At 70.0% G+C, this 57,042-nt stretch carries 49 protein-coding genes and 1 pseudogene (1 of these 50 only partly in view); 32 read left to right on the top strand and 18 right to left on the bottom strand.

All coding sequences use genetic code 11. The features are described from left to right. Positions 1 to 390: the 3' portion of a 5-(carboxyamino)imidazole ribonucleotide mutase gene (gene purE / locus AB0N02_RS38275; protein ID WP_363957270.1), read on the top strand. It extends 114 nt beyond the left edge of the window; the window shows 390 of its 504 coding nt (coding positions 115–504); its start codon lies off the left edge, out of view; its stop codon occupies positions 388 to 390. A 17-nt stretch (positions 391 to 407) separates the two neighbouring features. On the opposite strand, the gene AB0N02_RS38270 is transcribed toward purE, so the two are convergent. Further along, positions 408 to 1,421 (bottom strand): hypothetical protein, encoded by a 1,014-nt coding sequence (locus AB0N02_RS38270; protein ID WP_363957267.1) that lies wholly within the window; start codon positions 1,419 to 1,421, stop codon positions 408 to 410. Positions 1,422 to 1,470: 49 nt separating this feature from the next. On the opposite strand from AB0N02_RS38270, the gene AB0N02_RS38265 reads away from it, so the two are divergent. Beyond that, positions 1,471 to 2,145 carry a TetR/AcrR family transcriptional regulator C-terminal domain-containing protein gene (locus AB0N02_RS38265; RefSeq protein ID WP_363957265.1) on the top strand — a complete coding sequence of 225 codons (675 nt, stop codon included), beginning with the start codon at positions 1,471 to 1,473 and terminating at the stop codon, positions 2,143 to 2,145. A gap of 64 nt (positions 2,146 to 2,209) precedes the next feature. Then, positions 2,210 to 2,335, top strand: coding sequence for a hypothetical protein (locus AB0N02_RS38260; protein WP_363957262.1), 126 nt, complete (start codon positions 2,210 to 2,212; stop codon positions 2,333 to 2,335). An 18-nt stretch (positions 2,336 to 2,353) separates the two neighbouring features. On the opposite strand, the gene AB0N02_RS38255 is transcribed toward AB0N02_RS38260, so the two are convergent. Continuing rightward, positions 2,354 to 3,583: an MFS transporter gene (locus AB0N02_RS38255; RefSeq protein ID WP_363957260.1), complete on the bottom strand. Its 1,230-nt coding sequence runs from the start codon at positions 3,581 to 3,583 to the stop codon at positions 2,354 to 2,356. Between the two features lie 186 nt (positions 3,584 to 3,769). Then, positions 3,770 to 4,588, bottom strand: a complete 819-nt coding sequence (locus AB0N02_RS38250) for an alpha/beta hydrolase (protein WP_363957257.1) — start codon at positions 4,586 to 4,588, stop codon at positions 3,770 to 3,772. A 328-nt stretch (positions 4,589 to 4,916) separates the two neighbouring features. On the opposite strand from AB0N02_RS38250, the gene AB0N02_RS38245 reads away from it, so the two are divergent. The 4 genes from AB0N02_RS38245 to AB0N02_RS38230 all read left to right on the top strand — a co-directional run bounded on the left by AB0N02_RS38245 (position 4,917) and on the right by AB0N02_RS38230 (position 8,575). Further along, positions 4,917 to 5,153: a DUF397 domain-containing protein gene (locus AB0N02_RS38245; RefSeq protein ID WP_363957254.1), complete on the top strand. Its 237-nt coding sequence runs from the start codon at positions 4,917 to 4,919 to the stop codon at positions 5,151 to 5,153. Between the two features lie 528 nt (positions 5,154 to 5,681). Beyond that, on the top strand, positions 5,682 to 7,172 hold the full coding sequence (locus tag AB0N02_RS38240; protein WP_363957251.1) for an alpha/beta fold hydrolase: 1,491 nt from the start codon (positions 5,682 to 5,684) through the stop codon (positions 7,170 to 7,172). A gap of 354 nt (positions 7,173 to 7,526) precedes the next feature. Continuing rightward, positions 7,527 to 8,354, top strand: a complete 828-nt coding sequence (locus AB0N02_RS38235; RefSeq protein ID WP_363957248.1) for a helix-turn-helix transcriptional regulator — start codon at positions 7,527 to 7,529, stop codon at positions 8,352 to 8,354. Next, positions 8,339 to 8,575: a DUF397 domain-containing protein gene (locus AB0N02_RS38230; RefSeq protein WP_363957246.1), complete on the top strand. Its 237-nt coding sequence runs from the start codon at positions 8,339 to 8,341 to the stop codon at positions 8,573 to 8,575. Before AB0N02_RS38235 ends, AB0N02_RS38230 begins: the two co-directional genes overlap by 16 nt. A 140-nt stretch (positions 8,576 to 8,715) precedes the next feature. Here the strand turns inward: AB0N02_RS38230 and AB0N02_RS38225 are convergent, their stop codons facing one another. Next, positions 8,716 to 10,035: a UDP-glucose/GDP-mannose dehydrogenase family protein gene (locus tag AB0N02_RS38225; RefSeq protein WP_363957243.1), complete on the bottom strand. Its 1,320-nt coding sequence runs from the start codon at positions 10,033 to 10,035 to the stop codon at positions 8,716 to 8,718. A 273-nt stretch (positions 10,036 to 10,308) separates the two neighbouring features. On the opposite strand from AB0N02_RS38225, the gene AB0N02_RS38220 reads away from it, so the two are divergent. Beyond that, positions 10,309 to 11,472, top strand: a complete 1,164-nt coding sequence (locus AB0N02_RS38220) for an acyl-CoA dehydrogenase family protein (RefSeq protein ID WP_363957240.1) — start codon at positions 10,309 to 10,311, stop codon at positions 11,470 to 11,472. A 272-nt stretch (positions 11,473 to 11,744) separates the two neighbouring features. On the opposite strand, the gene AB0N02_RS38215 is transcribed toward AB0N02_RS38220, so the two are convergent. Next, on the bottom strand, positions 11,745 to 12,947 hold the full coding sequence (locus AB0N02_RS38215; RefSeq protein ID WP_363957237.1) for a helix-turn-helix transcriptional regulator: 1,203 nt from the start codon (positions 12,945 to 12,947) through the stop codon (positions 11,745 to 11,747). Further along, positions 12,944 to 13,252, bottom strand: coding sequence for an antibiotic biosynthesis monooxygenase (locus AB0N02_RS38210; RefSeq protein ID WP_363957234.1), 309 nt, complete (start codon positions 13,250 to 13,252; stop codon positions 12,944 to 12,946). The genes AB0N02_RS38215 and AB0N02_RS38210 overlap by 4 nt, the downstream gene beginning before the upstream one ends. Positions 13,253 to 13,408: 156 nt before the next feature. Here AB0N02_RS38210 and AB0N02_RS38205 point away from each other — a divergent pair, with 156 nt between their 5' ends. Next, positions 13,409 to 14,008, top strand: a complete 600-nt coding sequence (locus AB0N02_RS38205) for a hypothetical protein (protein ID WP_363957231.1) — start codon at positions 13,409 to 13,411, stop codon at positions 14,006 to 14,008. A 245-nt stretch (positions 14,009 to 14,253) separates the two neighbouring features. On the opposite strand, the pseudogene AB0N02_RS38200 reads toward AB0N02_RS38205, so the two are convergent. The 3 genes and pseudogenes from AB0N02_RS38200 to AB0N02_RS38190 all read right to left on the bottom strand — a co-directional run. After that, a pseudogene (locus AB0N02_RS38200) lies at positions 14,254 to 14,466 on the bottom strand (DDE-type integrase/transposase/recombinase); the annotation flags it as partial. Between the two features lie 152 nt (positions 14,467 to 14,618). Continuing rightward, entirely contained in the window at positions 14,619 to 16,496 is a 1,878-nt protein-coding gene (locus AB0N02_RS38195) for an ATP-dependent endonuclease (protein ID WP_363957397.1), read from the bottom strand. A 573-nt stretch (positions 16,497 to 17,069) separates the two neighbouring features. Continuing rightward, entirely contained in the window at positions 17,070 to 17,510 is a 441-nt protein-coding gene (locus tag AB0N02_RS38190; protein ID WP_363957228.1) for a hypothetical protein, read from the bottom strand. Positions 17,511 to 18,078: 568 nt separating this feature from the next. Here AB0N02_RS38190 and AB0N02_RS38185 point away from each other — a divergent pair. The 3 genes from AB0N02_RS38185 to AB0N02_RS38175 are packed head-to-tail and all read left to right on the top strand — an operon-like array spanning position 18,079 to position 21,397. Beyond that, on the top strand, positions 18,079 to 19,131 hold the full coding sequence (locus tag AB0N02_RS38185; protein WP_363957225.1) for a histidine kinase: 1,053 nt from the start codon (positions 18,079 to 18,081) through the stop codon (positions 19,129 to 19,131). Continuing rightward, positions 19,128 to 19,826, top strand: coding sequence for a response regulator transcription factor (locus AB0N02_RS38180; RefSeq protein ID WP_363957223.1), 699 nt, complete (start codon positions 19,128 to 19,130; stop codon positions 19,824 to 19,826). Before AB0N02_RS38185 ends, AB0N02_RS38180 begins: the two co-directional genes overlap by 4 nt. A gap of 50 nt (positions 19,827 to 19,876) precedes the next feature. Continuing rightward, entirely contained in the window at positions 19,877 to 21,397 is a 1,521-nt protein-coding gene (locus tag AB0N02_RS38175) for an alpha/beta fold hydrolase (RefSeq protein WP_363957220.1), read from the top strand. A 57-nt stretch (positions 21,398 to 21,454) separates the two neighbouring features. On the opposite strand, the gene AB0N02_RS38170 is transcribed toward AB0N02_RS38175, so the two are convergent. Further along, positions 21,455 to 22,723 (bottom strand): M20/M25/M40 family metallo-hydrolase, encoded by a 1,269-nt coding sequence (locus AB0N02_RS38170; RefSeq protein ID WP_363957217.1) that lies wholly within the window; start codon positions 22,721 to 22,723, stop codon positions 21,455 to 21,457. Between the two features lie 436 nt (positions 22,724 to 23,159). On the opposite strand from AB0N02_RS38170, the gene AB0N02_RS38165 reads away from it, so the two are divergent. The 4 genes from AB0N02_RS38165 to AB0N02_RS38150 all read left to right on the top strand — a co-directional run bounded on the left by AB0N02_RS38165 (position 23,160) and on the right by AB0N02_RS38150 (position 27,525). Next, positions 23,160 to 23,627, top strand: coding sequence for a nuclear transport factor 2 family protein (locus AB0N02_RS38165; protein WP_363957215.1), 468 nt, complete (start codon positions 23,160 to 23,162; stop codon positions 23,625 to 23,627). Then, a complete protein-coding gene (locus AB0N02_RS38160; RefSeq protein WP_363957212.1) occupies positions 23,627 to 24,310 on the top strand; it encodes a DUF1028 domain-containing protein in 684 nt (227 codons plus the stop codon). The genes AB0N02_RS38165 and AB0N02_RS38160 overlap by 1 nt, the downstream gene beginning before the upstream one ends. Then, positions 24,307 to 25,758, top strand: coding sequence for an amidase family protein (locus AB0N02_RS38155; protein WP_363957209.1), 1,452 nt, complete (start codon positions 24,307 to 24,309; stop codon positions 25,756 to 25,758). Before AB0N02_RS38160 ends, AB0N02_RS38155 begins: the two co-directional genes overlap by 4 nt. Before the next feature lie 444 nt (positions 25,759 to 26,202). Further along, positions 26,203 to 27,525 carry an MFS transporter gene (locus AB0N02_RS38150; RefSeq protein ID WP_363957206.1) on the top strand — a complete coding sequence of 441 codons (1,323 nt, stop codon included), beginning with the start codon at positions 26,203 to 26,205 and terminating at the stop codon, positions 27,523 to 27,525. Between the two features lie 42 nt (positions 27,526 to 27,567). Here the strand turns inward: AB0N02_RS38150 and AB0N02_RS38145 are convergent, their stop codons facing one another. After that, positions 27,568 to 28,992 carry a PLP-dependent aminotransferase family protein gene (locus AB0N02_RS38145; RefSeq protein WP_363957203.1) on the bottom strand — a complete coding sequence of 475 codons (1,425 nt, stop codon included), beginning with the start codon at positions 28,990 to 28,992 and terminating at the stop codon, positions 27,568 to 27,570. Between the two features lie 251 nt (positions 28,993 to 29,243). Here AB0N02_RS38145 and AB0N02_RS38140 point away from each other — a divergent pair, with 251 nt between their 5' ends. Then, positions 29,244 to 29,675 (top strand): hypothetical protein, encoded by a 432-nt coding sequence (locus tag AB0N02_RS38140; RefSeq protein WP_363957200.1) that lies wholly within the window; start codon positions 29,244 to 29,246, stop codon positions 29,673 to 29,675. 109 nt (positions 29,676 to 29,784) lie between these two features. Here the strand turns inward: AB0N02_RS38140 and AB0N02_RS38135 are convergent, their stop codons facing one another. Further along, a complete protein-coding gene (locus AB0N02_RS38135; protein WP_363957197.1) occupies positions 29,785 to 30,639 on the bottom strand; it encodes a glycerophosphodiester phosphodiesterase family protein in 855 nt (284 codons plus the stop codon). 1,122 nt (positions 30,640 to 31,761) lie between these two features. On the opposite strand from AB0N02_RS38135, the gene AB0N02_RS38130 reads away from it, so the two are divergent. The 7 genes from AB0N02_RS38130 to asnB all read left to right on the top strand — a co-directional run bounded on the left by AB0N02_RS38130 (position 31,762) and on the right by asnB (position 39,961). Beyond that, positions 31,762 to 33,150 (top strand): DUF6002 family protein, encoded by a 1,389-nt coding sequence (locus tag AB0N02_RS38130; protein ID WP_363957194.1) that lies wholly within the window; start codon positions 31,762 to 31,764, stop codon positions 33,148 to 33,150. After that, positions 33,150 to 34,445, top strand: a complete 1,296-nt coding sequence (locus AB0N02_RS38125) for a GNAT family N-acetyltransferase (protein ID WP_363957191.1) — start codon at positions 33,150 to 33,152, stop codon at positions 34,443 to 34,445. The genes AB0N02_RS38130 and AB0N02_RS38125 overlap by 1 nt, the downstream gene beginning before the upstream one ends. A gap of 83 nt (positions 34,446 to 34,528) precedes the next feature. Next, positions 34,529 to 35,245 (top strand): hypothetical protein, encoded by a 717-nt coding sequence (locus AB0N02_RS38120; RefSeq protein ID WP_363957189.1) that lies wholly within the window; start codon positions 34,529 to 34,531, stop codon positions 35,243 to 35,245. Further along, entirely contained in the window at positions 35,242 to 35,814 is a 573-nt protein-coding gene (locus AB0N02_RS38115) for a thiamine pyrophosphate-dependent enzyme (protein WP_363957186.1), read from the top strand. The genes AB0N02_RS38120 and AB0N02_RS38115 overlap by 4 nt, the downstream gene beginning before the upstream one ends. Further along, positions 35,811 to 37,187: an MFS transporter gene (locus tag AB0N02_RS38110; protein ID WP_363957183.1), complete on the top strand. Its 1,377-nt coding sequence runs from the start codon at positions 35,811 to 35,813 to the stop codon at positions 37,185 to 37,187. Before AB0N02_RS38115 ends, AB0N02_RS38110 begins: the two co-directional genes overlap by 4 nt. 27 nt (positions 37,188 to 37,214) lie before the next feature. Further along, the gene (locus AB0N02_RS38105) at positions 37,215 to 38,132 is read left to right on the top strand and encodes an LLM class flavin-dependent oxidoreductase (RefSeq protein ID WP_363957180.1); all 918 of its coding nucleotides are present in this window, start codon (positions 37,215 to 37,217) and stop codon (positions 38,130 to 38,132) included. Next, positions 38,132 to 39,961 (top strand): asparagine synthase (glutamine-hydrolyzing), encoded by a 1,830-nt coding sequence (gene asnB, locus AB0N02_RS38100; RefSeq protein ID WP_363957177.1) that lies wholly within the window; start codon positions 38,132 to 38,134, stop codon positions 39,959 to 39,961. The genes AB0N02_RS38105 and asnB overlap by 1 nt, the downstream gene beginning before the upstream one ends. Positions 39,962 to 40,069: 108 nt before the next feature. On the opposite strand, the gene AB0N02_RS38095 is transcribed toward asnB, so the two are convergent. The 4 genes from AB0N02_RS38095 to AB0N02_RS38080 all read right to left on the bottom strand — a co-directional run bounded on the left by AB0N02_RS38095 (position 40,070) and on the right by AB0N02_RS38080 (position 44,315). Then, positions 40,070 to 40,639, bottom strand: a complete 570-nt coding sequence (locus tag AB0N02_RS38095; protein ID WP_363957174.1) for a hypothetical protein — start codon at positions 40,637 to 40,639, stop codon at positions 40,070 to 40,072. A 111-nt stretch (positions 40,640 to 40,750) separates the two neighbouring features. After that, on the bottom strand, positions 40,751 to 41,545 hold the full coding sequence (locus tag AB0N02_RS38090; RefSeq protein WP_363957172.1) for a response regulator: 795 nt from the start codon (positions 41,543 to 41,545) through the stop codon (positions 40,751 to 40,753). Then, a complete protein-coding gene (locus tag AB0N02_RS38085; RefSeq protein WP_363957169.1) occupies positions 41,542 to 42,690 on the bottom strand; it encodes an ATP-binding protein in 1,149 nt (382 codons plus the stop codon). The genes AB0N02_RS38090 and AB0N02_RS38085 overlap by 4 nt, the downstream gene beginning before the upstream one ends. Positions 42,691 to 42,794: 104 nt before the next feature. Further along, complete coding sequence (locus AB0N02_RS38080) at positions 42,795 to 44,315, bottom strand: LCP family protein (RefSeq protein WP_363957166.1); 1,521 nt, start codon at positions 44,313 to 44,315, stop codon at positions 42,795 to 42,797. A gap of 67 nt (positions 44,316 to 44,382) precedes the next feature. Between AB0N02_RS38080 and AB0N02_RS38075 the strand changes: the two genes are divergently transcribed. Next, complete coding sequence (locus AB0N02_RS38075; RefSeq protein WP_363957394.1) at positions 44,383 to 45,402, top strand: glycosyltransferase family 2 protein; 1,020 nt, start codon at positions 44,383 to 44,385, stop codon at positions 45,400 to 45,402. Positions 45,403 to 45,510: 108 nt separating this feature from the next. Here AB0N02_RS38075 and AB0N02_RS38070 read toward each other — a convergent pair whose 3' ends face one another. Both AB0N02_RS38070 and AB0N02_RS38065 read right to left on the bottom strand, forming a co-directional pair. Continuing rightward, on the bottom strand, positions 45,511 to 47,424 hold the full coding sequence (locus AB0N02_RS38070; RefSeq protein ID WP_363957164.1) for a hypothetical protein: 1,914 nt from the start codon (positions 47,422 to 47,424) through the stop codon (positions 45,511 to 45,513). Between the two features lie 212 nt (positions 47,425 to 47,636). Continuing rightward, positions 47,637 to 49,049, bottom strand: coding sequence for a bifunctional cytidylyltransferase/SDR family oxidoreductase (locus tag AB0N02_RS38065; protein WP_363957161.1), 1,413 nt, complete (start codon positions 49,047 to 49,049; stop codon positions 47,637 to 47,639). A 155-nt stretch (positions 49,050 to 49,204) separates the two neighbouring features. Between AB0N02_RS38065 and AB0N02_RS38060 the strand changes: the two genes are divergently transcribed. From AB0N02_RS38060 to AB0N02_RS38030, 7 genes are all read left to right on the top strand, one after another. Next, the gene (locus tag AB0N02_RS38060; protein WP_363957158.1) at positions 49,205 to 50,845 is read left to right on the top strand and encodes a CDP-alcohol phosphatidyltransferase family protein; all 1,641 of its coding nucleotides are present in this window, start codon (positions 49,205 to 49,207) and stop codon (positions 50,843 to 50,845) included. Between the two features lie 130 nt (positions 50,846 to 50,975). Then, positions 50,976 to 51,602, top strand: coding sequence for a DUF5941 domain-containing protein (locus AB0N02_RS38055; protein WP_363957155.1), 627 nt, complete (start codon positions 50,976 to 50,978; stop codon positions 51,600 to 51,602). A 103-nt stretch (positions 51,603 to 51,705) separates the two neighbouring features. Beyond that, positions 51,706 to 52,440 carry a phosphocholine cytidylyltransferase family protein gene (locus AB0N02_RS38050; protein WP_363957152.1) on the top strand — a complete coding sequence of 245 codons (735 nt, stop codon included), beginning with the start codon at positions 51,706 to 51,708 and terminating at the stop codon, positions 52,438 to 52,440. Between the two features lie 5 nt (positions 52,441 to 52,445). Further along, positions 52,446 to 53,486: an iron-containing alcohol dehydrogenase family protein gene (locus AB0N02_RS38045; protein WP_363957391.1), complete on the top strand. Its 1,041-nt coding sequence runs from the start codon at positions 52,446 to 52,448 to the stop codon at positions 53,484 to 53,486. Next, positions 53,464 to 54,231 carry a CDP-alcohol phosphatidyltransferase family protein gene (locus AB0N02_RS38040; protein ID WP_363957149.1) on the top strand — a complete coding sequence of 256 codons (768 nt, stop codon included), beginning with the start codon at positions 53,464 to 53,466 and terminating at the stop codon, positions 54,229 to 54,231. The genes AB0N02_RS38045 and AB0N02_RS38040 overlap by 23 nt, the downstream gene beginning before the upstream one ends. Before the next feature lie 196 nt (positions 54,232 to 54,427). Beyond that, the gene (locus AB0N02_RS38035) at positions 54,428 to 55,309 is read left to right on the top strand and encodes a glycosyltransferase family 2 protein (protein ID WP_363957388.1); all 882 of its coding nucleotides are present in this window, start codon (positions 54,428 to 54,430) and stop codon (positions 55,307 to 55,309) included. Between the two features lie 861 nt (positions 55,310 to 56,170). Then, entirely contained in the window at positions 56,171 to 56,950 is a 780-nt protein-coding gene (locus AB0N02_RS38030; RefSeq protein WP_363957146.1) for a hypothetical protein, read from the top strand. Positions 56,951 to 57,042: the final 92 nt, after the last annotated feature.

The following is a 57,042-nucleotide window of genomic DNA, read 5'->3' as shown; positions in this document are numbered from 1 at the left end:
CACCGCATGCCCGAGGAGATGATCGCCTACGGCGCGCAGGCGGCCGGGCGCGGCCTGAAGGTGATCATCGCCGGGGCCGGGGGAGCCGCCCACCTGCCGGGCATGCTCGCCTCGGTGACCCCGCTGCCGGTGATCGGCGTCCCGGTGCCGCTGAAGTACCTCGACGGCATGGACTCCCTGCTCTCGATCGTCCAGATGCCCGCGGGGGTCCCGGTCGCCACCGTCGCCGTCGGCGGCGCCCGCAACGCGGGTCTGCTGGCCGTACGCATCCTGGCGGCCTCCGACGAGGGGCTGCGCGCCAAGATGGAGCGCTTCCAGGAGTCGCTCAAGGAGCAGGCCCACGCCAAGGGCGCCAAGCTCCGCGCCGAGGCGGCCCAGCTCGGCGGCTGAGCCGTACGGACTTCCGCTCAGCTCTCCCGGGGCCAGGAGGCGTAGGCGTGGAAGGCCTCCTTCGGCTCCCACGGCATGTCCGGATATGTCGTCCCTTTCTGGTCGCGGTAGCACGCGACGAGGCCGTAGGCGGCCAGGTCCAGGTCGTGCCGGGGGTCGGGATCGCGGGGATAGCTGTAGCTCGCGAAGGTGAAGGCGAAAGCCGTCTCGACGCCCGCCTCCGCGAAGATGTCGAGCAGGTCGCGCAGGTAGGCGGCCTGCTCGTGCTCGTCGCGGACCAGGCCGGGCCGTACGGCGGGCGGCGTGGCCCGCCGGTCGACGACCGTCCAGCCCATGGCGCCCCTGGCCGCCGCGCCGCGATGGGTGCAGCAGCCGAACTCCGTGATCGCCACCGGCTTGCCGTGCCCGAGATAGGCGCGTGTCCTCTCCGGGAAGGCCGCCTCGTTCGAGGCGTCGCGATAGAGGTCGACGGAGACGAGGTCGAAGATCGACCAGTCCACCTCCTCCCAGGGGCCCGAGGCGTAGGTGACGGGACCGGCGAACTCGGCCCTGACCGTCGCCGTCGCCTCGGCGAGGAACCGGTTGAGCCTCCGGTGCCACGAACCCCTGACCGCGAGGTTGGCCAGCAGCCGGGGAACCGAGGAGAAGGTCCGCATCCGGGCGAAGGCGTCCCCGCCCAGCACCAGGCCGCGCATGAAGAACGTCAGCTCCCTGCCCACCACGAACACCACGTCGGGGGAGCCGAGTTCGCGGGCCGTACGGGCGCAGGCGGCGAGATAGGGCAGCCACTCGCGCCGGCCCGAGTTGAACAGGTCGGGGGAGAGCCACACGTGCAGCCCCGCCTCCAGCGCGTACGCGGCGGCGACGCGCAGCCGGTCGGGATCCTCCCCGAAGATCCGTACGGCCGAGCAGCCGAGATCCCGCCGGATGATCTCCATCTCCCGGCGGACCGTCACCGGGTCGAAGACCGGACGTGAGGGCCGGTCGGCCGAGGCGCGCATCCCGACGTCGTAGTTGACGGCCTTCTCCATGGAGAGCCTCCTTGTCGATACAACGTATCAACAAGCTACGCTGTATCGAGTGAGAAGTGTGATCTGGGAACGCCCCGAACCCGGCAGGCGCAGGGTCGTCCCGCTGAGCCGGGAACGCATCGTGGCCACGGCCGTCGCGCTCGCCGACGCGGAGGGGATCGACGCGGTCACCCTGCGCCGGGTCGCCGCCGAGCTGGGCACCGGCCCCATGCGGCTCTACGGCTACCTGGACTCCAAGGACGACCTGCTCGATCTCATGGTCGACGAGATCTGCGGGCGCATCCCGCTGCCGGAGCCCGGACCCGGATGGCGCCACGACGTCCGGATCCTCGCCCAGAACACCCAGCTGACCGCCCGTCGCCATCCGTGGTACGTCACGCTGGCCGGCCGGCACCCCCTCTACGGCCCGAACGGCCTGCGCTACACCGAGCGGCTCTTCGCCGCCGTCTCCCGCGCGGGCCTGGACGCCCGCGCGACCGTCGTGGCCGTCAACGCCGTCACCGCCTACATCGTCGGATTCCTCCAGCTCGAACTCCTCAACGTGCCCCTGGGCGGCCCCGAGCCGCGCCCGTCCGACGAGAGGCTGGCCTATCTGGCCCGCGCCCTCGCCACCGGCGCCTACCCCGCCCTCGCCCGCCTCTTCGCCGAGCTCACCCCGATCCCGGCGGAGGAGGTCTTCGCCGACGGGCTGGAACGGGTGCTCGACGGTGTCGCGGGCGCGTGATGGCCTACATCGGGACATCAGGGGAAGGAGGGAACCTCCAGGAAGGCACGGGAGGTTGGAGACCATGAGGAACGCGATACGCGGTGCCCTCGGAGTGACGGTCGCGGTGCTGGCGGTGTTCGGCGGCATGGGAGCGGGGGGTGCCCACCGGGGCACGGACAGTGCGGTGAGCTCCACCCCGTCCCGCTGATCCCGCCGGTAGGCCGCGCTACGACGTCCGCCGGGCGCCCTCCCGGCGATCGCCGTACACCATGGCGAGGGCGACGCAGAGGTACGGCACGGCGAACAGCGCGAAGATCACGCCGTGTCCGGTGAAGGAGGACAGGGCGGCGTAGACGCCGTACACCAGCACCGTGGCCGCGTCCATGCCGAGGCCCGCGAGCGAGGTCACCGTCGCCCTGCTCGGCCCGGTGATCGTCCCCTGAAGCCTGGCGTCGGCCACCACGTCGGCCAGCTGGAAGACGCAGAAACCCGCTCCCACCAGCACCAGCCCCGCGGGCCGGCCGGTCAGCGCGCCCGCCGCCATGGTGAGTGAGGCCACGGCGAGCAGCCCGGCGAAGACCCTGACCGGCAGCCGCCCGGCGACCCCCGCCAGCAGGCCGCCGACCGCCACCCCTCCCCAGACGATGAGCACGAGCATCGGCACGACCGTCTCCGAGACGCCGGTCGCGGCGGCCAGGAGCGGGACGTACTCCTCAAGGCCGCCCCAGATCGCGGTCACCACCGCGACCAGCACCAGGGCTCCGCGCACCGGCCGGTTGTGCCGGACCTCGGCGAGCCCCGCCCGCAACACGGCGACATAGCGCCCCCCGTTCCCCTCGTCCGGGGCGTCCGCGTGCCGCCCCGCCCCGGCGCGGTGCTCGGGCAGCGCCGCCCCGGCGAGCGAGCACAGCAGGCAGGTCAGCACGCTGGCCGTACCGAGCGCGAAGTAACCGCCGACGGCGAGCACCGGCGTCGCGGCCGCGGTGGCCGCCGCGACCGCGACCAGACCGATGGTGCGAACCCGCCCCATGACCGTGACGTACTGCTCGGCGGAGCCGAGACGGTCGAGCTCCTCGTAGACGAGGGCCTCCATCGAGCCCGAGCGGAGCGAGGCACCGGCGTTCCAGAGCACGAAGCCGAGCGCGAACGACCAGTAGGAGGGGATCAGGAACCACAGGGCGAAGCCCGCCGCCGCCAGCAGCGGTCCGAGCGACAGCAGCAGACGGCGGGAGACGGCGTCGGCCCACGCCCCGGAGGGGATCTCCAGCAGCATGCCGGAGACGGCGCCGATGATGAACAGCGAGGAGATCTCGGACACCGACAGACCGGTGTCGGCGAACAGCAGCGCATAGACCGGGTAGAGGAGGACGAAGTCCTCAAGAGCGGCATAGATGTAGAGCGCTCGGGTCAGCCGCTTCACGCGGGCGCCGGACGCCCGCGGAGACAGTGCGATCATGAGGTCTTTCCACGAGACGAGACGGAAGGGGGCTCCAGGTGCTCGATGGCGCCCGGTGGCCCGCGGCATCCGGTCCCGCTCGGACCTCTGCTGCTTCATCAATGTCGTCGGATCATGCGAGGAGTATACGGACGCCCTCGGCGTCCGCCCTCCCATTTTCTCCCGGGGGCTCCTCGCCCTCCCCGGTCAGCCCTTGATCAGGTCGAGGAGGTCGGCGTTCAACCGCTCCCTGTGGGTGACGAACAGGCCGTGGCCTCCGGTCGGATACTCCTTGTAGACGCTGCCCGGCACCAGCCCGGCGGTGCGCCTGCCGGTCATCTCCACGGCCGCGGACTGGTCCGCGGCGCCGTGGACGACCAGCGTGGGAACGGTGATCGCGCGCAGTCCCTCCCGGTGGTCGGCGTGGAAGCTCGACCGCCACACCTCGGTCGTCGCCATGGGCGACGTCTCCAGGCACTGCCGCATCGTGAGGTCGACCAGCGCGGGCGAGACGTCGTTGCCCAGATGCGTGGCGTAGAAACCCTGCGCCCGCTGGGCGAACCAGCCGGGCCGGTCGCTCTGGAACCGCGCGATCACGGCCTTGCACACGGCCTCGGGCGCCCCCTCGGGATTGTCGTCCGTCCTCTTCAGGAAGGGCAGGACCGCGGACACGAACGCGACGCGCGCGACACGCTCCTCCCCGTGTCTGGCCAGGTAGCGAGCCACCTCGGCGCCGCCGGCCGAGTGACCGACCAGGGTGATCTCCCGCAGGTCGAGGTGTTCGACCAGGGTGGCGAGGTCGTCGGCCCTGGTGTCCATGTCGTATCCCCCGGAGGGGCGGTCGGAACGGCCGTGCCCGCGCCTGTCGAGGAGCACACACCGGTATCCCCGATCGACGAAGAACGGCACCTGGTACTCCCACATGTCCGAGCTCAGTGCCCAGCTCGCGACGAACACGATCGGCGCACCGGTGCCGTAGTCCTCGTAGGCGAGCCGGGTGCCGTCGGCACTTTCGAAGTAAGGCATGGCGGGTCTCCTCGATGATCGGAGGAAGCGGTGGTTTCCGCTGATCAAAATGCTAGAAGGGGACACCGGCCGCGAAATCAGTCATCCCTTAGGTAATTCCGGACGACTCCTTAGGCACCCCCTACCCACGCCCCTCGGGAAGGCCCTCACCACCCACCCGCTTGATCCCTCCGTTCGTTGCGGGGAGTGAGAACGCCCCGGATACTGTGTCGTGGAGTCCCTCCCGGGAGGGCACACCGTCGGCCGTTTCCACGAAGTGGCGGAGAACCCGGCGTTCACCGGGAATCCACGCGGGCGGCCGCCGACCCGACAGCGAAGGCGAGAAGACGTGGAAGCAGACCTGAGCAAGGCCGTCTGGCGCAGGGCGGCCGTGAGCGGTGACACCGACGGCGACTGCGTCGAGGTGGCCGTGATCGACACCGCGGACACCGGCCACAAGGCCGGCCTGGGCTCGCTGTACGTGCTGCGCGACTCGAAGAACCCCGACGGCCCGAAGCTGTTCTTCACCCGCTCCGAGTGGGACGCCTTCGTCGGCGGAGTGAAACTCGGCGAGTTCGACAACTGACCCCCACGGGACTCCCCTCCACCCCCCAGAAGTCCCGCCAGGCGATGGGTGGGCAACAGCCGTCCCACCGAAGCCGCCGCCCCACGGGTGGGTGGGCCCTTCCCAAGTGGGCGCAGCTTTCCACCCCGGCCCTGCGCTCCTTTCGAAAGCGAGGCTTCAGCAGCGGCGATCGATCATGCGGGGAGCTTGGCGGATCGCTTCAGCCTTCATGAGGGCGATGGGCGGCCGGAGAGGGAGCGGCTACGGCGGCCAGGTCGTACGGCGGGGCGGGTAGTGCGCGGAGGTGGGTGGGTGGTCCGGCCGGCGTATAAAAGGACAGAAACCACCGCGCCCGCCAGGCCGAAGGCCTGAACACACCAGACCCCGACTAACGACGGCCGGCCGGACCACCCACCCACCGCAGCGCGAACAAGCCACGTCCACCGCAGCGCGAACACACCGAACCACCCACCGCAGCCTGAACACACCACCCGCGATGAAAACATTGGGCCTGGTGAGATCTGGGGTAAAACACCAACAATTCCGATCGTGACATTGACATCGATCGTTCTCGCCCTGTCCACCGTTCTGTCGAGCCCTTTGCCCGCTGTCACCCCGGCACCCGCACCCCCCGCCTGGTGCCCCGAGATCCCCGGACACCGCGTCGAATGCGGCACGCTCGATCGCCCGCTGATCCCGGGGAAAACCGTCACCGTCGGCTACGCCCGAGTCCTACGGCAAAACGAGGCCGTACCCGCCAAGGGAACGATCATGGTCAACCCGGGCGGTCCAGGAGGACAGGCGATCGCTCAGCACGCCACCTTCACCGCCCTGCTCGACGGCCTGCTCGCCGACCACGACCTGCTGCTCGTCGACCCGCGTGGAGTGGGCCGGTCGACCCCCCTGACCTGCGGCGTCCCGGCGAGCGCCGCGGTGACCGAACCGAGGGAGAAGCTGCTGCGGCTGGTCGGCCGATGCGGGAGCAACCTGGGACCGCGCGCCGGAGGGTACACCTCGGCAGCGACCGCCGACGATCTCAACGCCGTCCGGGCCGCCCTGGGAATCCCGAAGGTCGTGCTGTACGGAATCTCGTACGGCACCTACCTCCTGCCCGTCTACGCCCAGCGTCACCCGGGCACGGTCCAGTCCGTCGTGCTCTCCGCCGCCTACCCGATCGACCTCGACCCGCTGGGCAGGGAGAGTGCGCAGGCGGTCTCCTCGGCGCTGAGGCGGATCTGCGAACGCGGTGGCGGAGCCTGTGACGGGGAGCGGGCCGTACGGGACCTGGCCAGGGTGGCCGCCAGGCTGCGGGCCGTACCTCTCGGTGTCCCGCTCCGGGTCGGCGACGAGACCAGGAGGATCGCCCTCACCGAGGACCGCCTGGCGCAGCTGGTCTACTCGTCGATGAGCGTCGCCGTCGGCGCGGCCCCGTCGGAGACCCCGGCGATCGGCAGGCTGCCCAGGGCGCTGTACCGCGCCGCCCGCGGTGACGACCGGGAGCTGGCCGCCCTCGCGGGCGAGGTGCTGGCCGGGGACCTGGCCGCCTACCAGGGCATGGACATGGGCATCGCGGCCACCGTCTCGTGCAACGACTATCCCAGGCCGTGGCCGGTCGAGGCCTCGGTCGCCGAACGCCGCCGCCGCTTCGAGCGGGCCGTCGAGCAGGCCGGACCCGGTGAGTTCGGCGCCTTCAGCGCGCGGGGGTTCGCCACCGCCCAGGCGGACGCGGGCGACTACTGCCTGCGCTGGCCCGCGAAGGGCACCGGCAGGCCGTACGTCTCGACGGGCCGTTTCCCCGATGTCCCGGTCCTGGTGCTCAACGGCGACCTGGACGGTATCACCGCCGAGGCCAACGGCCGCAGGGCCGCCGCGCAGTTCGCCCGCGGGGTCTTCCTGCCGGTGCCCAACGTCGGCCACGTGCCCGAGTTCGAGCCCAGCGGCTGTGTCGCGGGCATCGTCACCGAGTTCGTCCGCGAGGGCGGAACGGGCGACACCTCATGCCTCGCCGCCATCCCGCCCGTCAAGGTCGTCGCGCCGTAACCCCGTAACGCCGATCGGCGCCCCCCGGGCGGTTCGGTGAGGTAAGGAGATGACGCTCCGTAATAAGCCCCGCAATAAGAGGAAATCCCGATCTCTTCGTTCTGCACCTCTTCGGGACTCTCCAAGCCTTTCCGAACCGTCGTCGGCCCCTCGCGCGAGGGGCCGTGACGTGGAGTGATTCGTAGACGATCGATGCCGGTCGTCGGGTTTCACGTCGCTGATCTTCATGTGTTTTGGGGATGCGCTTCCCAACAGGACGGCGCCACATTACCGTGCGTGATGAAGTCGTTACCGAATCCGCGACCGTGTCCTTCGGTGGCCGCGGTGTGATTCCGGCGTGAGACAGGAGTTCGGATGCCCCCGTCGCGTGAGCTCGACAGCAGGTCCAGCCCGCTGGCGTTCTTCGCAGCAGAGCTTCGCCGTCTGCGCGACCAGGCCGGCTGGACCCAGGAGCAGCTCGCCGAGGCGATCTCATACTCCGCCACCCTGGTCGGCATGGTCGAGACCGCCCAGCGCAATCCGTCGCGTGACTTCGTCGAGCGCTGCGACCGGATGCTCAACACCGGGGGGACGCTCATGCGGGTCTGGCCGATACTCGGCCAGGTCGCCTATCCGCCCTGGTTTCGCGAGTGGGTGGAGATCGAACGCCAGGCGCACACCCTGAGAAACTGGCAGCCGCTGGTGTTTCCCGGGCTGCTGCAGACCCCCGACTACGCCCGCGCGCTGCTCAAGGGACGCCGCGCGGTGGCCGAGGAGCGGATAGAGGAGCTGGTGGCCGCGCGGATCGAGCGCCAGAGCCTGCTGCACGGCGCCAACCCGCCCCTGCTGTGGGCGGTGATCGACGAGAGCATGCTCTACCGGAGGGTCGGCAGCCCGGAGATCATGCGCGGTCAGATCGCCGCCGTCATAGCGGCGATGGAGAACCGCTACGTCTCGGTCCAGATCATGCCCGGGGACGTCGCCGTCACGGCGGGTCTGAGCGGGGCGTTCGTCATCGCGAGCGTCACGGGCGGTGCGGACACCGCCTATGTGGACTGCGCGGCGGAGGGACGTATCACCGACCATCCGCGCGACGTGGCGGAGATCCGTATGCGTTACGAAGAGCTCCGCACGGAGGCCATGTCCCCGCGCGCGAGCATCGACCTCATGACGAAGGTGATGGAGACATGGAAGCAGACCTGAGCGGAGCCGTCTGGCTTAAGGCGTCCCGGAGCAGCGACAACGGTGGCGAATGCGTCGAGGTGGCCGTGCTCGGGGCTCCCGGCACGGGGCACCGGGCGATCTCTCCCTCCCTTCGTGTGCTGCGCGACTCGAAGGACCCCGACGGCCCGAAGCTGTTCTTCACCCACTCCGGATGGGCCGAGTTCGTCGCCGGGGTGAAACACGGCGAGTTCGACAGCTGATCTCCAGCGGCCCGGGTAGCCGGACGGCCGGGAACGGTCACCGGTGTGACGGGCGAGACATCTCGCCCGTCACACCCGGCGGACAGCGGAAAGAGCGCACGGCATCACGAGGGAGCGGAGCGCGGGGGCGGGTCTGCCCGTCAGGGCCGGCCGAGAGCCCGGTAGTGCCAGCCCGCGGTGCGCCAGACCTCGGCGTCGAGGGCGTTGCGGCCGTCGACGATCTTGCGGGCGGCGACCACGGTGCCGAGCTCTTCGGGATCGAGGTCGACGAACTCCTGCCACTCGGTCAGCAGCAGCACGACATGGGCGTCGCGGGCGGCCTCCACGGCGGAGGTGCCGAAGGAGAGGTGGGGATGCGCCCGGCGGGCGTTCTCCTGGGCGACGGGATCGTAGACGGTGACCTGACCGCCCTGCTGGCTGATCGTGACGGCGACGTCGAGGGCGGGCGAGTCGCGGATGTCGTCGGAGTTGGGCTTGAACGCGGCTCCGAGGACGGTGACCGTGCATCCCTGGAAGGAGCCTCCGGTCAGTTCGCGGGCCAGGTCGACCATGCGGGCCCGGCGGCGCATGTTGATCGCGTCGACCTCGCGCAGGAAGGTCAGTGCCTGGTCGGCGCCCAGCTCTCCGGCGCGGGCCATGAAGGCGCGGATGTCCTTGGGCAGGCAGCCGCCGCCGAAGCCCAGGCCGGGGTTGAGGAACTTGCCGCCGATGCGGTCGTCGAAGGACAGCGCCAGCGACAGCTGCTTGACATCGGCGTGGGAGGCCTCGCACACCTCGGCCATCGCGTTGATGAAGGAGATCTTGGTGGCGAGGAAGGCGTTGGCGGCGACCTTGACCAGCTCGGCGGTCGGGTAGTCGGTGATCACCATCGGGGTGCCCCGCTCCAGCATGGGGGCGTACACCTCGCGCATGATCTTCTCGGCCTTGTCGGAGGCCACGCCCAGCACGATCCGGTCGGGGTGCAGCGTGTCCTGTACCGCGAAGCCCTCGCGCAGGAACTCCGGGTTCCACGCCAGCTCGGCTCCGGCGCCGATGGGCGCCAGCTGTACGAGCTTGTCGGCCAGTCGCCGGGCGGTGCCGACGGGAACCGTGGACTTGCCGACGACCAGACACTCACGCTTCAGATGCGGGGCCAGTGATTCGATCGCGGAGTCCAGATAGGAGACGTCCGCTCCGTACTCGCCGGGTTTCTGCGGGGTGCCCAGGCACAGGAAGTGCACGTCGCCGAACGCCGCGGCCTCCTCGTACGAGGTGGTGAAGCGCAGTCGTCCGTTGGCGAGGTTACGCCGGAGGACCTCCTCCAAGCCGGGTTCGTGGATGGGCAGGTCGCCGGCCTGTAGGCGGGCGATCTTCTCCGTGTCCACGTCGACGCCGAGGACCTCGAAGCCCAACTCCGCCATGCATGCCGAGGTCGTCGCGCCCAGGTATCCGGTTCCCACCATCGTCAGGCGGTAGGCCACAGGTGTTCCTTTCGGTTTCCGGCCGATTCTGTGCCGTCAGCGTATCGGCATCCCTCTTCAGGCACACTGTCGCCACCTGCATATATATCTAAGCGGCATTCCGGAAGATTTACCTGTAACTCACCAGGGGTGAGAGGCCGGTTCAGATGGCCGTACCGGTCGGCGGCCCGGTCCGATGGGCGGGCACGGACACGCATCCGCCTGAGATGGCCGGGCCTGAGAACACCCGACCTGGAGCGGTTCATATTTTGTTGGACGTCCTAGTATTTCCTTATGAGCTTCCCTCTCTATGCGCTGTCCGAGGAGCACGAGATGCTCCGGGAGACCGTCCGTGCCCTTGCCGACGAGAAGATCGCCCCTCGTGCCGCCGAGGCCGACGAGACGGGGGAGTTTCCCTGGGACGTCTACAAGGCGCTCGTCGCGGCCGATCTGCACGCGGTACACGTTCCCGAGGAGTACGGCGGCGCGGGAGCCGACGCGCTCGCGGCCGTCATCGTCATCGAGGAGGTGGCGCGGGCCTGCGCCTCGTCCTCGCTGATCCCCGCAGTCAACAAGCTGGGCACCGTCCCGCTGCTGCTGTCCGGCTCGGGAGAGCTCAAGGAGCGCTACCTCGCGCCGGTCGCGCGAGGGGAGGCGATGTTCTCCTACGCCCTGTCGGAGGCGGAGGCGGGCAGTGACGCGGCCGCCATGAAGACCCGCGCCGTGGCCGACGGCGACCACTACGTGCTCAACGGCGCCAAGATGTGGATCACCAACGCCGGGGTCTCCGAGTACTACACGGTGATGGCCGTGACCGAGCCCGGCGTCGGAGCCAGGGGCATCTCCGCGTTCGTGGTGGAGAAGGGCGACGAGGGCGTCAGCTTCGGGGCCAAGGAGCGCAAGCTCGGCATCAAGGGCTCCCCGACCCGCCAGGTCATCTTCGAGAATGTGCGAATCCCGGCCTCCCGCATGATCGGCGACCCGGGCACCGGCTTCAAGACCGCCCTGGCCACCCTGGACCACACGCGCGTCACGATCGCCGCCCAGGCGCTCGGCATCGCCCAGGGCGCGCTGGACTACGCGATCGGCTATGTCAAGGAGCGCAAGCAGTTCGGCAAGGCTGTCGCCGAGTTCCAGGGCGTCCAGTTCATGATCGCGGACATGGCGATGAAGCTGGAGGCCGCCAGGCAGCTCACCTACGCCGCCGCCGCCAAGTCCGAGCTGGCGATGCACGGCCGGCCGCAGAAGGACCTCACCTTCTTCTCCAGCGCCGCCAAGTGCGCCGCCTCGGACGCCGCCATGGAGATCACCACCGACGCCGTCCAGCTCCTCGGCGGGTACGGCTACACCAGCGACTACCCGGTGGAGCGCATGATGCGCGACGCCAAGATCACCCAGATCTACGAGGGCACCAACCAGATCCAGCGCCTCGTCATGGCCCGCCAGCTCCTCAAGTAGGCCCCTGAACAGGGGAAACTCTGCCCTCGGCAAGATTTCCCCGTGTCCTCTTCGGGGCATAGGTGATCTTCTGAATGTCCCTGTTCCGCCCCGCGTTCCGTGAGACGCGGGGCGGCCTCGGGCTTATCTTTCATGCGACCCGCAATCAGGCCTCGCCTTCTCCGCGCTTCGCGCGTTTCGAACTCGGGCTGTGTCTCCTCGGGGCTTGTGCCCCGAACCCCGGGTGAGGGGTCTGCCGACCCCTCACACTCTCCGGTCACTGTCCGGCTCCCTTACGCCCCGACTCGACCGGCGAGTTCTCGCAGTTCAGGCGAGGGCAGGCCCTGCATGGTCAGCAGATCGGACACCAACTGGCGGACGACGCGGTGGTTGCGTACCTGCTCCGGCGCGATGGACTCGGCCTCCCGTAGAGCGGCCACGGCCTCGTCGACCTGGCGGCGCTGGGCGTGCGCGCGGGCCAGGTGAATGTGCAGCCGGGCGCGGCGTTCGCCGGAGAGCGTCGAGACATCCACCGCCGTCCCGGCCCGCAGGGCGTGACCGGCGTCGCCCAGCTCGACCGCCACGGCTACCTCGTGCAGGGCGACGTTGGCCGGGCCGAACTCGGTGTTGTAGTCGTTGCGCCCGTCGCCGAGCCGCTCGGCGATCTCGCGGGCCTTCGCCAGGTGCTGGTAGGCGGTGTCGGCGTCGTTGAGCAGGGAGGCGGCCATCGCGCGCTGCAGAGTGAGAGCGCCCCACAGCGACATGGCCTCGGGCTTGCCCTGGTCGGCCAGGAACCACAGTGCCTCCGAGGCCGTACGGGCCGTCTCCTCCACCTGGTCGAAGTGCCGTGCCCCCAGGAAGACAAAGCCGAGCCGGAAGGCGCCGGCCGCCACAAGGAGCGGATCGCCCGCCCGTTCGGCCGCGACGATCGCCCGGTCGGCGGCGATCCAGGCGGCCTCGGGCTCGCCCAGCTTGGTGAGCGCGGCCGAACACGCTTGGTAGGCCGCGGCGAGCAGTTTGAACAGCTCGGCCCGATGCTCCTCGGGAGCCGAACGTGCTGCGGTCTCCAACGCGGGCACCAACCCCTGGAGCAACTCGGTCAAATCCACGTACCGGCTCTCATGCGCCAGCTCCCAAGCCCGCTCGACCTGCGCTTTGAACTCTTCGGCGGGTGCGGCGGGTACGGGGTGCAGCATGGCCCGCAGGGAATGCACGCCCGACAGCAGGAGGCGAAGGCCCGCCGTTCCCGGGGTCTCCTCGGTGACGGCGGCGACCACCGGCGCCTCGGCGGCCAACTCCGACAGCGGCACGTCCAGGGCTTCGGCGACCTTCTCCAAGACCGACATGCGGTCGACCTTGCGCACCCCGCGTTCCACCTGGGACACCCAGGCCACCGATCGGTCGATCAGCCGTGCCAGCTCGGGCTGTGACAGGCCGCGTCGCTTGCGTTCCTGCGCGATGCGCCGTCCCAGCGCCCGTTGATACTCGGTACTCACCCTGTCGTTCCCTTACCGGCCTGCAGTTGGAGGAAGTCGACCTCGACCGAGGCCAGTAGATCATCGCGAGCGCCCAGGAAACGCCTGGTGTGCTCCTGCTCCTCATGCGCGTCGAAGGCCGCCCGGTCCCGGTACAGCTCGTAGAAGATCCGCTGTAGCGGCTGACCCTCGACCCGGTGTGCGGCGTACACCACCGTTCCCGGCTCGGCTTCCTGGATCTTCTCAACGGTCTGGCTGACCAGTTGGTCGAACGCCTCGGCGCTGGCCTGGTCTTTACAGGTGAATCGCACCATTAGTCCGAACATGGGCACCCTCCTCGGTCGCAGGCTCTACGAGATCAGTACTCATTGTGCGGGGCAAGTACCTCAAGTTGCTTGTACTAAGAGTACTGCACACGTACTTTTAGTACCGCAACGCAGGCGTCAACCTCCCTGACCTGCATGATCACGAGGTGAGCTGACATGATCCCGCCCCAAGCCCGCTGGGACGCCTCAAACGGACGGCGTCAGACCTTCCCTGGTACGAGGGAGCAGGTCCGCCAGGCCCGCCACTTCGCCGGGACGCACCTTCCCCACCACCCCGACGCCCAACTCATCATCAGCGAACTCGCCACCAACGCTGTCGAGCACACCCGCACCGGAGAACCGGGCGGAACCTTCACCGCCCTCATCAGACCCCGCCCCGACGGCACCGCCTACCTGCAGATTGAAGACCAGGGCGGCCCCACCGAGTTCGGCATCCCCACCCCCCGACCGCGAAGGCGGCCGAGGACTTCACCTCGTCGCAGCCCTCACCACCGCCTGGGGAGTCAAGGGCGGCGCCACCGGCCGTACTGTCTGGGCCGAACTACCCCCACCCGCCCCATGACCCAGACCCGCCTGTACTTACAGGCGCTCCGCGAACACTTCCCCGCCTGGGCATTCCTCTACGACCCGTTCGCCGACCGCTGGTTCGCCCTCCACGGCCGCAAGACCACCCTCACCGCCACCACCGCCCAAGAACTGGCAGCCCACGTCACCCATTTCCAAACCCGCCCACGACCGACCAGACCCCAACCATGACGATGACCCCGCCTGCCCCGTCGAACGCCTCAAACCGGTACTGTCGACCAGGGCCTCACCCAAACTCGCAGAGTCCCAACCGGCCGTCTGAGAACGGTCGCGGACGCGATCACGCCATGAGGCGCCGGCAGTTTTGAGCAGATCGGAGGCCTGGGCCTCCGCCGCACCAGCGAGATCGAAACAACTCTGGTGTTCGCCGGTCCATCCCATGATCATGACATTCTGTCGGCCGGTAGCCCATAAAGTTACAGGTGAGGGCGTTGCACGCCCTGGTCGGAATGGATGATCGCTCCTTTCGGCGGGGGCGTGACTGGGATGGCCATGCTGAGGGCGCTGGTCACCGGCGCGGCGGTGGGAGAAGCGTCGATGGACCAGCCGACCACTCGGCGTGAGTGGGCATCCAGCACCACGGCGCAGTACACCTTGCCCTCCCGGTTGGGTTTGGCGGTGACCCGGCCACATGCAGTCGGCGGGTGCCATGTTCTATGAACACCAGAACGTACAGGCGCTTCAGTGCGACAGTGAGGCTTTTTCATCTTGATGGCCTGGTGTGGCAGGCCGGTGGAGAACAGTGCCTCCGTGCAGCCAGCAGGAGCGCCGAGTGATTGATTTATCCTTCTGAGCAAAGCGTCATGGCTCGGGTGATGACATCGCTGATCCAGGCCGGCGGATCGGTGTGAGCGTTCTGGGAAGCATGCCGGTAGGTCATCGGGTGCTTGCCGTCCATGCCATTGTCGTTGGCAATAAGATCTTGGTGAGCTTCTCCCCACTCCGGCCACTCGGCTTCGACGTAGGTCTCCAAGGTGTCGTGGAAAACCGCATAGTCGTCGTACACCTTGGTCTGCGGGAAGTCCTCGATGTGTGCTTCCAAATACCCAAGCAGCATACGATTTGCCTGCTTGCGCTGCCGTACCCCGTCGGCGATTTTATCGGGATCCTTATTTTTGCTGCGGTCGCGATGCTCTCCACCGGCATCACCGTCGAATATGACGAAACAGGGCACCCCGAGTTCAGCGAGAACCGCATGCGCGATCGGCAGGATCCTCTTGCTCCCGGTGTCGACCACCACGATTCCGTTCCTATTGAGAGGATCGTTTCTTAGGCCACAGCCCTCGAAGAATCCCTGATCAGTGCCACCCTCAACAAGTATCGCGGCACGGGCAAACAGCGCTTCCGGAAGCGATTGCAAACAAATCCGATTGAGCTGCCGATAGACCTCATTGGTTTTGAAAGCGCCGTTGAGACGTTGGGCGATGGCTTCCTTAGACGTTGATTGGATCTGCACCGAGGTGCCGACACTCTCCGAGAGGGTCCTCGTCATTCGACGGATCTCCGTGAAGCCCTCGGGCTCCAAGAAGTACGGACTGTGGGTCGCGTACGAGACTTGTACGCCGTGTCCATCCTTACGTGCGATCTTGCGTAGTACGGTAGCGAACGCCCGGGCCTGAATAGGATGCTGGAACAGTTCCGGTTCCTCGATCGCCAAGAAGATGGTCCGATCGTGTTCAGTGGTCTTGCTCTCGGCCAGTAGCCGTAGAGCGGATATAAGCAGCGCGCGCTGAAAGCCGTGTCCCTGCTGATCGACCCGGGTTGTGGCCTTGCCGTCTAGGACAGAGACCTTGAATTGGACCTGTGGCATCTTGAACTCAGGGACAACAGGGGCCACGTTAATGCTCCGGCCGCTGGTGAGTTCACCGACCGCTGTAGTCAGGTCGTCCGACAGGGTTTCGAGTTGCTCGCTGAAGTGCTTGGTGTGGATGGTCTCTCGATTTGCATTGAAGATGATGCCGAGTTCCGTAAGTTCTTTGTCCGCCTCGGTTCGATCCACGGCCTGCTCAAGAATTCGTCCGATGATCGAGCTTTTGATGTCACGGCTCTCATCACCGGCCCGCAGGTCGGCACTGACGAAAACGTAGTCGAAGAGTCCAGTCATCTTCGCCTGGCCGGCGAAGCCGAAGAAGTGGGTATCCGCCTCGATCTCGGTGCCTTGGAGTTCGTGGGGATGCGCGGTCTCCCAAGCGATGAGCGCGGTGTCTACCTCTGCTGCGCTCCGGACAGTCGGCAGACCAAGGTCGGGTCGCTCTGTTCGCAGCTCGTTGTAGCAGTCACGCCGAGCCTTCGCGCCTTGCACATCTCTGACCTTGATGAACGAGGGATAGGCCAGAGCCCGACCGGAAAGCTTGTCGTATCCTCTTTCCCAGCGCCGCCACAGCCGTACGGTCTCCACGCCACCAGCGGCGTACTTGCCGAGCGCTGCTCGGTCAACGTCGGTGAGGTCGCAGAACTCCACCTCGACTGTGATCCGCTCCGGGTCTGCGCCGGTGGAGACATCATCGCTCGTGATCGGCGAGTTCCGGTCTCCGTTGAAGAACCAGTCGAGCGCGCGCAGCACAGACGACTTCCCGACCCCATTCGGTCCGATGAAGGTCGTGATGTCGTCGAACCGGATGTCCACATCCCGCAGACATCGATACCCCTGAATCCTCACCCGTTGAATCCGCACCCACGAATCTCATAGCTTTCAACGTGATCACGCAACCGAAATCCAGAAAGGAGTAGGAAATGTAGCGATTAGTCCTAAATAGGATGATTTGTCATCTTGTGGGGCTAAAGAATTGCGGGATTAGGGAGAGTCAGCCCCAGCCGCACCGTGTAGAAATGACAGCTTGGCGCTCATTCCACAGGATGGCTGGATACTTTCGTAAGCCTCTAGCTCGGCCCGAACCGAAGACGGAGTCGATGTCAGGCTGCAGGCATCTGCATGCTGATAACGCTACCGCTGCAGGTTGTCACTGCTCTGCCATACAGCGCGAGATACAGCAACACCGCCTCACACGATCACATGCCACCAGCGGCGACACGCACTTGGCCGTGGACGCAACCGGACGCCGCTGACGAGGCGTCTGCTCTTGCCTACGGATCAGGAGGTCAGGGGTTCGAATCCTCTCGGTCGCGTAGATGCGAGAAGGCCTCTGCGCAGGGATTATCTGCTCAGAGGCCTTCGTCTTTCTTGGATCGTCCGGGCTTCTCGCTAACAGGGTTGGTTCCCGGTCGGCTCCCGTCACTCTTCAAGTGTGATCAACGCGGCTTGTTCGAGAAGACCCCCGGAGAGGACCGCGAGCGCACCTGGGAGCCACATCGGCGCGTGCTCTTCCCCCCTGGACAGCAGCAGGGTGCCCCGGTCGTACGGCTTCTGCACGCCTGCCTGAACAAGGTGAACGACCACGGCGGACCCCCTCGCCAGCCAGGTATAGGCGGCGATGCTCACCTCAGGATTCAGGACCATGGCCAAGGTCAGGGTCAGGGTCAGCCCGGCAAGCCCCGTGCAGGCGATGAGCACCCTGCCCTTCACGGGCATACCGAGGCGAGCGGCATTGATCAGTGCGATGGTGGTGACGGCGACGCACCCGCCGAAGAAGGCCACGTATCCCTGCGACTGGAGCCGCCAGGGCCGGGCGCGTCCAGCCGCCACCGGCGGCTGAGCCGGCGAATCCGCAGACATCGCAGGAACGACCTCCAAGGTGTGATCTTGGGATTCTTCCCCATCCGGCCCGCCTCCGCCAGATGCCGGAACCTGACGGCACACCAGCGGACCCGCTGGGCGGAATGTCGTAGCGGGTCCACCGCGTCACGCCGAGGGTTGCGCTCTTTCCACTCCCCGATGGCCTTGGCGAAGACGCCGGCCGTGGAGACCTCCGCTGCGCGGATCATGCGGGCGTATACATGCGGGGTGATCGCTGGGTCGGCGTGCCCGAGCCGGGACGCGTCCCGTAAGACGCGGGGCGGCCCCGGCCCTACCCTCCGCGCGGTCGGCGATCGGGCCCTTCTGCGGCCTGCGATCGGGCCTTGCCTTCTCCGCGCTTCGCGCGTTCGGAGGCTTTTTCGCTCTCCGGTCTCCTTCTCCGGGCGTAGGCCGGGTTGTCCCGCGGGCCGACACCCTCCTCCTTCTCCCGGACGACATGTGCCCGCGGGAGGTCCGGTTGGCTACGTTCATGACCTACTGGAGCCGCCTTCGACCCCGGCACTGGGTTGCCCTCGATGTTGCGGGTGCGGTTCTGACCTGCGCGATCATGATTCTGATCGGACAGGGAAACCTCCTGTCGCAGGCGGTCGGTGCGGTGGTGGCGCTGGTGGCGATCGCCCGGCGCCGGTGGCCGGTCGGTGTCCTGGCCGTGGTGACGGCGGGCACGCTGGTGCTGCTCGTCTCCGGGGCTCTGGGCGGCTACCCGCCGATCCCGATGGTGCTGGCGATGCACACGATGACCGTCACCCGGGACAGGCGGCAGGCCGCCGCCGTCGCCGGAGTGGTGACCGTCGTGCTGCTGGTGGCGGGACTGGTGGTGCGGCAACCGGTCGGTGAGGTGACGCGCGACATCGAACTGCTGGTGCCGGGGCTGCTGACCGGGGAGCTGGCGCGTGCCCGGCAGGCGCACCTCGCCGGGCTGGCGGCGCTCGAACGGCAACGCGCGCGGGCGCTGCTGACCGCCGAGCGGATGCGTATCGCCCGCGAACTGCACGACGTGGTCGCGCACGGGCTGAGTGTGATGACCATGCAGGCGGGCGCCGCTCTCTACAGGCCGCAGGGTGAGGCGGTGCTGCGCGAGACGCTGGGAGCGATCGAGATGACGGGACGGGCGGCGATGACGGAGGTACGGCGGTTGCTGCAGGTGCTGCGTGAGGAGCCGGACGGTACGGCCGCTCCCGAGCTGGCCCCGATGCCCGGCCTGGCCGGGCTCGGCTCGCTGATCTCCCGTACGGCGAAGGCCGGGATCGAGGTGGAGCTGCGCGTCCACGGGGATCCCCGGCCCCTGCCGGCGGGGGCGGACCTGGTCGCCTACCGGGTCGTCCAGGAGGCGCTCACCAACATCATCAAGCACGCGGGCAGCGGCAGCGGTACGGTGCTGGTCGGGTACGAACCGGGCGCGGTGCTGCTGGACATCACCAACCCCCCACCACCGCCTGGCCGTACGCCTCGGATTCCGTCCGCCGATGGTGGGCATGGGCTGGCGGGCATGCGCGAGCGGGTCGCCCTGTACGGCGGGGCGCTGCGGGCGGGTCCACTGCCCGGCGGCGGCTACGCCGTCACCGCGCACCTGCCGATCCCCGGGAAGGCGGTGTCGTGAAACTCCGGGTGGTCGTCGCCGACGACGAACGGCTGGTGTGCGCCAGCCTGCGGATGGTGCTGGCCGGGGACGGTCACGAGGTGGTCGGGGAGGCCGCCGACGGCGGCCGGGCGGTGGAGCTGGCCCGCGACCTCCGCCCTGACCTGGTGCTGATGGACGTACGGATGCCGGTCATGGACGGCATCGAGGCGACCCGCCGGATCACGGCGGCCGACCCCGAGGTGAAGGTGCTCATCCTGACCACCTTCGACCTGGACGAATACGTGTACGCGGGACTCCGGGCCGGAGCCACCGGATTCCTGCTCAAGGACGTCCCGCCCCGGGAGCTGATGGCGGCGATCGAGGTGGTCGCGGCGGGGGAGGCGCTGCTGGCGCCGCCGATCACCCGGCGGCTCATCGCCGACTTCGTCGCCCGCGCCCCCGCACCCCGAGACCCGTCCGTTCTCGACTCGCTGACCAGGCGCGAGATCGAGGTGCTCGAGCTGGTCGCGCGGGGACTGTCCAATGCCGAGATCATGGTGAACCTGCGGGTGACGCTGTCGACCGTGAAAGCCCATATGGGCAAGTTGCTGCAGAAGCTGGACGCGCGCGACCGGGCGCAGCTCGTGATCGTCGCCTACCGGGCGGGGCTGGTCGGCCTGGACCCCGGTTCTACACCCCGTGCAGGAGAAGGGGGCGCGAACTCGGCCCCGTAGCAGGATGATCCGGACACCGGACAGGCCTGATCGTGGATGCCATGCGTTCAATGACCAAACGGACCACGGTGCCGGCAGCCGTGGCCGTCGCCGGAATCTCCCTGCTCGGCGTCATCCCGTCGGCCGCCACGGCTGCCACAACCGCGGAGGCCGCCACGGTGCCCTGGTGTCCCGAGGTTCCGGGACACCGGGTGGAGTGCGACACGGTCACCCGCCCGCTGGTGGCGGGCAGGCCGGAGCTGGGCACCATCTCGGTCGGCTACGCCGTCGTACGGCGCGGCGCACCGGACGGTCCCGCCACCGGGACCATCGCCGTCAACCCCGGCGGTCCCGGCAACCCCGCGCTTCCCCTCACCCCGGCCTATGTCGGCCTGCTCAAGCCGCTGCTGGCCGACCACGACCTGCTGCTCGTCGATCCCCGAGGTACGGGCGTGTCCAGCGCCCTGGACTGCGGAATCACCACCGCCGACCTCCTGGGCACGCCCCAGGGGCGGAGGGAGGCCGTCGCCCGCTGCGGGCGCGGCCTGGGGGCGCGCGCCGGGGGCTACACCTCCGCCGCGACCGCCGACGACCTCGACGCGGTACGGGCCCGGCTCGGGGTCACCCGGCTCGACCTGGTCGGCGAGTCCTACGGCACCTACCTGATGCAGGTCTACGCCCAGCGCCATCCCCGGCAGGTCAGGTCGATCATGCTGTCGGGGGTGCTGCCGCTCGACTTCGACACCTTCCAGCGGCCCAACGCCCGCGCCTTCACGACGACCCTGCGCCGGATCTGCGAGCGGAGCAAGGCGTGTGACGGCGCCGCCGCCGTACGTGACCTGCGGACCTTCGCCGCCGCGGTCAGGAAGGAGCCGGTCACCCTGTCGGTCAAGGTCGGTGCCGAGGAGCGCACTGTGAAGTTCGGCGAGGAGTGGCTCACCAGGCTGGCCATCCAGAACTCCACCAGCGGAACCGGAGCCGATCCCCAGGCGTCCTCGCCGATCGGCGCCTTCCCGGCCCTGCTGCACGACGCCGTACGCGGCGACCTCGAACCGCTGGTCGCCGCCGTCCAGCAGGTGCTCGGGGCCGAGGATGAGGGGCCGAACTCCTCCCTGGGCATCAGCGTGGCGTGCAACGACTACCCCAGGGCCTGGTCGGTGGACGCCTCCCCGGCCCAGCGGCGCCGGCAGTACGACCGGGCGCTCGCCCGCACCGACCCCGCGGACTTCGGCCCCTTCAGCCCGGAGGCCTCGGCGGCGGCGACCTTCTGGTCGGGCGACGTCTGCCTGGGGTGGCCGCGCCAGAGCGCGACCCGGCCCTACCCCGTCAGCGACGACTTCCCCGACGTCCCGGCTCTGGTGCTCACCGGCGACCTGGACACGATCACCCCGGACTCTGACGCCGCCAAGGTGGCCCGCAGGTTCGAGCGATCAAGACTCATCTCCGTACCGAACATGGGCCACGTCCCCGACCTGGACCCCAGCGGCTGCGTCTCCGGCCTCATCACCGGTTTCATCGCCAGGGGAACCCCCGGGCCGACCGCCTGCCTCAAGCAGATCCCACCCGTCAAGGTGGATCCCGCCGGCGTGTGACATCCCCCGGCCTCTCCGCTGACGCCGGAAAGGAGGAGGGGCCGGTTCGGGCGCGTGTCAGTCGTGGGGCGTTCGCGGTGCGAAGGCGTGCAGGACGGCGGTGAACGTTCGGGCGCCCTTGTGGAAGTAGTCGAGCACCATGTTCTCGTCGGGGGCGTGATTGGCCTGATCGGCGTTGCCGTAGGGGACGATCACCGAGGGAATCGCCAGGTTCGATGTGAACACGAAGTCCGGTACCGAACCGGCCAGTGACGGATAGAGCAGCGGTGACCTCTCCCACGCGAACTCGACGGCCCGCGACACGCGATCGACGATCGGAGAGTCGAGCGCCGTGCGGGACGGTCTGACCGCGCTGAGGACGTTCACCTCGACGTTGGGGGCCTTCGCGCGCAGCCATTCGGTGACGAGCCGGGCGATGTCGTCCGGATCCTGGTTCGGCACCAGACGGACGTCCAGTTTCGCCGTGGCGGACGCGGGGATGATCGTCTTCATGCTCGGGCCGGTCCATCCCGAGCTCAGCCCGGAGATGTTCATGTTGGGGCGGAGCAACACCCGCTGGAACCAGTCCGACGGCGAGGTCACCTGGGTGAGCCTCTCGGAGGCGGGGATCGGCCAGGTCAGCGGAAGCGCCTCCACGGCCGCTCGCTCCAGGTCGGTCGGCTCGGCGATGGCGTCGTGGAAACCGGGGACGGCGACCTCGCCGTCGCGGTCCCACAGCGAGCTCACGGCCCGGGAGAGTTCGAGTGCGGCGTTCCTGGAGACACCGCCGAAGTTCCCCGAGTGCCGGTCGACGGGGGCCACCCGCAGGGTGAGTTCGAGGTACAGCAGCCCGCGCGCCCCGCAGAGCACGACGGGCCGCCCGCTCGGATGGATGGCGCCGTCCGAGGTGTACGCGAAGTCGGCCTTGAGCAGGTGCGCGTGCTCGTCGACCCACTGCTCCAGATGAGGGCTGCCTATCTCCTCCTCGCCCTCCACGATCATCACGACGTTGACGGGCAGCCGCCCGTAGGACTCGAGGACCGCTTTGATCGCCAGCAGCTGGGCGATGTGCTGCCCCTTGTTGTCGGCGGTGCCGCGGCCGAACATCCGGCCGTCGCGGATCTGCGGCGTGAACGGGTCGGATGACCAGGCCGATAGGGGCTCCACCGGTTGGACGTCGTAATGGCCGTACACCAGAATTGTCGGAAGGTGGTCGGATTCCTTTCGCTGTCCGAAGACGATCGGGGCGCCCGCGGTGGCCATCACCTTGGAGTCCAGGCCGCAGTCGCGCATCAGTCGCGCCAGTCTTTCGGCGACGGGATTGAGATCTCCGCCCTCGGCGCTCACCGCCGGATGGGACGCGATATCGGCGAGAGTTCGCTCCGCGGCGGCCTTTCCCCGATCAAGACGCTCGAATGGAGTGCGGCACCGCTCACGCCACGGACTGTTCGCTTCGGAATGGTCAGCCATTCCGCCATCATGCACTCTCCGGGTGGGCGGGCCAACCCGTGAACCCGGGTGGACCGCCTGTGGCCGGCGACGCGACCGGCCCTTGGGGGAACCGGTCTCTCCGCCTGGGGGAACCGCCCTGACCTGCTGGGACGATGGTGATCGCATAGCGGGCCCCGGTCCGCGGAACCCCTCGGGGCGGGGGCGCGGGACAGGTTGCGATCTTCAACCAGTAACCACTGCGGCCGGATTGGATATCGACCGCCGACGGCTCCCTCGATACCTTTCTCCCATGCCGCCCCGCCGAGACGTGAAGACGAGGGATATGAATACAGTGAATGTCGTTCCGCCGGTTTCCACGTCGTTCGATGGTGGGACGGAAGACGATCGTGAGCAGCTTATTTTTCTGCACCACGAGTTTCTCCGGGCCAACGACGACCTCGATTACGAGCGACTCAAGCCCATTTGGGACGAAAACCCGGAGAATCGTCACTACAACACCAACGGGCACACCTATGAGGGCCTGCCGGACTGGGAGAACATCTGGGACTTCTATCGCCCCCAGTTCAAACTCGTCGGCCCCTATTCGCCCGGCCGGATTCGAATCGTCGTGCGCGGTGAAATGGCCTGTATCAGCGCCGACTACGTCAGCCGCCACAAGGAGTGGGTCGGGAAGACCTCCGAACACAATCCGAGCTACTACCGGGCCACCCAGGTGGCCGTGCGGGACGAGGGCGTGTGGAGGGTGATCCACGCGCACTTCTCGGTCCAGGACACCGGCCCTCGCCCAGACCACGCCTGATGACCTTCTCCATCGTGGCGCGCGACCCCGCCGCGGGTCACTTCGGCGCGGGCATCGCCACGGCACGTCCCTGCGTCGGGGGGCGGACGCTCATGGCGCGCCGCGGAACGACCGTGGTGGTCACACAGGCGACCGTCAACACACCGCTGGGCATCGAGATCGCGGACGCCGTCGACGGCGGCGACTCTCCCACGCGGGCCTTCGAACGGGCGCTGGCCGCCGATCCCGGCCGTGACCGCCGGCAGCTCCTCACCATCTCACTGACCCATGAGGCCCATGTGTTCACCGGGCGCGAGGTACCCGACGAATCCGGCGACCTGGTCGACGAACACGTCGCGGTGGCCGGGAACTGGCTGCGGAACTCCCGGGTCCTGGGCGGCATGCTGGAACGGTTCAAAACCGGGTCGGGTGATCTCGTGAGCCGAATCCTGGACGCCCTCGACGGTGGCGACCAGGCGGGCGGTGACGCCCGTGGCAGGCAGTCGGCCGCGGTGTTGATCTATGACCGGACAGGATGCCCGCTGGTGGACCTGCGGGTGGACGACGCCCCCGACCCCGTCGCCGCGCTGCGGTCCCTGTACGACGCGTGGGAACGGAGCTGGGGGGAGTACGACCGGACCGGGCGGTTCCCCCCGGCCACGGCCTATCGGCACCCGCTGGAGACCGGAGGAGGCCCGGGATGACGGACGCCTTCCACGCCTGGACCGCGATCGAGACGGCGAAGAAGATCAAGGACAGGGTCGTGAGCCCGGTGGAGGTGATGGCCTCTCTGCTCGATCGGGCCGCCCTGCTCGACCCGGCGTACGCGTCGCTGCAGGCCCTGGACGTGGAGACGGCCATGAACGCGGCCCGGCGGGCCGAGGCCCGGCTCACGTCGGGCGCGCCGGTCGGGCCTCTGCACGGCGTGCCGGTCAGCGTGAAGGATCTGCTGGCGACCGCGGACCTGCCGACACGGCGCGGATCGAGGCTCGTTCCCGAAGGGACCCGGCTTCCGGACGCCCCCGGCGTTCGCCTGCTGAGGCGTTCGGGTGCCCTGGTGTTCGCGAAGACGACGACGTCCGAGTTCGGCCACAAGGCGACAACGGATAGCCTGGTCAGCGCCCCCACGCGCAACCCCTGGGACAGGTCGAGGACCGCGGGAGGCTCTTCGGGGGGCGCCGGCGCGGCGGTGGCGCTGGGTCTGGGACCGCTGGCGGTGGCCACTGACGGGGGAGGCTCCATCCGGATTCCCGCTTCTTTCTGTGGGGTGCTGGGGGTCAAACCCACCTCCGGCACCGTTCCGACCTTCCCGCCCAGCCGGCTCGGTGTGCTGGGGCACATCGGCGTGCTGAGCCGCGACGTCCGGGACGCGGCCCTGGCCCTTTCCCTGCTGGCCGGCCGCCACGAGGCCGGTTCCGACGCCGGGTGGGAGCCGGAACCGCTCACCCGGGCCGAGCGCCGGCGGGTCCGCGTCGGGCTCTACCGGACGGTGGACGGGACATCCGTGGATCCCGACGTCGAACGGGTGCTCGGCGAGTTCGTGCGGGACATGAGGTCGATCGGCCTGCAGGTCTCCGAGGCCCCCATCGACCTCCCCGACGCGGGGCCGGTCTGGGACGCCCTGTTCATGTCGGCCATGGCGGAGGAGTTCGCGACGTTCGACGAGCGGGCGGCGGACGTGTCGTCGAGCCTGCTCGACACGATCAGAGCCTGGAGGCAGGCGCCGCCGGGGGCGGGAGAGGAGGCCGAGACGCGCCGCGCGGTCCTGAGACACACCGTGGCGGGACTGTTCTCCCACTTCGACGTCCTGGTCGGCCCGACCCTTCCGGTCACGGCCTTCCCGATCGGACAGCAGGCGCCGGTCCGGGCCGACGGCCTCCGTGACGACCTCACGAGCTGGTGGAGGAACACGCAGTTGTGGAATCTGACCGGCATGCCGGCGGTCTCGCTCCCCGGTGGCTTCGACAGGAGGGGCCTGCCGGTCGGCATCCAGATCACCGCCAGGTCAGGACAGGACCACCTTGTCCTGAGGGTGTGCCGGACGCTGGAGGCCGAGGGCCGTACGGCACTGGCAGCCTCCCCCCAGGCGGCCCTCCGCGGCCGATTAGCCGAGGTCGGACGGCCTGGAAGGGGCGATCGGGCCACCGCGTGACGGCGACGGCACACTAGATCGTTTCCGACGTCCGGGCTCCCCGTCCGGATCCCCTTCCCGTGGCGCGCCGAGCCTCGCGCCCACCGCGGCGTTCGCACCGGCGGACGGTCCGCGCCCCACCCGTCGGCGAGATCCCCCGCCAAAGGGATCCCCCGCCACAGATCCCCCCGCACAGGGATCCCCCGCCACAGAAGATCCCCCGCCACAGAAGATCCCTCGTCACAGGGATCCCCCACCACACACAGAACCCGTTCCCGACCTCGTCGCGGAGTCCGCCTCAGGGCTCCGGCGGTGAGGTGAGACGCCGGACCGGCGCGCGGCCGGAGCCGGCCTCCGCGTCCCGTGACCCGACCCGGCCGACGCGGCACCCGGCGGTGCCGTCGGCATCCACCACTTCTCGGCCCCCCCGTTCTCCAATCCGCTCCGAGAAAGGTCTCGCCCCTAATGAGTGACATCCCGAGCACCATCCCCACATCGAGCAGCCAACCGGACGTCGATCCCGCCGCCATGAAGCGGATCGTGCGCGCAGGAACCGTCGGAACCGTCATCGAGTACTACGACTTCGGGCTCTACGGCTACACCGCGACCGTGCTGGCCAGGGTCTTCTTCTCCAAGGAGGATCCGACGACGGCGCTGCTGTCCAGCCTGATCGTCTTCGGTGTCGCGTTCTTCGTGCGCCCGCTCGGCGGGGTCGTCTTCGGACACATCGGCGACAAACTCGGCAGGAAGCACGCGCTCGCGCTGACGATCATCGGAATGTGCGGCGCCACCTTCGTGATCGGAATGCTGCCGGGCTACGCCACGATCGGCATCGCGGCCCCCATCCTGCTGCTCCTGGCCCGGCTGGTGCAGGGACTCTGCGCGGGCGGTGAGATCGGCGGCGCGGCGGCCTACATCGCGGAGAGCTCGCCCACGGGCCGCCGCGGCTTCCTGACCAGCATGTCCGAGCTGGGCTCGATGGTGGGTCTCGTGGGGGCCTCCCTCATCGTCGCCGTCGTCACCTGGGCGGTCCCGGTCGACCAGCTCGACTCCTGGGGCTGGCGGATTCCCTTCCTCATCGCCCTTCCCCTGGGGCTGGTCGGGATGTACATCCGCTCCAAGCTCGCCGACTCGCCGGCCTTCCAGGCCGTGGCGGAGACGGAGAAGGTGGTCTCGGCCCCGATCCTGACGGTGGTGAAGCGGCACAGGAGCGCCGTCCTGAAGGTCATCGGCATCAACGTGCTGGCGGCACCCGGCTACTACATCGCGTTCGTGTACTCGAACATCTTCCTCCAGGGGCAGGGCGGGTACTCGACGAGCGCCGCGACGTGGATGACGACGACGTCCCTTCTGGTGGCGACGGCCGTCATCCCGCTCGCGGCCCTGGTCTGCGACCGCGTGGGCCGCAAGCCCGTCCTGATGGCGGGAAGCGTCGGATTCGCGCTGCTGGCCTTCCCGGCGTTCCTGTCCATGCAGAGCGACACCGTGGCGGTGGCCCTCCTCGGCCAGCTGATGCTGGCGGTCTGCGAGGCCGTCATCATGGGCGCCATCCTGGCGACCCTCGTCGAGCTGTTCCCGGCGACCATCCGCTACAGCGGGATCGCCCTCGGCTTCAACGTGGCGCACGCCCTGTTCGGCGGCACCGCGCCGTACGTCTCCACCTGGTTGATCAGCGCCACCGGGGCGGCGATCTCCCCCGCCTGGCTCGTGATCGGCTTCGCGGTGGTCACCATCGCGACCATCCTCACCCTGGAGGAGACCGCCAGGAAGCCCCTGCGGCTCGTCTGAGCCGGTCAGGGGTGTGACAACAGCGGCGAGTGGGCCGTCACGCTAGGGCCGGTAGTTCTTCCAGGCCTCCGCGAGGCGGCCCACCGCCTCGACCGTCTCCCCGGTGGATCGCGCCAGCGATATCCGGATGGCCGCCGAGGGCCGCTCCGAGAGGTCGAAGACCGATCCCGGGACCACCTCGACGCCGTACCGGGCCGCGATGTGCGCGAAATGCAGGCCCGTACCGCGCGGGAGTTCGGCCCAGAGCGCCATGCCGCCGTCGGGACGGCGCCAGGTCCACTCCGGGACCGCGGCGGACAGGCCGGAGTCGACGATCTCACAGTTGGCCTGGAGCCGCCGCCGGCGTTCGTCGACGAGCTCCTGGGAGCGTGACAGGAGCCTGGCGCCGACGATCTGCGGCAGCAGACTCGCGCCGCTGTCGAACAGCGACTTGAGCCTGGCGATCCGGGCGACGACGCTCCGCGGAGCCCGGATCCATCCCAGCCGGAGGGTCGGGCTCAGCGTCTTGGAAAGACTGCCGACGGTGATGATCGGACCGTCGGGGGCGTACTGCGCGACGGTGTGTCCGGGCCGGGTGCCGAGCCGATACTCCAGCAGGGTCGCGTTCTCCACGATCGGCACGCCGATCTCCATGGCCAGCTCGGCGGTCGCCCGGGCGTGCGCGCCCGTGAAGCGCAGGCCCGTCGGGTTGTGGAATCCGGAGGTCAGCCAGATGAGACCCGGCTGCCTCGTCCTGGCCAGCCGGGCCGCGCTTTCGACGAAGTCGTCGCCGCAGGCCGGTGGCAGGGGAAGGGCCGCCATGCCCAGGTGCCGCAGCAGGTCGAGGGTGCCGTTCCAGGTGGGGCTCTCCATCGCGACCAGGTTCCGTTCCCGGGCGAGGGCGGAGAACAACAGCACCGTGCTCTGCTGGACACCCGTTGTGATGACCACCTGGTTGGGCAGGGTGGCCATGCCCAGGTCGGACAGGTGCGCGGCGACGGCGTCCCGGAGGACCGGAAACCCCAGCGGCAGGTACCCGCCCAGCTCACTGTTGGCGGCTATGTCCCCGGCCGATGTCGTAGCCAGGGCGTCCACGATTCCCTCCGCGTCCTTGAAGGCCGCCGTCGCGAGGTCGATGACCCCGGGGACGGGCTCCAGCGCGGCTCGAAGCACTCGCAGAACGGCGTACGAACGAGCTTCCTCACCGGCCTGGTCCGTCGGCCCGGACGGGCTCGCCACCCTGCGCGCGACCCAGGTCCCCGCTCCCTGCCGTCGCTCCAGCCAGCCCAGGTCGTCCAGCCGGGCGTACGCGTTGATCACGGTGGTGCGGCTCACGGACAGGGATTTCGCCAGAGCGCGCTCAGAGGGCAGCCGGGTGCCGATGGGAAGGTCCCCGGACTCGATCCTCCGCTGGATCGCCAGGGCGAGCTGGTCGTACAGCGGCCCGCTACCCCGGGCCCAGATGCCCAGAACCTCGTCGAGGCTCATCGTTGTCCACCTAATCCCTCAGACAGGAGCTTAAGGGTATGGAACGGTGCATCTGTATACAACATTGCATGCCCTGGTCGATCACCTCGACGCCCGCGAGGCGGATGAGCCAGACGGGAGCCTGCGTCGCGCGTGATCCGGTGGTGCCGGAGGTTCCCGCCGGAAAGCCGCCCCGCTCCGGCGGATCGTGAGGTAGTTGAACGGTGACGGCGGAAACGCCGGGGACATGGAGCGAAAGGGGCGAGGGGCGGATGCTGAGCGAGGCGCTGACGGCACTGGCGGCCACCGCCGGTACGGGCCTGGTGACGGCGATGACCACCGACGCGTGGACCGAGGTGAGGACGCGCTTCGGCAGGCTGCTGGGCCGGGGGGACTCCGAGCGGGTGGCCCGGCAGGAGGACCGGCTGGAGCGCGGCAGGCGGGAGCTGACCACGGCCGCCGGAGACCAGGTGGAGCGGGTCCGCGCCGCCCAGGAGGCGGTGTGGCGGACCCGGTTCGCCGACCTCCTGGAGGAGGAGCCGGAGCGGGAGGCCGAACTGCGGGCGGTGCTGGACTTCCTGGCCCGGCGGGTGCCGGTCGCGGCCTCCGGCGCAGTGCGGGTCGACGCGCGGGCGTTCGACCACGCCCAGCAGGCGGTACAGGGGCAGGGGGTGCAGACCAACACCTTCGGCGCCTCGCGGTGAGGACGGCGTCTCGCGGTGAGGACGGCGTCTCGCGGTGAGGACGGCGTCTCGCGGTGAGGACGGCGTCTCGCGGTGAGGGCGGCGCCGCGCGTCCCGCCCGGCCTTCCGGTCAGGCGGCGCGGCGCTGGGCGGAGTGGACGACGGCGTAGGCCACGTCGGGCTTGTTGGTGATGACGCCGTCCACTCCGGAGGAGATCAGGCGGCGCATGGTGTCCGGACTGTCCACGGTCCAGGCGAGGACGTCCATGCGGTTGTCATGGACGCGCCGGACGTAGTCGGCGGTCACGTCGCCGTAGGGCGGGTTGATCTGGGTGGCGAACCCGGCCAGCTCGGGGAGCCGCGCGACCGCCGGGGTGCCGAGCAGGCCGATCGGGACCTGGGGCAGGATCCGGTGGAAGGACCGCATCGACTCCCAGTCGAACGACTGCACGACGAGCCTGCCCGGGGCCAGCCAGGAGGGCGTGCGCCGCAGCACGTCGGCGACGCGGGACTCGACGCCGGGGTAGAGGTTCGGGGCCTTGACCTCCAGCAGCAGGCCCGGTCCGTCTCCGTCCATCGCGCGTAGCGTCTCTTCGAGCGTGGGCACCCGTTCGCCCCTGTACTTCGAGGAGAACCACGAGCCCGCGTCCAGCCTCCGGATCTCGGCGAGCGTGAAGTCGCCGACCCTCCAGGGCGACCGCCCCGGGAACACCCTCTCGGCGTCGGTGGTGCGTGCCAGCGTCGTGTCGTGCATCACGATCGGCTCGTGGTCCTTTGTCTCCTGGACGTCCAGCTCGAACATGTCGGCGTGTTGCTCGCGCGCCAGCTCGAAGGCCGCGATCGTGTTCTCCGGGGCGTAGGCGGAGGCCCCGCGATGGGCGACGGCGATGGGACGCGGTGCCGGTACGGCCGGGGCCGCCGCGAAGGCGGTCACCGTCAGAGCCGTCAGCGTGTTCCCGATGATGAGGCCGAGTCGTCGGAACATGAGTCCCCCAAGCGTCGAAGAGGCGGCCCGCGATTCCAAGCTGACAGTGTCGTGTGACATCCAGTTGATGGCCAAGTAACTCGCCGATGCCGGGTGGATGAGCAGACGCGGTGCCGGGGAGGGCGTCCGGAGGCGCGGGGGAACGTCCTGTCGTGCCCGTTTGGGAGAAGCCGTGCCGGGGGCGCCGCGGCGGAAGGCGCTCGGCGGCGAAGGTCCGCCTCCCTGCTCGCCGCGGCTTTTTCCCTGGACGGGTATTCGGTCGAAGTGCTAAGGAAGATGTCGTCCGTTCGACTGTTCGTCGACGCGCGGGTGTATGAAAAGCGGCGGATTCCAGCCGGGAGAATATCGTGTGGGCCGTCGATCCTTCTCTGGACCGCTTTGATGGGATGATGGTGCAGAATCCGGTCATTGGTTGACGGTATGGGCTGTCCTAAACGCCGAGCCGTGCGTATTGTTGGGATGAATCCGGTTATGTCATGACCGGTTGGCCTCATTGGGGATCACCGAAACCCGCAGCGTAAGGTGTGTGCGGCCCTTCGCTTTCGCCCATAATTCCCTCTTTTCCTATCTGGAATTTCTGTCGGGGCTACGGAGGACGGCGAGAATCTCGGCCTGCCTATATGGCAGGTTGTGAGAAGCGTCGTCTGACGAACCGACGCGATAATGCAAAGCGCTGCAGAAGATAGGAGAAGGTGTGACCTGGGAAGGTCATCCGTTTCCTGGTTGAAAATCCGGGAGTAGGCGATTTCGACCGCCGTTCGCCATGTACGCCAGGGGTGTCGAAGGTTTTCCCGGCGGTGGCGTGGTCGTGCCGAGGCCGTGGCGTCGGCGCGTGGTCCCGTGCTTGAGGAAGCGCCTACTTCCACGACCGTCAACGCCGGTGAACGACCGCCGTCCCAGGCCGGCCGGGCCGTTCGCCGTCCGCCTCGGCAGTCACATGACCGGGAACGGGGCGTGCCCCCGTTCCGAGGAACACAGCCGTCGCCGCGCCACAACCGGTGGACCGCGCCCGCCGGGCGGCCACGGCCCCTACCCCTTCCGTACCACCTCCATCCCGCGTGGCCACGCGGGAACAAGAACGGATCACGTCATGACAGTTGACGAACCAACAGGGGGAGCACGATGACCACCGATGTTCTTGGGAGCGCGAAGACGGTCTCGGTGAACGTCTTCGCCCAGCACGCCGAGCGGCTCCGGCAGGCGATGGCCCAGATGGGACGGTCCCGCTCCCGGGGCGCGGGCTTCGAGCCCGGTTTCGAGCTGCCGGAGGCCACGGACGGGCTCGCCGGATTCTTCGGGGCGGCGGACCTGCGTTTCGCGGACCTCGGCACGGCGGGCCGTAGCCGCATGGTGCTGCTCGACCTCATGGGCAACCCGGGAACCCGTACCGTGAAGACGCTGGCCTCGCACGTCATCGTCGCCCGCGCGGCCCGGCACACACAGGTGACCGGTGAGCCGGTGATGATCCTGACCCCCTCTTCGGCGAACAAGGCCACCGCCCTGCGAGACGCGGTGCTGCGGGCCTATCGGTTCGGGCTGGCCGATCCCGGAACGCTGCGGATCGTCACGGTGGTGCCGGACCTCGCGCGGCCCAAGCTGTGGTCGTCCGCCCTCGACGAGGATCCCGCGCTGGCCGTGCGCAACCCGATGTGCGTGCTCGGGCGCGGTCACCGGGCGCACGTCAAGTCGCTCGCGCTGGGGGCGCTGGAGGAGTGCGAGGGGGAGCTGTTCGCCCGGACGGGGATCCGGCTGTGGCACACCCTCGACCTGGCCAACTACCAGTGCGCCGACGCGGTCCGCGCCTTCGCAGAGCGGGAGGCGCTGCCCGCGGAGCCCGGGACCACGAGGGCGCACGCGCACGCGGTGTCCAGCGCGTTCGGCCTCCTGGGGCACCACTTCGGGACGACGCTGCTGCCGCGGTCACCCGGCCTGCCGCAGTACTTCCTCGTGCAGCACCTGGCCACCCCCGACATGGTGCTCAGCCTGCACGACATGACCCCGCCGGACTACCGCTTCGACGCGGCGGCCGGGCTGTACCGCCAGGACGTGGAGCCGCGCTACCCCGCCGCGACCGCCGACATCGGGGAGAACCTGGAACCCACCTTCTACACCCGCTCGCCCGCGACCTCTCCGGCGATGAACGAGATCATCCGCGGGCAGGGCGGCGGCGGCGTGGTGGTCTCGCTGTACGAGTGCCTCGGCCGCTACGACGAGGTCCGCGCCCTGCTGGCCGGAGCGGGGGTACGGCTGCCCGCCGACCCGCGCACGCTGCGCGAGTGGTCGCTGGTCATGGTGATGACGGGGGTCCTCAACGCGATCGACCGGGGGCTGCTCGACGTCGACGAGGTCGTCGTCCACGGGTCCGGGTCCTACTCCACCGACGACTTCACGCCGATGCCCGACCGGGCGATCCACGAGATCGGCGAGGTGCGGGACCTGCGGCGCGTGATCTTCGAGGCGGCGTCCGCCACGGGCACCGGGGAGGCCGCGGGCACCGGGGAGGTCGTCTGATGGCGGCTCCGCCGGGCTGGACCCAGCTGAGGTACCGGTGGGCCTCCGGCACGGGGACGTGGGCGCAGGCGCGGCAGTGGCTGGCCAGCGCGCCGGGGCGCCGTTTCGAGAACCGCAGGTTCGGCACCGCCGAGCACCTGCTCTCCATCGTCTACCAGGGGTTTCCCGAGGGGCTGATCTACGTGATGCCCTACCTGCGGGACCAGCAGGTGGCGCTGGCCGGCACCGTGAACCAGGCGGATCCGGTGGACGGGGTGGACGTGGCGGACGTGGCGGACACTGTGGACGGGGCGCCGGTGAGCTGGCGGGGGGTGCGCCGGAGCGCGCACGCGCCGGAGGCCGACATCCTGGTCGTCGGATGCTCACGCCGCCGCGCGCTCGGCCTGCCCCGCGAGCGTTCGGTGCTGCTGCCCTTCCGGGTGCACATGCTGCTGGACGTCGTCGGGGACGCCGAGACCATGCACAGATCCGTCTCGGCGAACGAGCGGCGCCAGTTCGCCCGCCTGCGCCGCGAACACGGGTGGACGTGCGAGATCGGCACGCGGGTCGACGACCTCCGGTTCTTCTACGACCGGATGCACCTGCCGACCATGGCGACGCGGCACGGGGAGGAGACGCGCAGCACCGACTGGGACATCGCGCTGCGGGCCCTGTTCCGGCGGGGGATGGTGCTGTTCGTCCGAGAGGGCGGCAGACGGGTCGCCGGGGTGCTGTGCCGTCTCGAGGACGACGGCAGGACGCTGCGGATGCGGCTGCTCGGCGTGCTGGACGGCGACGAGGCGCACTACCGCAGCGGCGCGGTGAAGGCGGTGTACTACCTGACCATGGAGTGGGCCGCGGGCAACGGCGTGACGCGGATCGACTTCTCCGGAGGGGACCCCTTTCCGGGGAAGGGGGTCTTCCAGTTCAAACGCCGGTTCCACCCGACGATCGCCCACCCGGCCGACCACTTCGGCGACAGGCGGGTGTACGTCCAGGTGGCCAGGGACACCGCCGCGGTCCGCGACTTCCTGGTCGCCACGCCCATGTTCACCGTCGACGACTCCGACCGGCTGGTGGCCACCCACTTCTTCGACGGCGTCCGGCCGCCCCGCCGCTCCGTCCGCGCGGACGGGCCGGGAGTGCACGCCTCGCGGGACGTGGACCTGGATGTGTTCCTCGCCGGCCTCGCCCCGCCGGCCGTCCCCGCCGGCGGGATCGGCCGTACCGCGGCCGCGGATCCTGTGGTCGCGGATCCCGCGGTGTCCGGGGTCCCGGGCGGGGAGTCTCCCGCGCGGCAGGTGATCGGCCGATGAGGATCCCGGTCACACCCGTGGAAACCGGAGGCCGGACGGCTCCGGCGGACCACCGTAGCCATCGTCAAGAGGGAAGTCGTGACATGCGGGCACAGGTCGTGGACGTCGCGCGGGACACCGTGAAGGGCACTGCGAAGGGCACTGCGAAGGGCACCGTGAACGGCGCTGTGAACGGCGCTGTGAACGGCGCCGTGGAGGACGCCGTGGAGGACGCCGTGAAGGAGGCTGTGGAGGGCGCCGTGCGGAACGCCGTGGAGGACATCCCGGGGAACACCGCGGGGGACACCGTAGGGAACACCGTAGGGGACACCGCGGGGGAGTTGTGCGACCAGCTGGTCCTCGGCGGTTTCGGGCCGTTCTACGGGACGCCGTGCGGGATCCTGGCGCGGCTGTACAGCGCGGCCGAGGAACGCGCGAGCCTTCTCACGGTGGCCCGCGAGGACAACGCGGTGGGGATGGCGGCGGGCGCCGTGCTGGCCGGGCGGCACCCGGTGGTCCTGATGCAGAACTCGGGGCTGGGGCAGTCGGTCAACGCCATCGCCTCGCTGGTCACGCCGTACCGGCTGGGCATGCTGTTCGTGGTCAGCCTGCGGGGCGTCGACCCCGATCCGACCCAGGAGAACCTGGTGATGGGACGGCTGACCGAACCGCTGCTGCACGGCCTCGGCGTCGAGGCGGCCACGTTCGACCCCCAGGGCGACGTGGCCGCCCAGGTGGCCTGGGCGGCCGGCGTCGTCCGGGGGCAGGGGCGCCCGGCGGCCCTGCTCATCCCTCCGGCGGCGTTCGGGTGGCGGGCGTGAACAAGACCGACGCGATACGGACGATCATCGAGACGTCCACCGACGAGCCGATCGTCTTCACCACCGGCTACACCTGCCGCATCGCCCGGGGCGTCGCCGACCGGCCCAACCACTTCTACATGACGGGATCGATGGGGCTGGCCTCCTCGATCGGCATCGGCATCGCCCAGCAGACCGGGCGTCCGACCATCGTCGTCGACGGCGACGGGAGCCTGCTCATGAACCCGGTCGGGCTGCTCACCGCCGGGGCGATGGACACGCTGCCGCTGGTGCACGTCGTGCTCGACGACGGCAGGTACGCCTCGACCGGCGGTCAGCACGTGCCCGCGAGCCGAGCGGACCTCGGTGCGCTGGCCCGGGCCTGCGGATACCGGAACGTGCGGGAGGCCGGCCACGTCGACGCGCTGGCCGCGCTGATGCGCCGGGAGGTCGCCTCCTGCTCGCGCCCGTCGCTGATCCACTGTGTGCTGAGCGGGCAGGATCCGCCGGTCTCCGCCCGGGTGGACGCCGACCTGGGCGAGCACGCGGCGCGGTTCGGCGAGTACGTGCGTGAACTGGCAGGGCGATGACGGCGGATCCGGACAGGAAGGACGGAAGAACGGACGGTTCTCCGGGGGCGGCGTCACGATGGCGCCGCCCCGAGTGGACGACCGTCGCGTGGTGGCGCCGGCCGGTCGGGCCGATCTACCTGGCCGCGCTGGTGCTGTCACTCGGCAAGGGGGCGTGGTTCACCTGCTGGGCGATGTTCTTCATCCGCTCGGTCGGCCTGTCCACGGCGGAGTTCGGCATCGGGATCACCGCGGCGGGCGTGGTCGGCATGGTCGCCGGCGGCCCGCTCGGTTATCTCGCCGACCGGGTGGGAGCGCGTGAGACGCTCATCGCGCTGGGGGTGATCCAGGGGCTGGCGATCCTCTCCTACACCTTCGTGCGCGGTTTCTGGGCGGTCGTCGCGGTGACGTGCGTCATGATCGCCGCCGAGCGGTCCACCCCCGGCATCCGCATCGCGGTCATCTCCGGCCTGACCAGTGGGCAGGAGAGGCTCGACGGCATCTCGACCACCCGGGTCATGACCCAAGGCGGGATCGTGGTCGGCGCGATCGTCGGCGGGTTCGTGCTGTCGGCGGACAGCAGGGCCGGCTACCTGGCGCTGATCCTGTTCTACGGGGCGGTCAACCTCGCCTTCGCGCTGCTGCTGACCCGGGTGCCCCACGTGGAGTCGCTGAGCGACCGCAAGGTCAGGCGCGGCGTGCTGGTGATGCGCGACCGGCTGTTCCTCCTGGTCACCCTGCTCAACGGGCTCCTCGCGCTCAGCTGGGGGATGCTCGACTCCGGGGTGCCCCTGTGGCTCACCGCGCACACCCAGGCCCCGCTGTGGGTGATGGGCGTGCTCATGGGGGGCAACGCCGTGGTGATCGTACTGTTCCAGAACCGGGTGAGCCGGGCGGGCGCCACCATATCCGGCGCGGGCCGGCTCGGGCTGTGGGCGGGGATCGCGCTGGCGGTCTCCTGCGTGGTCTTCGCGGCCACCTACCACGGTTCGGGCGCGTTCGTGATAGCCGTGCTGGTCGTGGCGGCCGCCGTACACGTGGTCGGCGAGCTGTTCTTCGTGGGCAGCGGCTTCGGCCTGTCGGTCGGCCTGACGCCCGAGGAGGCGCACGGGGAGTACCAGGGCATGTTCGCCACCGGGCAGGCGGCCGCCATGATGCTCGCCCCCGGGGTGATGACGATCCTGCTCGTGCAGTGGGGCGTCGCGGGCTGGTTCGTGCTCGCCGCGATCTATCTCGCGGGCGGCGTCGGCACGATCTTGGCCGGCCGCTGGGCCCTGCGGAACCGGCACCGGCGGGACCCCGCCTTCGGCGTCTCCGCGGCGGGAGCCTCCGTGGCGGGGACGTCCGTGACAGGGGCGTCCGTGACAGGGGCGTCCGCGGCGGAGCAGGCATGAGGGGCCGTCCGAGAGGGGGGACCTGAGGTGGCGGGCACCGCCGTACGGCTCGGCGTCCTGGTGCTGCCGGAGCACCCGGGGCCCGAGGGGGTCCGGCCGTGGCGCGTGGCCGAGGAGCTCGGCTTCGACCACGCGTGGACCCTGGACCACCTGTCCTGGCGCACCCTGCGCGAGCGGCCCTGGTTCGACGCGATGACCACCCTGACCGCCGCGGCCTGCCACACCGGCCGGATCGCGCTGGGCACCCTGGTCGCCTCGCCGAACTTCCGCCACCCCGTGGTCACCGCCAAGGAGGCCATGACACTGGACCACGTCAGCGGGGGCCGCTTCGTGCTCGGGGTGGGCGCGGGCGCCCCGGGACCGGACGGTGCCGCGCTGGGCGGGCCCGAGCCGGCGGCGGCCGGGCGGGCCACCCGGTTCGAGGAGTTCGTGACGCTCGTCGACCGGTTGCTCCGGCAACCGGTCACCACGTTCTCCGGCCGCTTCTACACGGCCGAGGACATCCGGATGATCCCGGGATGCGTGCGGCGTCCCCGCCTTCCCCTCGCCGTCGCGGCGACCGGCGCACGGGGGATGCGGCTGGCCGCCGGCCTCGGCGACATGTGGGTGACCATCGGCGACGCGGGCGTCCCCGGAGGACAGTCCGAGGCCGAGGCCTTCGCCACCCTGCGGGGCCAGCTCGACCGCCTCACCCGGGCGTGCCGGTCGGCGGGCAGGCCGCCCGGCGACGTGCGCAGGCTGGTCAACCTCAGCCGCGTGGTCGCCGAGCCGTACGGCTCGCCGGAGCGGCTGGCCGATCTGGTCGGGCGCTGTGCCGAGCTGGGGTTCACCGACGTGGTGCTGGCCTATCCGCGCGAGGAGGGCGTCTTCGCGGGTGACATGCGTGCTTTCGAGGAGGCGGTGACGCGCGTGACCGGCGTCACCGGCCAGAGAGGGAGTGACTGATGTGCGGTTTCGTCGGATGGGTGGACTTCTCCAGGGATCTTCGCGACCAGCGGGACGTCCTCGAGGTGATGACCGACACGATGCGCGAGCGCGGGCCCGACGACCGTGGCACGTGGCTGGGACGGTACGTGGCGCTGGGGCACCGGCGGCTGGCGGTGATCGACCTGGAGGGCGGCGCGCAGCCCATGGTGGCGGAGACGGGTCCGCGGCGCTCTCCCGTGGTCCTCGTCTACTCCGGTGAGGTCTACAACTTCCGCGAGCTGCGCGCCCGGCTCGTCGGGCTGGGGCACGAGTTCGTCACCCGCTCCGACACCGAGGTACTGCTGCGCGCCTACCTCGAATGGGGCGCCGGGTGCGCCGAGCTGCTCAACGGGATGTTCGCGTTCGCCGTGTGGGACGGGGTGCGGGAGGAGATGACGCTCGTCCGCGACCGGCTCGGCGTCAAGCCGCTGTACTACGCGCCGGGGCCGGACGGGGTGATCTTCGCCTCCGAGCCCAAGGGCATCCTGGCCAACCCCGGCTTCACCCCGGCCCTGAGCGCGCAGGCGCTGCCGATCCTGTTCAACCCGAGGCTCGCCCTGCCGGGGGAGACGCCCATCGGCGGGATGTACGAGGTCAAGCCCGGACACGTGGTGCGGATCAACCGGCAGGGCCGCCACGAGTATCCGTACTGGCGGCTGACCAGCCGGGAGCACACCGAGGACCTCGACACGACGGTGCGCACCGTCAGGGAACTGCTGGAGGACATCGTCGAGCGGCAGCTGGTCGCCGACGTGCCGAGGGCGGCGATGCTCTCCGGCGGCCTGGACTCCAGCGCGATGGCCGCCCTGGCGGCCCGCAGCCTGGCCAGGTCGGGGGAGGGGCCGCTGGTGACCTACTCCGTCAAGTTCGACGGAGAGGAGCGGGACTTCCGGCCCACCACGCTGCGGCCCGAGAGGGACGCCCCCTACGCGATGCTGGCCGCCAAGCACATCGGCACCGACCACGTCGAGGTCGTGCTGAACGCCGCGGAGGTGGCCGGCGCGGTCCGGCACGCCAGGAACGCCCGCGACCTGCCCAGCCTCGGGCAGTTCGACACCTCGATGTACCTGATGTTCGCCGCGCTGCGCGAACGCTCGACGGTGGCGCTCTCCGGCGAGGCGGCCGACGAGGTCTTCGGCGGATACCCGTGGTTCCACGACTCCGGCACGGTGTGGCGGGAGACGTTCCCCTGGCTCGGAGACGCGCCGCGCCTGGCCGACTGCCTGGCCCCCGACCTGCGGCGGGAGCTGCGCCCCGCCGAGCTGGAGGCCGACCGCTACGCCACCCTGCGGGCCAGGGTCCCCCGGCTCCCCGGGGACGACAGGCTGAACGAGCGGATGCGCGAGGTGCTGTTCTTCAGCCTGCACGGGCCGCTGTCGATGCTGCTGGACCGCAAGGACCGGATGAGCATGGCGGTGGGGCTGGAGGTGCGCGTGCCGTTCTGCGACCACCGGCTGCTGGAGTACGTCTGGAACGTGCCCTGGTCGATGAAGGTCGCCGACGGAAGGGAGAAGAGCCTGTTGCGGATGGCGGTCGCCGATCTGCTGCCGGAGGAGATCCTCATGCGCCCGAAGAGCGCCTACCCGGCGATGCACGACCCGGCCCACGACAACGCCGTGTACGGCAGGGTGCGCGCCCTGCTGGACGATCCCTCCTCACCGCTGGCCGGGCTGCTCGACCGGGACAGGGTCCTGGAGCTGGCGGGCGGGCGGGAGCGGACGATGACCCACGCCAGTACCGCGCACCTGCTGATTCCCTTCCTGGAGGTGGACGCCTGGATGCGGGAGTACCGGCTCGGCGTGGCCTGACGGTCCCGGGGCGTTGACGAGGCCCCGGTGGCGTGTCCGCCCCGCGCCGGGCGAACGCGCCACCGGGACACCGGTGGCACCGGGGCACCGGGGACGCCGGGCCGGGGGTCAGTTGCGGCGGCCCGAGAGGGTGGCGTTGTAGGTGGAGTTGCCGCAGGGGTAGCCGCCGAATCCGCGTATCGAGATCCGCCCGGAGACGGTGCCGTTGTCGCGGAAGGTGTAGGTGGCCCCGCCCTCGACCGGGTAGTAGATGCAGGTGGTGATGCTGCTGGTCGCGGTGAAGTTGTTGGCGGAGGTGGCGGAGATCCGCTTGTCCGGCGAGACCGTCACGGTGTTGCCGTTGACCGAGACGAAGGCCATGTCGAGGGAGGCGGCGCTCCGGACGCAGGCCGAGTTGCTGCCGTACCAGATGGCGCCGACGTCCGGCGCCCCGGCGGGGAAGCCCGACTTCAGGCAGACGTCCACCGGGTTGACCCCGTTGGTGGTGACCCGGGTGACGGTGCTGCGCAGGACGACGGTTCCCGAGCGCTGGAAGTTCCTGCCGTTGACGTTGCCCGAGATGGTGACGCTGTAGCTCGCCGAGCCGCGGGCCGTACCGCTTGCCTGGGCGGGAGCCGGGAGCGCTGTGGCGACCAGCGCCGCGCCGGCGAGGGTGGACAACATGATCCGTGCGCGCATGTTCTGCTCCTGACGAAAAGGACGGGCCCCACACCGAGTTTGGGGCAACCCCTCCGCCGCCGGACATCCCCAATCATGGGGATGTCCGGCGGATCGCCGGATACGGCAGGATCAGCACAGGCGCAGTTCCATCGCCCAGCGCAGGGCCGCGGCGCGGGGGGAGAGGTCCTTCTCCCCGGGGTGGGAGGCCAGATACTTCCGCTTGGCCGCCTCAAGGTGGTCGGCGACGGTGCCCGGCCTGATCCCCAGCTCCCTGGCGGTCTCCTTCAGGCTCAGGCCCCGGCACCCCACCACGGCGACCACGTCGAGTTCGCGCGGTGTCAGCCGGTTCATCCTGCGGCGGCGGGAGGTCAGCGCGAACGCGCCGGCCAGCGCGGCCTCCAGCCCGGCCGCGTCCGTCCGCAGGGCGGTGCGGACCTCCTGCTCGCTGTCGCCCTCGGCCAGCGCCCGCAGCGCCGTCCGCTGACCGGCCGTCAGGTCGCCCTTCCCCAGCGGCCGGGCGTCGGCGTCGTCGAGGAGGAGCGCGGCCAGCAGCGGTGAGACGTAGTGACGGGCCGCGCCGACCACGCCGACCGCGTGGACGTACTCACGATGGGTGGTGAACCGCTTCTCCACGTATCCCCAGGCCCCGGCCGCGATCATGCCGAGCACCTGCTCGCGGCCCGCGACCCCGGAGGTGGCCAGCACCCGCCAGCCGCAGGCGGTGAGGTGGGCCACCGCCTCGGCGCCGGTACGGCCCTCGGGCAGCGAGTGGTCGCAGACCGCCACCCCCACGGGATGGACGGCGGGCAGCGCCTCGACGGCGGTCACCGGCTCCAGCACCCGGTGCCCGGCCGCGCGCAGCGCCTCGGCCAGGGGATAGGAGACGATGGGGTGGTCGTCGACGATCCCGACCAGCGCGCTCACCGCCGCCCTCCCGGCCAGCGCAGGACGACCTTGGTGCCGCCGCCCTGCGGCGAGTCGATCTCGCAGCTGCCGCCGTACCGCTCGACGGCGGCGAAGCTGCGCGACATACCGCCGCCGTGCGGGACCGTGCCGGGGGAGAAACCCCGGCCCCGGTCACGGACGATGATGGTCACCCCGTCGTCGGCCGCCGCGGCGTACAGGTGCACGCCCAGCGGGTTGCCCGCGTGCCTGGCGACGTTGTTCAGCGCCTCGCGGGCCGCGGAGGCGAGCACCTCGCCGATCTCGGGAGGCGGGTCCTCGGACACGCGCAGCACGTGGGTGAGCTCCAGGCCCAGGTCCGCGGCGCTCTCGACGACCTCGGCCATCAGGTCGGCGAACGCCGTCGTGCGCTCGTCCATGATGAACCGCCTGGCCCGCAGGGCGGCGCGGCGGGCGGCGCGCGCGATCGGCGGGTCCAGCAGCGGGCTGCCCGCGACCCGCTCCACGATCGGCAGCAGGTCGTCGTGGATCGCCCGGTGGGCCGACTCGCGCTGACGCATCGACTCCTGGCGGTGCTTGTACTCGGCCAGCAGCTCCTGACGCTCCTCGGCCAGCCGCTGCGCGCGCACCGTCTGCCCCGCGAGGTCGCGCAGCTCCCTGCCGATCAGCATCGCGATCAGGAACCACAGCGTGAAGCCCAGCAGGTCGGACAGCAGCTTCTGGGTGAGGTTGGGATAGATCGAGGCCGTCCAGACGGCGGCGAGCACGGCCACCGCGGCCACCGCGCGGCGTGTCCAGCCCAGCCCGAAGCCGAGCACCGCCGAGGTGGCCAGCGAGAACGGCAGCAGGGCCGTCAGGACGACGTTGCGTTCGTGCGGGAAGGCGGCGCGTGAGCCCACGACCATCACGATGAGGCTCACCGCCACGTCGGTCCAGACCAGCAGCGGATCGTCCAGGGTGGCGGTTCGCCAGGCCCGGTGTGTGAACCACACGGCCGCGGCGGTGGCCAGCGCGGCCGCGGCCACCGCCGCCCAGGGAGCGGCCAGGCGGTTCCAGGAGACCAGTGGAACCAGCAGGAAGGCCGTGGTTCCCACCCTGGCGTAAATGATCATTCTGGCCATGCGCCGTTCGGTGGCGGCCTCGACGTCGTGCCTTAGCAACTCCACGAGTAACGGACGTGTCCCGGCACCGGCCCGGGTTACCGCGTGCCCTGATCGTTACCGCACTCCCGGCTTCCGTTTCCCCGCCGGACGCCTCGCGCGCGACGGACTCATTTCTTGCAGATGTTCTGGGTCGCCGTCCTGGCCGTGGGGACGGTGCTCTGGGTGGCCGTCGGGGACGGCGTCGCAGCCGGGGTCTCCTTGACGGTGACCTTCTTGACCCCCGAGTACTCGCTGCCGACGATCACCTCGATCCGGTCGCCGAGGGTCTCGATCAGGCGCGTCTCGGATCCGGGCAGCGCGGCCGACAGGGTGCGCGCGGAGTCCTCGCGGCCGGGGCCGTACCGGACGATCGTCCTGTCGTGGTCTCTCTCCCGGGTGTCGCCCGCGCCCTGGGGGACCATGAACCCGATCCGGAGCAGGTCGGCCCTCGTCCGCGCGCCGAGGCCCCTGATCAGGGTGCCGTTGAGCACCCTGACCGCGATGCGCGCGGGCGGCACGGTCAGCGGGGTGGCCGAGGGGGAGGGCTTGGCGGAGGGGGAGACGGACGGGGAGGCGGACGGGCTCGCCGTGGGAGCGGCGGGCTTGGTGAGCGACTCGTCGGCGGCGATCCGGCGGAACAGGTCGGCGGCGGCCTGCTTGTCCCAGAGCACGGCGGATTCGCCGGTCGGCGTCCGGTAGTCGACGTCGGAGAGCGGGACCGTCGCGAAGGCCACGTCGTCGGTCGAGACGTTCTTGAGCTGGTCGGCCAGGCCGAGCAGGTCCTTGCGGAGCGCGTCGTCCACGCTGAGCGTGCCGAGGGTGCTGTTGACGAACGCGGTGAGCTTGACGGGGTTGGTCAGCGTGCCGCCGCTCAGCGCCTGGTGCAGCAGGGCCGAGATGACCTGCTGCTGGCGGTCGATGCGGTCCAAGTCGGAACGGGCGGTGGCCCGGGTGCGGGCGTAGGACAGGGCCTTGGCCCCGTCGAGGGAGTAACTGCCCGGTTCGAGCTTGAGGCCGGTCTTCGGGTCGTCGATGGCCACGGGGGTGCAGACCGAGACGCCGCCCAGCGCGTCGACCACCTCGATGAAGCCGAGCACGTTGACCTCGACGTAGTGGTTGATGGTCAGGCCGGTGGCGTTCTGCACGGCGCGTACGGCGAGCTTCGGGCCGCCGAGCTGGTAGGCCGCGTTGATCTTGTGCATGCCCTGGCCGGGGATCGTCGTCCAGGTGTCGCGGGGGAGGCTGACCACGGTGACCCCGGTGTGGTCCTCCGACAGATGGAGCACCATCATGGTGTCGGTGCGCTGGCCGGACTCGCGACCCAGTTTGAGCTGGTTCTGCTGCCGGCGGGTGAGGTTGTCGCGCTTGTCCACGCCGACGACCAGGATGTTCATGGCGCCGGTCGAGCGCGATCCGGGCACGCCCGCGTCAACCGACTTGATCTTGTTTCCCACGTAGCTTGTGAACGCCCACGTCGTCCCCGAACCGCCCAGCACCAGGCAGGAGAGCGCGCCGGCCAGGATCAGGCCGCGCCGCCGGGAACGAGCGCTCCGGGCGGACCGGCGGTCACGCCGTGGACTCACCCGGACCGTTCCGTAGGCGTCACCGCCCACCCGCACGGCCGAGTCCTCGTCTTCCGGGTCGCGCATGCGTGGCCCCCTAGGCGTCCAGCTGGGTCGATGAGGTACCCGTCCGTACAGTAGCGTGAGCGACGCCATGAAGCAGTTCCCCGACTCGCCCGCGCCGGCGTCGTCTCCCGAGACACGTGTCTGGCCCCCCATCTCCATCGTCATCCCGGTGCTGAACGAGGAGCGCCATCTTCGGGAGGCGGTGCGTCAGGTCCTGTCGCAACGTTACGCGGGACCGATCGAGGTCGTGCTCGCCATCGGTCCCTCCAAGGACCGCACCCAGGAGGTCGCGGACGCGATAGCCGCGGAGGATCCGCGGGTGATCGTGGTCCCGAACCCGACAGGCCGCACACCGAACGCCCTCAACGCCGCCATCGCCGCGTCCCGCAACGGGATCATCGCCCGGGTGGACGGTCACGCCATGCTCCCGGACGACTACCTCAGGGTCGCGGTCGAGACGCTGGAGGAGACCGGGGCCGACAACGTCGGCGGCATCATGGCCGCCGAGGGGATCACACCGTTCGAGCAGGCGGTCGCCCGCGCCATGACCTCCAAGATCGGTGTGGGCGGGGCCAGGTTCCACACCGGCGGCACCGCGGGCCCGGCTGACACCGTCTACCTCGGGGTGTTCCGCCGCGAGGCGCTGGAGCGCGTCGGCGGCTACGACGAGCACTTCCAGCGGGCGCAGGACTGGGAGATGAACCACCGCATCCGCGAGACGGGCGGCCTGGTGTGGTTCCAGCCCCGCATGCGCGTCTCCTACCGGCCCAGGCCGACGGTCAGCGCCCTGGCCAAGCAGTACTTCCACTACGGCCGCTGGCGCAGGGTGGTCGCCCGCACCCACGAGGGCACGATCAACCTGCGCTACCTGGCCCCTCCGGCGGCCGTGCTGGCCATCCTCGCGGGCCTGCTCGTCTCGCCGTTCCTCTGGCCCGGCCTGCTGATCCCCGGCGGCTACCTGGCGGCGATCCTGGCGGGCGCCGCGGTCACCGGAAACGGCCTGCCCGCCGCGGCGCTCCTGCGGCTGCCGCTGGTCTACATGACCATGCACATGTCGTGGGGGTGGGGCTTCCTGACGAGTCCGCGGAGCCTCGCCAAGTCCGGCTGACCCCGCGTTCCCGGGCCGGCTCGTTCTGCTTGTTCCGCTTGTTCCGCGTCTCCGGGCGCATCCGCGCGGGCGCGGCCGTCACACCGTACGGTCGCGCCCCCAACGCCCTCAACCGCCCGTGAGGGCGGTCCCCGCCGTCCCCGCGACCCCCGAAATCCCCGGGACCCCCGCGGCCCCCGGGACACGGTCCGGGCCGTCCACGCCCCCGCCGGGGCCACTGGGGCCACCGGGGCCGTCTGGGCCACGGACCTCGCAGGCGCGGGCGTAGGCGGCGTTCACCGCCTCGTTGAACCGGGTCATGGCGTCCGGGCGCTCGGGGCCCAGCAAGTACGTCCTGAGCCTGCGCCGTGCCGCCGCCAGGACGTCCTCCCCGCCCTCTCCCAGGCCGCGCAGCACGCCGGGGAGCCGCTCCAGGTCCTCGGTGAGCAGGTAGCCCGCGGCCGTGCTCGGGTACCGCTCGCGGAAGACCTCCACGGGCAGTCCCGCCACGTTCGTCACCATGTACGGCTTGCCGCTGGCGACGAAGTCGGCCACCACGCTGGAGATGTCGGTGACCAGCAGGTCGGCCTGGTTGAAGCAGCCGTACAGGGTCGGTTCGCCGCCGGTGACGACCAGGTGCCTGATCGTCCCCGTGCCGCCGGAGCCCGCGGGATGGCGGGCGATCGACCCGGACAGCTCGGCCGCCTCCAGCATCGCGCTGATCCGCCGGTGCGCCTCGCGCGCCTCGCGGCTGCGGTAGCCGGTCAGCGGGTGCGGTTTGTAGATGATCCGTACCGGGGGCGAGTGGGCGAGCAGGGCCGCGACGATGCGCGGCCCCATGGTGACGATCGAGGTGTGGAACAGGTCGTCGGTCCACCCCTCCCAGGTGGGCGCGTAGAGCACCGTGCGGTAGGGCAGGCCCGGCCCCCGGGTGTGGATCCCGGACAGCTGCGGGCGGCCGACCTCGTGGACGTCCTCGTCGCGCACACCCACCCGGGCGCGCAGGTACCGGTCGCGCCCGGCCCGGCCCGCCACCCACACCTCGTCGTAGACCTTGGTGAACGGGTTGAACGAGGCCTCCTTGTCGCTGTCGCCGTGGCCGACGAAGACGCTGCGCATGCCCCGGATGCGGAGCATGTGGATGTTCTTGCCGACGTTGGAGGGGTACAGGCACAGCCGCGCGCCCCCGAGCGCTTCGAAACCCATCAGGTCGGCCGCGGAGGGAACGCAGACCACCGGCAGCGAGGTGCCGGTCAGGATCCCGAACATCTCCCGTTCCCGCAGCACCACCACGGCCCGCCGGTCCGCCCGCTCCAGCGGGCGCAGCCACATGGTGACCTGGTAGGCGGAGTCGTTCGGCCCGGAGAAGTAGAGGACCACCTCGGGGTCGTAGGCCGCGAGCCGTTCCCCGGCCGTCCGCAGCACGCCCTTCCTGTCCTTCAGCGGCCGGATCCGGAACAGGTGGGGCAGCAGGGCGGCCACGCCCGCCGCCCCGATCCCCAGCGCGATCACCACCCCGTCCGCGCCCAGGTGGCCGCCGCCGAGCGCCGCGTCCAGGGCCGCGCCGCCGATCGGCAGCATGTCGAGGTGGAGCAGGCGCATCCTGCGATGGTCGACCAGGACGTTCCACGGCGCCGCCGGCGTCTCGGGCACGCCGAGGTTGCGGGTCAGCACCGGCAGCTGGTTCAGCGTCCGGTGGTAGCGCAACGCCAGCCAGGTCTGCGCGGCCCGCACGCCGTGCAGGGCGAACAGCCCCAGGACCAGGAGGGCGAACCAGGGGGAGTCGGTGCCCGCCGTACGGGCGGCCAGGACGACGGCGGCCATCTCCCGCAGCACGAACCGCGTCGTGATCCCCAGATGCACCCTGCTCAGCAGATCGACCAGCGGGCGGGCGCGATGCCTGGCCGCGATCTCCGCCGCGTAGGACAGGGCACAGCACGCCAGGAACGGCCACGGCCTGGGCCACAGGGCGGTGACGACCAGCGGCGGGTACGAGCCGAGCACGGCGGCGCACACCATGAGGGCACGAAGATCATGCTTCATCCTCTGACGCTAACCGGTGGGTGGTGTTCGCCCTGGTAGACGCGCTGTGGCTACTTGTCCGGTTGAGGTAAGGATTGGGCATGTCGGCATGGGTCTGGGGGGTGGCGCATGAGGTGAGGAGGTATGCGCCCTTTCGTCGTCACCGCCGGGTCACCGTCACTCCCGGTCGGCCGGGGGCCGGGCGCGGTCGAGCACTCCCGGGCGGCCGGGGTTCAGGCGCCGTCGAGGCGGACGTCGATCACCTGGCCGGTCAGCTGCGAGACGAGCACGTCCAGCGAGGTCTGGGCGACGGCGCGCGGAGAGAGAAGGGTGTGCACGGGTTCGTCCCCGAAGGCGCGGATCCGCATCGGGGTGCCGGTCCGCTCCGGGTTGACGCAGTTGACCCGCACGCCGTACTCGGCCCACTCGTCGGCGAGCGCCTGGGTCAGGTTGACCACGGCGGCCTTGGTGGAGGAGTAGAGGCTGTAGTCGGCCCGGCCCCTGGTGTAGGAGGAGGAGGTGTAGAGCAGTAGGTGGCCCTGGGTCTCGCGGAGGTGGCGGATGGCGGCCCTGGCGACGTTGACGGGACCGAGGTAGTTCACGCCCACGGTCTCGGTGATCGTGGCGTCGTCGACCTCGCCGAGCTTGCCCATGTGCAGCACCCCGGCCGTGTTGACCACGTAGTCGATCCTGCCGGTCTCCTTGGCCGCGTGGGCGAGGGCGTCCTCGACCGCCTGGGGGTCCTCCACGCGCACGCCGTTCAGCGACCTGGAGAAGGAGAACACCTCGGCGCCGTGGCGCTCGGTCAGGTCGACCACGTCGGCGCCGATGCCGTAGCTGCCGCCGAAGACCACCACGGTCCTGCCCTCCAGCGCCTCACGGTAGGCGAAGGAGGAGTGCTCGGGGGCGGTGCCCGCGGCGAGCTGGAAGAGCTTGTCGGCGATGAACACGTCGACCGGGTGGGTGACCTTCATGTTGTGCTCGCTGCCCGGCACGATGTAGATCGGCACGTCGGGCAGGTAGCGCAGCACCACGCCGCAGTCGTCGGTCGGCGGCTGCCGGTCGAAGTCGGGGTCGGCGAACGCCCGCTCGTAGGCCTCGCGGATCACCGACAGGCGGAAGCACTGCGGGGTCTGACCGCGCCGGAGCCTGGCCCGCTCCGGGATGTCGCGGATGATCTCCCCGCGCGGCCCGGGGGCGGCGACCACGATCGTGTCCGAACTCGGGATCGCCACGTCGACGGCCGAGTAGACCTTCAGGGCCTCCACACATTCGGTGATGATCCGGGGTTCCAGCAGCGGCCGTACGGCGTCGTGCAGGAGCACGTCGCACTCCTGGCCGCCCAGGGCCCTCAGCGCCCGCCAGGTGGTCTCCGTACGGCTCGCGCCGCCCTCCAGGATCTTGCTGACCTTCCTGAAGCCGCCGTGGGCGACGACCTGTTCCACGTCCTCGGTGAAGCCGGGCGTCATCAGCACGATGATCTCGTCGATCTCCGGCGCACCGTTGAACACGGCCAGCGTGTGCTCCAGAATCGTCTTACCAGCGATCTTGATGAGCTGTTTGGGGGTGTTGAGGCCGACGCGCTGGCCGACCCCACCGGCGAGGACGACCCCGACGGTGCGAAGGCGTGGTTCAAGAGCGGCCAAGGTCTGCTTCCTTCAACGGTCCGGATACGGCGAGCGTAACGGTTGAGTACCCGATACCGGGTCGCGGTCCCGTGCTATGCAGTCAAGATCTCGCTACGCTAAGTGCGCACTCCCCGATTCGCGCGGTGATCCCGTCGGATACGAAGGAGCCAGATTTGCAGGATCAGGATTCCGACCCTTCCCCGCCGCCCGACTCCGCACCACCCGACGATTCCGGGTCGCCCGCCGTCGCGCGGACGATCGCCGTCGTGCTCGCCGGCGGCGGGGGCGCCGCTCTGCGCTGCGCCGACGGCACGCTGCTCGACAGGCTGACCGGGCAACTCGTCACGCTCTCCACCGGGGACGTTCACGTGATCGCCCGGTCCAGCGACGTCATCCACCCCCCCGGCGGGGCCTACATGATCGGTTCGGAGGGGTCGGGCGGCCTCGCGGACGACCTGCGCAGGGTCGCCGGGATCGCCCGTACGGCCACCGGGCCGGTGGCCGTGACCGCGGGGGACCTGGTGGCCCACACCGAGGCGCTGGCGTTGCTCCTGGAGCGCGCGGGGCGCCGTACGGGCGCGCTGGTGGTCAAGGGAGGTGAGGAGCCGGGGCCGCTGCGCCCGCCGGCCCGGATCGAGAGGGGCCTGCTGGTCGCGGCCGGGACCTCCTTCCATGACGTCACCGAGCCCAACGGCACGTTCAGGGGCGTCTTCCAGGTGGGCGTGGACGACCTGCTGACCCTGGCCGCGACCGCGGAGACGCTGGCGGACCTGGCCGAGGTCGGCCGGTTCGGCGCCATGGACGGCGCGGAGGCGGGCGAGCTGCTGCTGGCCGGTCTGCTGCGCTCAGGCGTCAAGGTGGCCGCGGTCAGGCTCGGGCGGCTGCGCTGCGAACGGGTGGCGACCCAGGCCGAGGCGGACGAGGCCGTGCGGCGCCTGGGCGAGGTCGACGAGGCCGACGCCCGGCTGGACTCCGCGGTCAAGACCGAGGACGGCTTCTTCGCCACCTACTTCGTGAGCTCCTGGTCCAAGCACGTGGTCAAACTGGCCGCCAGGCTGGGCCTGACGCCGAACGCGGTCACCGGGATGTCCGTCGGCCTGGCCGTGCTGGCCGCCCTCTGGTTCTCCGCCGGCACCCGTTCCGCGCAGGTCGCCGGGGCGGTCCTGCTCTACCTGTCGTTCGTGCTCGACTGCGTGGACGGCCAGCTCGCCCGCTACACCCGCGCCTTCTCCCCGCTCGGCGCGTGGCTGGACTCCACCTTCGACCGGGTCAAGGAGTACGTCGTCTACGTGGGTCTCGCCGTCGGCTACGTGGCGGGGGCGAACGACCCGGGCGGCGCCCCGGAGGGCATCTGGGGGCTGGCGGTCGGGGCGATGATCCTGCAGACGCTCCGCCACATGATCGACTTCTCCTACGCCGGGGCCCGCACCGACGCGGAGCGGGCGCGCCCGGCGTGGGCCGGGGTCGCGGGCTCGCTGACCACGCGGGGCGACGTGGTCGCCCGCCCCTCGCCGCGGAAGGCGTCGCGGCACGGTGACGGTGACGGTGACGGGGCTGTGGACGAGGGCGGGCCGCGTCCGCGGACGGGCGGGGGCAACTGGGTCGTACGGCTGTCGCGCCGCCTGGAGCAGGACTCCCTCACCCGCTGGCTCAAGAAGATCATCGTGCTTCCCATCGGGGAGCGGATGGCCCTGATCGCGGTGACGGCGGCTCTCTTCGACGCGCGGGTGACGTTCGTCGCGCTGCTGGTCTGGGGCGGTGTCGCCGTCCTCTACACGCTCGCCGGCCGGGTCGGCAGATCGGTCGGCCGATGACGGCGGCGGCCGGGCCGTACGGCCTCCGTGTCCAGGCAGGGCCGGGAAGAGGGCACGAGGCGTCCGGGCCGTACGGCTCGCGCGGCGCGGCGGGGGAGCCGCCGAGGGACTTCAGGAAAGGGGCGCGATCGTGGTGACCACCGTCCAGATGACGCCGGTGCCGCGCGGCAACGTGATGGCCTACCGGGACGACGGGGTGCTGTCCCGCGCGATGGGCACGCTGGTCGCGGGCCAGCTGCCGCCGCTGCCGCCCGTGCTCGCCGGGACGTTCGTGACCGGGGTGCTGCTGATGGTCGGGGTGGCGGGCAGCGACGGCCTGGCGGTGTTCGCGCCGGCGGTGGCGCTGCTGCTGGCGGGCCCGGGCAGTTCCCACCCGCACGACGGCCGGCTCGACTGGCTGGTCCCGCCGATCCTGCGCCTGACCGAGTACGGGTTCGTGGCGTCGGTGGGGTTCGCGCACGGCGTGCCGCCCTGGTTGATCTTCACCCTGCTCGGCGCGATGGCCTTCCACCACTATGATCTTGTTTACCGCCTGCGCCAGCGTGTCTACCCGCCCGCCTGGCTGGGCACTTTCGGGCTCGGCTGGGACGGTCGGATGCTGCTGATCGCACTGGGCGGCCTCACCGGACAGGTGACCTTGCTCTTTGTCCTGTTCTCTCTCTATCTGTGGGGCCTGTTTGGGTGGGAAAGCGTGACCTGCTGGCTGGCCGTGCCGAGATCGGGGACGGACACGGCGGAGGCGGGGGCACACGATTGAGAACACCCGGCAAACCTCCGATTACACGATCAGGGCCTGAAGGCAACTAACCTTTTGAGCCAGGAGTGCCCGTGGAGGGGCTCACTTGGATGAGGAGTGCACGTTGCTGGGAATGGTGCTGGCCGCCGGGGCCGGACGACGCCTGCGGCCGTACACCGACACGCTGCCCAAAGCGCTCGTGCCGGTCGACGGTGACACCACGATCATGGACATCTCGCTGCGGAATCTCGCGGCCGCCGACCTCCGTGACGTCGTGGTCATCATCGGTTACCAGGCGCAGGCCGTACACGAGCGGAAGGCCGAGCTGGAGCGGCGGCACGGTGTGAAGCTCACCCTCGTGCACAACGACAAGGCCGAGGAGTGGAACAACGCCTACTCCCTGTGGTGTGCGCGCGACTACTTCGACCAGGGCGTGCTGCTGGTCAACGGCGACACCGTGCACCCGGTCTCCGTCGAGGAGACGCTGCTGGCCGCCCCCGCGACCAGCGACATCCTGCTCGCGGTCGACGACGTCAAGAAGCTCGCCGACGAGGAGATGAAGGTCACCCTCGACGGCGACGGCCATCTGAAGCTGATCACCAAGCTGATGGACCCGGCCGACGCAGCCGGGGAGTACATCGGCGCGACGCTGATCCGCCCCGGCATCGGTGAGCGCCTCGCCGACGCGCTTCAGGCCACCTTCGAGCGCGACCCGCAGCTGTACTACGAGGACGGCTACCAGGAGCTGGTCGCCCGCGGCGAGAAGATCGCCGTCGCCCCGATCGGTGAGGTCTCGTGGGTCGAGGTCGACAACCACGACGACCTCGCGAAGGCGCGGGAGATCGCGTGCCGATACTAGCCAGGATGCTGCCCGCCCCGCTGACCATGGAGGTACGGCGGGGCGCGATCGCCCAGCTCGGCACGCTGCTCGCCGACAGCCGGGTGGCGACCTCGGGGCGGGTGGCGGTGGCCGTCGGCGCGGGCCAGGGGGACCGGATCGCCTCGGTGATCGCCCCCTCGCTCGGCGAGGCCCAGGTCTTCCGGGTGTCCGACGGCTCGGTCGACGCGGCGGTCTCGCTGGGGGCCGACCTGCGCAAGGGCGCCTACGAGGCGGTCGTCGGCATCGGCGGCGGCAAGACCATCGACGCGACCAAGTACGCCGCGTCGCTGGCCGGGATCCCGATGGTCGCGGTGGCCACCAACCTGTCGCACGACGGCATCTGCTCGCCGGTCGCGTCGCTGACGCACGACGGGGGCAAGGGCTCTTTCGGCGTGCCGATGCCGCTGGCCATCGTGGTCGACCTCGACTTCGTCCACGACGCGCCCGCCTCCCTGGTCCGCTCCGGGGTCGGCGACGTGGTGAGCAACCTGTCGGCGATCGAGGACTGGCAGCTCGGCAACGCCGAGCGGGGCGAGCCGATCGACGGCCTGGCCTGCTCGATGGCCCGTACCGCGGCGGAGGCGGTGATCGGCAGGTCCGACTCGATCGAGTCCGACGCCTTCCTGACCGTGCTGGCCGAGGCGCTCATCCTGTCGGGCATGTCGATGGTCGTCGCCGGGTCTTCCCGTCCTTCCAGCGGCGGAGACCATGAGATCCTGCATGCCGTGGATCAGCTTTTTCCGGGCACCTCCAATCACGGCGAGCTCGCCGGGATCGGTGCCGCCTTCTGTTTCTTCCTCCGCGAGGACTCGCGGAGGCTGACCCAGGTCGTCGACTGCCTGCGCGGGCACGAGCTGCCGGTCACCCCAGCGGATGCCGGGCTGACCGACGAGCAGTTCGCCGAGGCGGTCATGCTGGCGCCCTCGACCCGTCCGGGGCGTTACACGATCCTGGAGCACCTGCGCCTGTCCGAGCCGGAGATTCGCGATCGGGTGGGGGACTATGTCCGGGCCGTCGGTCGCTGAGTTCCGCGCGGTCGCCCAGCCGCAGTCGACCATGGGCCGCAACAGCGGCGAGCACTGGGCGGGCTCGCTCTACATGCGCAAGCTGTCGATCTACGTCACCTGGTTCCTCGCCAAGACGCCGATCACCCCCAACCAGACCACCTGGCTGATGATCCTGTCCGGGCTGCTGGCGGGCGTCGTCCTGGCGCTTCCCGGCCTGTGGGCGGCCGTGGGCGCCGCCCTGCTGATCCAGCTCTACCTGCTGCTCGACTGTTCGGACGGCGAGCTGGCGCGCTGGACGGGACGCACCTCCATCACCGGTGTCTACCTCGACCGGGTCGGCCACTACTTCGCGGAGGCCGCCCTGCTCATCGGGCTGGGTTTCCGGGCGTCCGAGGTCCTTCCCGACTGGTACACCGTGATGGGCTTCGCCGCCGCGCTCGGCGCCATCCTGATCAAGGCGGAGACCGACCTGGTCGACGTGGCACGTGCCAGGTCGGGCCTGGTCGCGGCGACGGAGAGCTCGGCCGAGCACTTCCGGTCGCGGGGTCTCGGCATGGCCCGCAGGGCCGCCGCCGCGCTGAAGTTCCACCGGCTCGTCCAGGCGGTCGAACTGTCCCTCATCGTGGTGCTCGTCGCACTGTGGGACACCCTCAGCGGCGGCCTGGCCGCGACGAGGGTGCTCATGGTGGCCTGTGTGGCGGTCGCGGTGCTGCAGATGATCCTGCACCTGGTGAGCATCCTGGCATCCAGGCGGCTTTCATGAGGAACCGGATGGCGTCGCGGTGCGTCGTAGGTGCGAACACTCACCTGTTTGGTGAGTGTTTGCCAGCGGTTCCGATACGCTTATTGTCCGGTAAATCAGGAAGTTGTAACGAAGCCAGAATCGCCCCACCCAGCAGACTCGGTGATCATGAAAGTATGCTCGGCACGTGCTCTCGACGCGTCAAGGCGATGACCCGTTGAAGATCTCGTGCGTCATCCTCACCATGGGCAACCGGGTTCCCGAGCTGGCCCGGGCGGTCGAGTCCACGCTCAACCAGACCGACGGCGACGTCGAGGTCGTCATCGTCGGCAACGGCGCGGACGTCCCCGAACTGCCGGTCAGCGTCCCCGTCGGCTCGTCGGCCTCGATCAGGACCGTACGGCTGAGCCACAACACGGGCATCCCGGCGGGCCGCAACCGCGGCGTCGAGGAGTGCTCGGGCGACGTGGTCCTCTTCCTGGACGACGACGGCTGGTACGGCGCACCGGACCTCGTCTCCCACCTGCGTGAGCGCTTCTCCACCGAGCACGACCTCGCGGTCATCTCCTTCCGCGTGATGGATCCCGAGGGCGGGGTGGGGCAGCGCCGCCACGTCCCGCGTCTGCGCGCCGGCGACCCTGAGCGGTCCTCCCCGGTGACCACCTTCCTGGGTGGCGCCTGTGCCATCCGCCGTTCGGCCTTCCTCCAGGTCGGCGGTCTCCCCGAGCGTTTCTTCTACGCCCACGAGGAGACCGACCTGGCCTGGCGGCTGCTCGGCGAGGGCTACCGCATCGAGTACGACGCCCAGACCGTCATGTACCACCCGCAGGTCCCGCCGACCCGGCACACGGACTTCTACCGCCTCAACGCCCGTAACCGGGTCTGGCTGGCCCGCCGGAACCTCCCCTGGCCCCTGGCCACGCTCTACCTCCTCAACTGGATCGTTCTCACGCTGCTCCGCGAACGCTCCCGCCCGGCCCTGAGAGCCTGGTTCAAGGGCTTCGGCGAGGGCCTGCGCGAGCCGGCCGGAGAGCGTCGCCCGATGGGCTGGAAGACCGCCTGGCGCATGCTCCGCCTGGGGCGCCCGCCCATCGTCTGAGGCCTCCGTACCGGGCCGGATCGCCCGGCCCGGTACGCGGCCCGCCCTGTGCCTCGCTCTGTGGCCCGCACTGAGGTTCGGCCGCATGGCGGTCGCCGCGGGGCCGTACCCGGCTCATGCGGTGATCGGCCCGCCGAACCTGCTCCGGACCCGCCCCGAACCTGCTCCGGACCCGCCCCGGACCCGCTTCGGATCCGCCCGTCGTGTACGCCCGCCCGTCGCATACGCCCGCCACATGCGCCCGGAAAACTCATCCGGTCCGATCCGGCGGACGACGGGAAGAAAAGGCGCCGAAACCATCATCCGGGGCTTCGTCGGGAGACATTTCCGTCCGCCGGTGACCTCATGTGTCCGTCTTCGAGCGGCCGGCGGGTTTTCGAAGAGCGCGACCTCTCATTGCGGGTGAACAATCCCCGCCGGAGACTTTTACCGTGACGTATCGTCGGGGCCGGGGTTGATTTCCATGCCTTTGTGTTCGGGGTGGAAACCCCTCCGGAGAACGATCCGGAATTCCCGTCACTCCTGGAGAAGAGGTCGGTAGTGAGACGGTTCATCGGGTCGACCGGTGGCAGGGGACTGAGCATCGTCGCCGCGGGGATGGTCATCGGCGCCGCCGTCACAGGCTGTGGCGACCAGGGGGAAGACCGGCGCGCCTCCGTTCCGGGCACGACGGCGCCGTCTCCGTCGGCCTCCGTGACCCCCTCCCTCTCCCCTTCCGTGACACCGTCCTCCTCCGCTTCCGTGGTTCTGCCGTCTCCGGCCGATCCGAGCGGTTCCCCTTCTCCCGTCGCCGGTCCCCAGAAAACGGAAGAACCTTCTATCAAGCGGATCCTCAAAGTGTCGGACGGAAAACGGATTCCCATGCCGCTCGACCCCTACATGATGTCGATGGAGGACCTCAAAAAGGCCGTCGTCGCCCAGGAACTCGCGGCCGACTCATGCATGCGGTCCCTGGGGTTCACCGACTGGGAACCCGGTGCCGTCCGTTCGTGGGACCCGGAGTCCTTCAAGGAGTACGACTACTTCGAATATCTCGATCCCGCCACCGTGGCCGTGCAGGGATATCCCCGCCCCTCGGCGGATCCGGAACTCGCCGTCCTGAACGGGCCCGACCCCGAAAACGGCCCGTCGCAGGAGCAGATGGCCGCCTACGAGGGATACGAGCAGCAGACGAAGACGGGCCGTGCGATTCCGGAGGGAGGCTGTTTCCAGGAGGCCAGACGCAAGATATACGGCCAGAGCGCCGGCCTCGTCGAGCTTCCCGCGGACGCGCGCAACCTGGCCGTGCTCGCGCGCAGTTCGGCCATGAGCGACAGCAGGGTGCGCCGGGCACTCGCCGAGTGGAAGAACTGTGTGACAGCCGAGGGACTCTCCTATGAGAGTCCGGTGGTTCCGCCGAACGACATCGCATGGGTCAACCGGGACCCTTCCGTCCCGGCGAGCGAGGAAGAGAAAAGGGTGGCCCGAATCGACGCGGGGTGCCAGAAGGCGGCGAACGTCGTCGGGGTCTACAAAAGCGTGCGGATCGCCTACGAGAAGCACCTGGTGGCCTCCCAGCAGGAGAAACTGACCGAGTCCAGGGCGATCCTGGAGAAGTGGAAGGCGAACGCGGCGGCCCTGCTCAAAAAGAACGGCGGTTAGTAGGGCTTGGTTACCTTGGGTGGTGAGGGTGTGTCTCCCGTTCGGGGGTGACAGGGATGACACCACAAGAACTCGAGGCCGCACGCGAGCGG

The sequence above is a fragment of the Streptosporangium sp. NPDC051022 genome, from assembly GCF_040683035.1.
In the GTDB taxonomy this organism is placed as follows: Bacteria; Actinomycetota; Actinomycetes; order Streptosporangiales; family Streptosporangiaceae; genus Streptosporangium.
Note: the sequence above shows the minus strand (reverse complement) of the source record. Positions and strands in the feature narration are given on the sequence as shown.

Coding starts and splice junctions, on each gene's coding strand:
- AB0N02_RS38270 (WP_363957267.1), bottom strand. CDS start 1,421: ATGGAGAAGGCCGTCAACTACGACGTCGGGATGCGCGCCTCGGCCGAC.
- AB0N02_RS38260 (WP_363957262.1), top strand. CDS start 2,210: ATGAGGAACGCGATACGCGGTGCCCTCGGAGTGACGGTCGCGGTGCTG.
- AB0N02_RS38255 (WP_363957260.1), bottom strand. CDS start 3,583: ATGATCGCACTGTCTCCGCGGGCGTCCGGCGCCCGCGTGAAGCGGCTG.
- AB0N02_RS38250 (WP_363957257.1), bottom strand. CDS start 4,588: ATGCCTTACTTCGAAAGTGCCGACGGCACCCGGCTCGCCTACGAGGAC.
- AB0N02_RS38235 (WP_363957248.1), top strand. CDS start 7,527: ATGCCCCCGTCGCGTGAGCTCGACAGCAGGTCCAGCCCGCTGGCGTTC.
- AB0N02_RS38230 (WP_363957246.1), top strand. CDS start 8,339: ATGGAAGCAGACCTGAGCGGAGCCGTCTGGCTTAAGGCGTCCCGGAGC.
- AB0N02_RS38220 (WP_363957240.1), top strand. CDS start 10,309: ATGAGCTTCCCTCTCTATGCGCTGTCCGAGGAGCACGAGATGCTCCGG.
- AB0N02_RS38210 (WP_363957234.1), bottom strand. CDS start 13,252: ATGTTCGGACTAATGGTGCGATTCACCTGTAAAGACCAGGCCAGCGCC.
- AB0N02_RS38205 (WP_363957231.1), top strand. CDS start 13,409: ATGATCCCGCCCCAAGCCCGCTGGGACGCCTCAAACGGACGGCGTCAG.
- AB0N02_RS38190 (WP_363957228.1), bottom strand. CDS start 17,510: ATGTCTGCGGATTCGCCGGCTCAGCCGCCGGTGGCGGCTGGACGCGCC.
- AB0N02_RS38185 (WP_363957225.1), top strand. CDS start 18,079: ATGATTCTGATCGGACAGGGAAACCTCCTGTCGCAGGCGGTCGGTGCG.
- AB0N02_RS38175 (WP_363957220.1), top strand. CDS start 19,877: ATGACCAAACGGACCACGGTGCCGGCAGCCGTGGCCGTCGCCGGAATC.
- AB0N02_RS38160 (WP_363957212.1), top strand. CDS start 23,627: ATGACCTTCTCCATCGTGGCGCGCGACCCCGCCGCGGGTCACTTCGGC.
- AB0N02_RS38155 (WP_363957209.1), top strand. CDS start 24,307: ATGACGGACGCCTTCCACGCCTGGACCGCGATCGAGACGGCGAAGAAG.
- AB0N02_RS38150 (WP_363957206.1), top strand. CDS start 26,203: ATGAGTGACATCCCGAGCACCATCCCCACATCGAGCAGCCAACCGGAC.
- AB0N02_RS38145 (WP_363957203.1), bottom strand. CDS start 28,992: ATGAGCCTCGACGAGGTTCTGGGCATCTGGGCCCGGGGTAGCGGGCCG.
- AB0N02_RS38140 (WP_363957200.1), top strand. CDS start 29,244: ATGCTGAGCGAGGCGCTGACGGCACTGGCGGCCACCGCCGGTACGGGC.
- AB0N02_RS38135 (WP_363957197.1), bottom strand. CDS start 30,639: ATGTTCCGACGACTCGGCCTCATCATCGGGAACACGCTGACGGCTCTG.
- AB0N02_RS38130 (WP_363957194.1), top strand. CDS start 31,762: ATGACCACCGATGTTCTTGGGAGCGCGAAGACGGTCTCGGTGAACGTC.
- AB0N02_RS38125 (WP_363957191.1), top strand. CDS start 33,150: ATGGCGGCTCCGCCGGGCTGGACCCAGCTGAGGTACCGGTGGGCCTCC.
- AB0N02_RS38120 (WP_363957189.1), top strand. CDS start 34,529: ATGCGGGCACAGGTCGTGGACGTCGCGCGGGACACCGTGAAGGGCACT.
- AB0N02_RS38110 (WP_363957183.1), top strand. CDS start 35,811: ATGACGGCGGATCCGGACAGGAAGGACGGAAGAACGGACGGTTCTCCG.
- asnB (WP_363957177.1), top strand. CDS start 38,132: ATGTGCGGTTTCGTCGGATGGGTGGACTTCTCCAGGGATCTTCGCGAC.
- AB0N02_RS38095 (WP_363957174.1), bottom strand. CDS start 40,639: ATGCGCGCACGGATCATGTTGTCCACCCTCGCCGGCGCGGCGCTGGTC.
- AB0N02_RS38080 (WP_363957166.1), bottom strand. CDS start 44,315: ATGCGCGACCCGGAAGACGAGGACTCGGCCGTGCGGGTGGGCGGTGAC.
- AB0N02_RS38075 (WP_363957394.1), top strand. CDS start 44,383: ATGAAGCAGTTCCCCGACTCGCCCGCGCCGGCGTCGTCTCCCGAGACA.
- AB0N02_RS38070 (WP_363957164.1), bottom strand. CDS start 47,424: ATGAAGCATGATCTTCGTGCCCTCATGGTGTGCGCCGCCGTGCTCGGC.
- AB0N02_RS38045 (WP_363957391.1), top strand. CDS start 52,446: ATGCTGCCCGCCCCGCTGACCATGGAGGTACGGCGGGGCGCGATCGCC.
- AB0N02_RS38040 (WP_363957149.1), top strand. CDS start 53,464: ATGTCCGGGCCGTCGGTCGCTGAGTTCCGCGCGGTCGCCCAGCCGCAG.
- AB0N02_RS38030 (WP_363957146.1), top strand. CDS start 56,171: ATGCCGCTCGACCCCTACATGATGTCGATGGAGGACCTCAAAAAGGCC.